The 56,306-nt window shown below is 68.4% G+C and carries 52 protein-coding genes and 2 pseudogenes (2 of these 54 only partly in view); 27 read left to right on the top strand and 27 right to left on the bottom strand.

Features of this window, described 5'->3' with window-relative positions; all coding sequences use genetic code 11:
* The 6 genes from FB600_RS11400 to FB600_RS11375 form a co-directional block, all read left to right on the top strand.
* A protein-coding gene (locus tag FB600_RS11400) for a TolC family protein (protein ID WP_145756805.1) crosses the window boundary here: on the top strand, positions 1-607 show its 3' end. It extends 833 nt beyond the left edge of the window; the window shows 607 of its 1,440 coding nt (coding positions 834-1,440); its start codon lies off the left edge, out of view; the stop codon is at positions 605-607.
* Between the two features lie 145 nt (positions 608-752).
* Positions 753-1,076: a DUF4148 domain-containing protein gene (locus FB600_RS11395; protein WP_098181897.1), complete on the top strand. Its 324-nt coding sequence runs from the start codon at positions 753-755 to the stop codon at positions 1,074-1,076.
* Between the two features lie 84 nt (positions 1,077-1,160).
* A complete protein-coding gene (locus tag FB600_RS11390; RefSeq protein WP_127837696.1) occupies positions 1,161-2,075 on the top strand; it encodes an anti-sigma factor family protein in 915 nt (304 codons plus the stop codon).
* Positions 2,076-2,122: 47 nt separating this feature from the next.
* Positions 2,123-2,644, top strand: coding sequence for an RNA polymerase sigma factor (locus tag FB600_RS11385; RefSeq protein ID WP_096748814.1), 522 nt, complete (start codon positions 2,123-2,125; stop codon positions 2,642-2,644).
* Positions 2,641-3,564 carry an anti-sigma factor family protein gene (locus tag FB600_RS11380; protein WP_145756806.1) on the top strand — a complete coding sequence of 308 codons (924 nt, stop codon included), beginning with the start codon at positions 2,641-2,643 and terminating at the stop codon, positions 3,562-3,564. Before FB600_RS11385 ends, FB600_RS11380 begins: the two co-directional genes overlap by 4 nt.
* 65 nt (positions 3,565-3,629) lie before the next feature.
* Positions 3,630-4,160: a GNAT family N-acetyltransferase gene (locus FB600_RS11375; RefSeq protein WP_145756807.1), complete on the top strand. Its 531-nt coding sequence runs from the start codon at positions 3,630-3,632 to the stop codon at positions 4,158-4,160.
* Here FB600_RS11375 and FB600_RS11370 read toward each other — a convergent pair.
* From FB600_RS11370 to FB600_RS11355, 4 genes are all read right to left on the bottom strand, one after another.
* Complete coding sequence (locus FB600_RS11370; protein ID WP_145756808.1) at positions 4,150-5,139, bottom strand: MDR family oxidoreductase; 990 nt, start codon at positions 5,137-5,139, stop codon at positions 4,150-4,152. The genes FB600_RS11375 and FB600_RS11370 overlap by 11 nt on opposite strands.
* Positions 5,140-5,142: 3 nt before the next feature.
* Positions 5,143-5,829 (bottom strand): TetR/AcrR family transcriptional regulator, encoded by a 687-nt coding sequence (locus FB600_RS11365; protein WP_098153990.1) that lies wholly within the window; start codon positions 5,827-5,829, stop codon positions 5,143-5,145.
* An 80-nt stretch (positions 5,830-5,909) separates the two neighbouring features.
* Entirely contained in the window at positions 5,910-6,761 is an 852-nt protein-coding gene (locus FB600_RS11360) for a metallophosphoesterase family protein (protein ID WP_098153991.1), read from the bottom strand.
* Positions 6,758-7,777 carry a diacylglycerol/lipid kinase family protein gene (locus FB600_RS11355; RefSeq protein WP_145756809.1) on the bottom strand — a complete coding sequence of 340 codons (1,020 nt, stop codon included), beginning with the start codon at positions 7,775-7,777 and terminating at the stop codon, positions 6,758-6,760. The genes FB600_RS11360 and FB600_RS11355 overlap by 4 nt, the downstream gene beginning before the upstream one ends.
* A gap of 189 nt (positions 7,778-7,966) precedes the next feature.
* Here FB600_RS11355 and FB600_RS11350 point away from each other — a divergent pair, with 189 nt between their 5' ends.
* Complete coding sequence (locus FB600_RS11350; protein WP_096748819.1) at positions 7,967-9,073, top strand: asparaginase; 1,107 nt, start codon at positions 7,967-7,969, stop codon at positions 9,071-9,073.
* Between the two features lie 187 nt (positions 9,074-9,260).
* Here the strand turns inward: FB600_RS11350 and FB600_RS11345 are convergent, their stop codons facing one another.
* The 4 genes from FB600_RS11345 to FB600_RS11330 form a co-directional block, all read right to left on the bottom strand.
* Positions 9,261-10,799 (bottom strand): MFS transporter, encoded by a 1,539-nt coding sequence (locus FB600_RS11345; RefSeq protein ID WP_060003903.1) that lies wholly within the window; start codon positions 10,797-10,799, stop codon positions 9,261-9,263.
* Between the two features lie 141 nt (positions 10,800-10,940).
* On the bottom strand, positions 10,941-11,261 hold the full coding sequence (locus FB600_RS11340; protein WP_096748821.1) for an antibiotic biosynthesis monooxygenase: 321 nt from the start codon (positions 11,259-11,261) through the stop codon (positions 10,941-10,943).
* 52 nt (positions 11,262-11,313) lie between these two features.
* Entirely contained in the window at positions 11,314-12,063 is a 750-nt protein-coding gene (locus FB600_RS11335) for an SDR family oxidoreductase (protein ID WP_096748822.1), read from the bottom strand.
* 64 nt (positions 12,064-12,127) lie between these two features.
* On the bottom strand, positions 12,128-13,531 hold the full coding sequence (locus FB600_RS11330; RefSeq protein WP_105819979.1) for an MFS transporter: 1,404 nt from the start codon (positions 13,529-13,531) through the stop codon (positions 12,128-12,130).
* 209 nt (positions 13,532-13,740) lie between these two features.
* Between FB600_RS11330 and FB600_RS11325 the strand changes: the two genes are divergently transcribed.
* Complete coding sequence (locus FB600_RS11325) at positions 13,741-14,703, top strand: 2-hydroxyacid dehydrogenase (RefSeq protein WP_096750583.1); 963 nt, start codon at positions 13,741-13,743, stop codon at positions 14,701-14,703.
* 70 nt (positions 14,704-14,773) lie between these two features.
* On the opposite strand, the gene FB600_RS11320 is transcribed toward FB600_RS11325, so the two are convergent.
* From FB600_RS11320 to FB600_RS11310, 3 genes are all read right to left on the bottom strand, one after another.
* Positions 14,774-15,841, bottom strand: coding sequence for a LacI family DNA-binding transcriptional regulator (locus FB600_RS11320; protein ID WP_096750584.1), 1,068 nt, complete (start codon positions 15,839-15,841; stop codon positions 14,774-14,776).
* Positions 15,842-16,041: 200 nt separating this feature from the next.
* The gene (locus FB600_RS11315) at positions 16,042-17,232 is read right to left on the bottom strand and encodes an NAD(P)/FAD-dependent oxidoreductase (RefSeq protein ID WP_098153995.1); all 1,191 of its coding nucleotides are present in this window, start codon (positions 17,230-17,232) and stop codon (positions 16,042-16,044) included.
* A 12-nt stretch (positions 17,233-17,244) separates the two neighbouring features.
* Positions 17,245-18,033 (bottom strand): FRG domain-containing protein, encoded by a 789-nt coding sequence (locus tag FB600_RS11310; protein WP_013698133.1) that lies wholly within the window; start codon positions 18,031-18,033, stop codon positions 17,245-17,247.
* A gap of 981 nt (positions 18,034-19,014) precedes the next feature.
* Between FB600_RS11310 and FB600_RS11305 the strand changes: the two genes are divergently transcribed.
* Positions 19,015-21,108: an arabinofuranosidase catalytic domain-containing protein gene (locus FB600_RS11305; protein ID WP_096748826.1), complete on the top strand. Its 2,094-nt coding sequence runs from the start codon at positions 19,015-19,017 to the stop codon at positions 21,106-21,108.
* Positions 21,109-21,445: 337 nt separating this feature from the next.
* Complete coding sequence (locus FB600_RS11300; RefSeq protein WP_227742975.1) at positions 21,446-22,375, top strand: hypothetical protein; 930 nt, start codon at positions 21,446-21,448, stop codon at positions 22,373-22,375.
* 59 nt (positions 22,376-22,434) lie between these two features.
* Here FB600_RS11300 and FB600_RS11295 read toward each other — a convergent pair whose 3' ends face one another.
* The 3 genes and pseudogenes from FB600_RS11295 to FB600_RS37715 all read right to left on the bottom strand — a co-directional run.
* Positions 22,435-23,265: a hypothetical protein gene (locus FB600_RS11295; RefSeq protein ID WP_096748828.1), complete on the bottom strand. Its 831-nt coding sequence runs from the start codon at positions 23,263-23,265 to the stop codon at positions 22,435-22,437.
* 44 nt (positions 23,266-23,309) lie between these two features.
* Complete coding sequence (locus FB600_RS11290) at positions 23,310-23,879, bottom strand: hypothetical protein (RefSeq protein WP_145756811.1); 570 nt, start codon at positions 23,877-23,879, stop codon at positions 23,310-23,312.
* 494 nt (positions 23,880-24,373) lie between these two features.
* Positions 24,374-24,566 (bottom strand): annotated as a pseudogene (locus FB600_RS37715) (RND transporter); the annotation flags it as partial.
* A gap of 841 nt (positions 24,567-25,407) precedes the next feature.
* On the opposite strand from FB600_RS37715, the gene fabD reads away from it, so the two are divergent.
* A complete protein-coding gene (gene fabD / locus FB600_RS11280; protein WP_145756812.1) occupies positions 25,408-27,348 on the top strand; it encodes an ACP S-malonyltransferase in 1,941 nt (646 codons plus the stop codon).
* A 32-nt stretch (positions 27,349-27,380) separates the two neighbouring features.
* On the opposite strand, the pseudogene FB600_RS11275 reads toward fabD, so the two are convergent.
* Positions 27,381-28,454 (bottom strand): annotated as a pseudogene (locus tag FB600_RS11275) (ISNCY family transposase); the annotation flags it as partial.
* A 600-nt stretch (positions 28,455-29,054) separates the two neighbouring features.
* Between FB600_RS11275 and FB600_RS11270 the strand changes: the two are divergent.
* Positions 29,055-29,258 carry a cold-shock protein gene (locus FB600_RS11270; RefSeq protein ID WP_046579574.1) on the top strand — a complete coding sequence of 68 codons (204 nt, stop codon included), beginning with the start codon at positions 29,055-29,057 and terminating at the stop codon, positions 29,256-29,258.
* A 46-nt stretch (positions 29,259-29,304) separates the two neighbouring features.
* Here the strand turns inward: FB600_RS11270 and FB600_RS11265 are convergent, their stop codons facing one another.
* Positions 29,305-31,596, bottom strand: a complete 2,292-nt coding sequence (locus tag FB600_RS11265; protein ID WP_098181907.1) for a heavy metal translocating P-type ATPase — start codon at positions 31,594-31,596, stop codon at positions 29,305-29,307.
* 298 nt (positions 31,597-31,894) lie between these two features.
* Here FB600_RS11265 and FB600_RS11260 point away from each other — a divergent pair, with 298 nt between their 5' ends.
* The 6 genes from FB600_RS11260 (at position 31,895) to FB600_RS11235 (ending at position 37,603) form a co-directional block, all read left to right on the top strand.
* Entirely contained in the window at positions 31,895-32,734 is an 840-nt protein-coding gene (locus FB600_RS11260) for a universal stress protein (RefSeq protein ID WP_047835517.1), read from the top strand.
* 39 nt (positions 32,735-32,773) lie between these two features.
* On the top strand, positions 32,774-33,298 hold the full coding sequence (locus FB600_RS11255) for a universal stress protein (protein WP_096748832.1): 525 nt from the start codon (positions 32,774-32,776) through the stop codon (positions 33,296-33,298).
* Positions 33,295-34,134, top strand: coding sequence for a universal stress protein (locus tag FB600_RS11250; protein ID WP_145756813.1), 840 nt, complete (start codon positions 33,295-33,297; stop codon positions 34,132-34,134). Before FB600_RS11255 ends, FB600_RS11250 begins: the two co-directional genes overlap by 4 nt.
* 131 nt (positions 34,135-34,265) lie before the next feature.
* Positions 34,266-36,320, top strand: a complete 2,055-nt coding sequence (locus tag FB600_RS11245; protein WP_233635402.1) for a PAS domain S-box protein — start codon at positions 34,266-34,268, stop codon at positions 36,318-36,320.
* Entirely contained in the window at positions 36,317-36,964 is a 648-nt protein-coding gene (locus FB600_RS11240) for a response regulator transcription factor (protein ID WP_013698108.1), read from the top strand. The genes FB600_RS11245 and FB600_RS11240 overlap by 4 nt, the downstream gene beginning before the upstream one ends.
* A gap of 267 nt (positions 36,965-37,231) precedes the next feature.
* A complete protein-coding gene (locus tag FB600_RS11235) occupies positions 37,232-37,603 on the top strand; it encodes a DUF3564 family protein (RefSeq protein ID WP_096748835.1) in 372 nt (123 codons plus the stop codon).
* On the opposite strand, the gene FB600_RS11230 is transcribed toward FB600_RS11235, so the two are convergent.
* The 8 genes from FB600_RS11230 to phbB form a co-directional block, all read right to left on the bottom strand.
* A complete protein-coding gene (locus FB600_RS11230) occupies positions 37,584-37,928 on the bottom strand; it encodes a hypothetical protein (RefSeq protein ID WP_096748836.1) in 345 nt (114 codons plus the stop codon). The two genes, FB600_RS11235 and FB600_RS11230, sit on opposite strands and share 20 nt — an antisense overlap.
* A gap of 112 nt (positions 37,929-38,040) precedes the next feature.
* Positions 38,041-38,283 carry a hypothetical protein gene (locus FB600_RS11225; RefSeq protein ID WP_098154004.1) on the bottom strand — a complete coding sequence of 81 codons (243 nt, stop codon included), beginning with the start codon at positions 38,281-38,283 and terminating at the stop codon, positions 38,041-38,043.
* Between the two features lie 52 nt (positions 38,284-38,335).
* Positions 38,336-38,986, bottom strand: a complete 651-nt coding sequence (locus tag FB600_RS11220; protein ID WP_047835570.1) for a BON domain-containing protein — start codon at positions 38,984-38,986, stop codon at positions 38,336-38,338.
* Between the two features lie 111 nt (positions 38,987-39,097).
* Positions 39,098-40,138, bottom strand: coding sequence for a zinc-dependent alcohol dehydrogenase family protein (locus FB600_RS11215; protein WP_046579137.1), 1,041 nt, complete (start codon positions 40,136-40,138; stop codon positions 39,098-39,100).
* A 189-nt stretch (positions 40,139-40,327) separates the two neighbouring features.
* Complete coding sequence (locus FB600_RS11210; protein ID WP_046579139.1) at positions 40,328-40,552, bottom strand: DUF2964 family protein; 225 nt, start codon at positions 40,550-40,552, stop codon at positions 40,328-40,330.
* Positions 40,552-41,028 carry a universal stress protein gene (locus tag FB600_RS11205; protein WP_046579141.1) on the bottom strand — a complete coding sequence of 159 codons (477 nt, stop codon included), beginning with the start codon at positions 41,026-41,028 and terminating at the stop codon, positions 40,552-40,554. The genes FB600_RS11210 and FB600_RS11205 overlap by 1 nt, the downstream gene beginning before the upstream one ends.
* 135 nt (positions 41,029-41,163) lie before the next feature.
* Positions 41,164-41,631 carry a universal stress protein gene (locus tag FB600_RS11200; RefSeq protein WP_046579142.1) on the bottom strand — a complete coding sequence of 156 codons (468 nt, stop codon included), beginning with the start codon at positions 41,629-41,631 and terminating at the stop codon, positions 41,164-41,166.
* A gap of 56 nt (positions 41,632-41,687) precedes the next feature.
* Positions 41,688-42,437: an acetoacetyl-CoA reductase gene (gene phbB, locus FB600_RS11195; RefSeq protein ID WP_047835507.1), complete on the bottom strand. Its 750-nt coding sequence runs from the start codon at positions 42,435-42,437 to the stop codon at positions 41,688-41,690.
* 237 nt (positions 42,438-42,674) lie between these two features.
* Here phbB and FB600_RS11190 point away from each other — a divergent pair, with 237 nt between their 5' ends.
* From FB600_RS11190 to FB600_RS11180, 3 genes are all read left to right on the top strand, one after another.
* Positions 42,675-43,175 carry a universal stress protein gene (locus FB600_RS11190; protein WP_096748837.1) on the top strand — a complete coding sequence of 167 codons (501 nt, stop codon included), beginning with the start codon at positions 42,675-42,677 and terminating at the stop codon, positions 43,173-43,175.
* Between the two features lie 499 nt (positions 43,176-43,674).
* The gene (fnr, locus tag FB600_RS11185) at positions 43,675-44,451 is read left to right on the top strand and encodes a fumarate/nitrate reduction transcriptional regulator Fnr (RefSeq protein WP_098154005.1); all 777 of its coding nucleotides are present in this window, start codon (positions 43,675-43,677) and stop codon (positions 44,449-44,451) included.
* Between the two features lie 253 nt (positions 44,452-44,704).
* Complete coding sequence (locus tag FB600_RS11180) at positions 44,705-46,201, top strand: sigma-54 dependent transcriptional regulator (protein WP_145756815.1); 1,497 nt, start codon at positions 44,705-44,707, stop codon at positions 46,199-46,201.
* Positions 46,202-46,247: 46 nt separating this feature from the next.
* On the opposite strand, the gene ftsH is transcribed toward FB600_RS11180, so the two are convergent.
* A complete protein-coding gene (gene ftsH / locus FB600_RS11175) occupies positions 46,248-48,125 on the bottom strand; it encodes an ATP-dependent zinc metalloprotease FtsH (RefSeq protein WP_096748839.1) in 1,878 nt (625 codons plus the stop codon).
* A 273-nt stretch (positions 48,126-48,398) separates the two neighbouring features.
* On the opposite strand from ftsH, the gene FB600_RS11170 reads away from it, so the two are divergent.
* Genes FB600_RS11170 through FB600_RS11145 form a run of 6 tightly spaced genes read left to right on the top strand, consistent with a single transcriptional unit; the run spans position 48,399 to position 54,434 of the window.
* Positions 48,399-48,587: a DUF2964 family protein gene (locus FB600_RS11170; RefSeq protein ID WP_046579152.1), complete on the top strand. Its 189-nt coding sequence runs from the start codon at positions 48,399-48,401 to the stop codon at positions 48,585-48,587.
* A gap of 25 nt (positions 48,588-48,612) precedes the next feature.
* Complete coding sequence (locus tag FB600_RS11165) at positions 48,613-49,749, top strand: ABC transporter permease (RefSeq protein ID WP_096748840.1); 1,137 nt, start codon at positions 48,613-48,615, stop codon at positions 49,747-49,749.
* On the top strand, positions 49,746-50,450 hold the full coding sequence (locus FB600_RS11160) for an ABC transporter ATP-binding protein (RefSeq protein ID WP_227743050.1): 705 nt from the start codon (positions 49,746-49,748) through the stop codon (positions 50,448-50,450). Before FB600_RS11165 ends, FB600_RS11160 begins: the two co-directional genes overlap by 4 nt.
* A complete protein-coding gene (locus tag FB600_RS11155) occupies positions 50,447-51,532 on the top strand; it encodes an HlyD family secretion protein (protein WP_096748842.1) in 1,086 nt (361 codons plus the stop codon). The genes FB600_RS11160 and FB600_RS11155 overlap by 4 nt, the downstream gene beginning before the upstream one ends.
* The gene (locus tag FB600_RS11150) at positions 51,510-53,000 is read left to right on the top strand and encodes an efflux transporter outer membrane subunit (protein ID WP_098154008.1); all 1,491 of its coding nucleotides are present in this window, start codon (positions 51,510-51,512) and stop codon (positions 52,998-53,000) included. Before FB600_RS11155 ends, FB600_RS11150 begins: the two co-directional genes overlap by 23 nt.
* 30 nt (positions 53,001-53,030) lie before the next feature.
* Positions 53,031-54,434 (top strand): MBL fold metallo-hydrolase RNA specificity domain-containing protein, encoded by a 1,404-nt coding sequence (locus tag FB600_RS11145; RefSeq protein WP_145756816.1) that lies wholly within the window; start codon positions 53,031-53,033, stop codon positions 54,432-54,434.
* 53 nt (positions 54,435-54,487) lie between these two features.
* On the opposite strand, the gene FB600_RS11140 is transcribed toward FB600_RS11145, so the two are convergent.
* Both FB600_RS11140 and FB600_RS11135 read right to left on the bottom strand, forming a co-directional pair.
* The gene (locus tag FB600_RS11140) at positions 54,488-55,510 is read right to left on the bottom strand and encodes a bifunctional enoyl-CoA hydratase/phosphate acetyltransferase (RefSeq protein WP_145756817.1); all 1,023 of its coding nucleotides are present in this window, start codon (positions 55,508-55,510) and stop codon (positions 54,488-54,490) included.
* Positions 55,507-56,306, bottom strand: partial view of a PHA/PHB synthase family protein gene (locus tag FB600_RS11135; RefSeq protein WP_145756854.1) — the 3' end only. It continues 1,087 nt past the right edge of the window; only the last 800 of its 1,887 coding nucleotides appear in the window; its start codon lies beyond the right edge, outside the window — the gene reads right to left on this strand; the stop codon is at positions 55,507-55,509. Before FB600_RS11135 ends, FB600_RS11140 begins: the two co-directional genes overlap by 4 nt.

Genomic DNA, 56,306 nt, shown 5'->3' with positions numbered 1-56,306 from the left:
GGCGGGAGTCGGGGAATTGATCGAGGAGGCCAAGCGCCGGCACCCGAGGCTGATCGCGGCGCGTGCGCAGGTCGAGGCGGCGCTGGCCGGCGCCGACGCCGCGCGCACGCAAGGCCAGCCGATGATCGCGCTGATTGGCAGCCTGAGCCAGAACAACCCCTCATACCAGCAACAGCCGCGGGGCCTGCTGTCGCCGCGCCTGAGCACCAGCCGAGGCAGCACGCTCGGCGTGCAGGTGACGATTCCACTGTTCGAGGGGTTCGCGTCAGGCTATCGCGTGGCGCAGGCCGATGCGCAGGCCAATGCGCGCCTCGCGGCCCTGCACGACGCCGAACTGCAGGTATCGCTGGAGGTCTGGAAGCGCTATCACGAGGTGGAAACGAATGCGGCCAACCTGGAGAATGCGCGCAATCTGGTCGATAGCGCGGGCCGCGCGCTGACGGTCGCGCAAGGCCGCTACCAGGAGGGTGTGGGCACTTTCAGCGAGTTGCTTGACACCCAGGTGGCGCTGGCCGATGCGTGCAAGCAGCGCGTGCAGGTGGAGTCTCGGTGGCGGACCGCGCGGCTGCGTTTGGCGGCCAGCCTCGGGCGCCTGGGGCGCCCGTGAGGCGAGAGTGCCGTGTGGCGAGAGGCGGGCGTTCGCCGTCCGGGTCCCGCACGTGCGAAAAATTTCCGCTCCCCGCCGGGAATAAGCGCGAATTCCCCGTGTTCACCTTGATGCAAGCCCCTCAACCTCATCAAGGAGTCACATCATGAAGATCCACCGTCTCGCCGTCCTGTCCGCCGTGCTGCTCTCGTCGTTCGCCCATGCCGAAGGCCTGAGCCGCGCCCAGGTGCGCCAGCAACTGATCGAAGCCGAGCAGAACGGCTCGCTCAACTACACCGACGCCTCCTATCCCGAGGTGAGCCCGGTGTTCCGCCAGGCGATCGCTTCCGGCGCGGCGGCTACGAGCGCCTACGGCAGCGCGATGAGCGCGAAGACCGAAGGCGGCCATCGCGCGATCGCGTCGACGGCCGGCATGCCCTCGGCCTGCGTCGGCCCGGCCAGCTTCTGCAACATCTACGCCGGCTCCTGATGCGCCCCCTGAAAAATTTTTCATCGACGACGGAATATCGGGTCGCGCGCGGTGTTCGCTCCGTGTGCCCCGATTTGCCCAGCCATGACTTCCGTACCCGAATCGATCCCGTCTGAGCAGGACGTGCAGGCCTATGCAGACGGCCGGCTCGCCGCCGACCGGGAGCATAGCGTGAGCGCGTACCTGGCCCGGTGTCCCGCCGAGGCGCGTCGCGTCGCGTTCTATGCGCGGGTCAACGCGCAGTTGCGCAACCATTTTCCGGACGACGGCCTCGCCGCCGCCGTCCTGGCGCTGAGCGCGGCGCCGGCGGCTTTGTCGGTGCCTCCAGCGCAATCGGCACCGGCACTCGCGGCCGTGCCGGCAAGCCGCCGCCGTGCCTCGCGCTTCGGCTACCGGCTGGCCGCCGCCGCGCTATTTGCCCTGCTGGCCGCGGCGGTCCTGCCGCGGCTGTGGCGGGTGCCGGATCACCGGCTCGACACGGCCGCCTACGCGATGCTGCTGGCCTTGCCGGGCATCGACCCGGCAATGGGGCGCGCCGCGCCGTCGTCCGCCGCGGCGCCCGCCGGCGGGGCCGCCAATGCCTCGACGCCGGCCGCGAGCCAAGCCCCGGCTCGTCCGGCCAATCCGCAACGGCCAGCGGCCGCCAGCCTCGCCGCCGGCGCGCTGGCCGGCTCGTCCCTGCTGCTCGCCTCGCGGCCCGCGCCGCGCGACGCGGCGCCGGATCTCGGCGCGGTCGGCTTCCACCTGGCCGGCGCGCGCCGTCTGGACATCTGGCCCTTCGCGAGCGCCAACGCCTACGTCTATCGCAACGCGGCGGGCGAGCCGGCCGTGCTGGTCGCGCACGGCACGCCCGAGGGCGGCGGCCACTGGCAGGCTCGCCGGATCGGCGGGGTGCGCCTGCTGGAGTGGACATCGCGCGCCGGGCAACATATCGTGATCGCCGGTGACGCAGGCACGCGCGGCCTGATGCGCGCCGCCGACCTGCTGGCCGGCGACTGAATGCGCCGCCTATCATCCTTGCCGTCCGCCATCGGGCCGACCCAGCCATGACCATCCGAGACGAACTGATCGACCATGTCCCGCGCCTGCGCCGCTATGCGCGCGCGCTGATCCACAACCGGGAACTCGCCGACGACCTGGTGCAGGACACGCTCGAGCGCGCGCTGCGCCACACCGAGCAGTTCCAGGCCGGCACCGACCTGCGCGCCTGGCTCTTCACGATCATGCACAACGTGTTCGCGAACCAGGCCCGGCGGCCCGGCGCGCGTGCCGAGCATGTGTCGATGGACGACGACGAGGCGCTGCCCGAGGCCGCGCTGGCCGTGTCGAGCGGCGCCACGCGCTCGCTGGAGGTGCGCGACCTCGACTACGCGCTGCAGCGCCTGCCGCTGGACCAGCGCCAGGTGGTGCTGCTGGTCGGGCTCGAGGAGCTCAGCTATGCCGAGGTGGCGCTGGCGCTCGGCATTCCCGTCGGCACCGTGATGTCGCGGCTCTCGCGCGGCCGCGAGCGCCTGCGCGCGCTGATGTCCGGAACCCAACCCAGCGCAAACCTGAAGGTGGTGCGATGAACGACCAAGCCACGCCGATCACCGAATCGGAACTGCATGCCTACGTGGACGGCACGCTCGACGAGGCGCGCCGCGCCCATATCGAGCGCCTGCTCGAGACCGATCACGCGCTCGCCGATCGCATCGGCGACTACTTCTCGATCAACACCCTGCTGCACGAGCGCTACGACCGCGTGCTCGACGAGCCGCTGCCGGCACGACTGCTGCCGCCCGAGGATTTCGCGCCCGAGGCGCGGCAGGGCGAGGCGGGCGGCCCGGCGCCCGGTGCGGGCGTTGCCGCCGCGCCGGCCGTTTCGGCGGTGCCGGGCGCGGCGCGTCCCGCCGCCAACTGGAAGCGTTTCGCCGGCCTGGCCGCGGCGCTGGTGCTCGGCATCGGGATCGGCGCGGGCGGGGTGCTGAGCCCGGTCGGGCGCGGCGTGCTGGGCGGCGAGGGCGGCGGCTCGATCATTCACGCTTCCTACAGCGGCGAGGCGCTGGCGCGGCAATCGGCGATCGCCTATGTCACCTATGCGCCGATGATCACGCGGCCGGTGGAGGTGGGCGCCGATCGCGAGCAGGAACTGGTGCAGTGGTTGTCGAGCCGGCTCGGCACCGACGTGCGCCCGCCGGTGCTGACTCGCGCCGGCTACGAGCTGATGGGCGGGCGCCTGCTGCCCGGCGACGACGGTCCGATCGCGCAGTTCATGTATCACAACGCGCTGGGCGAGCGGATCACGCTGAACATCTCGCACCGCAAGCTGAGCTCGGACGTGACGGCCTTCAAGCTCTACCAGAGCGGCCCGGTCAACGTGTTCTACTGGATCGACGGCCGCTTCGGCTATGCCGTCTCGGGCGGGATGGACCGCCAGGCGCTGCTCGACCTGTCGCACGAGGTCTATGAGCAGTTGACGGCCAATGGCGGGCCGCAGCCGGCCAAGTGAGCAGGATGGACGGCACGCGCGGGGCGGAGGAAAGCAACGAGCGGCGCGGGTCCAGGGCGGGCGCGATGCGGATCCGTCGCGCCGCGCCGGGCGAGGCGCCCGCGCTGCTGGCGATCTTCCAGTCGTCGGTGCGCGGCCTGGCCTCGCGCGACTACACGCCGGCGCAGATCGACGCCTGGGCGCCGCTCGCGGCCGACGCGGCCTGGTGTGAAGCCTGGCGCCGGCGGGTCGGCGCGAACCAGCCCTGGGCGGTCGAGATCGAGGCCCGGCTGGTGGCCTATGCCGACCTGCAGCCCAGCGGTTATCTCGATCATTTCTACGTGGCGGCCGACGCGGCCCGTCAGGGCATCGGCGCCGCGCTGATGCGGCACCTGCTCGGCATCGCGCGCGAGCAGGGCATCGACTGCGTCGTCGCCGACGTCAGCCTGCGCGCGCGGGCCTTCTTCGAACGCTTCGGCTTCGCGGTGGAGCGGGAGCAATGCGTCAGCGTGCGCGGCGTGAGCCTGCGCAATGCGCGCATGCGTCTTGCCGTTGCCGCCGCGCCCGCCGCTCCCCTTGCTGCCGGCCCGCTCGCCGGCACCCCCCTCAACGATTGACGTCGACCACCAGCCGGCCGCGCACCTTGCCGGCCAGCAGCGCCGCGCCGGCCTCGATGGCTTCGGCCAGGCCGATCTCGCGCGTGATGGTGTCGAGCTGGGCGAGATCGAGCGTATCGGCCAGCGCGCGCCAGGCGGCCTCGCGCTCGGCCTTCGGCCGCGTCACGCTGTTGATGCCCAGCAGGCTCACGCCGCGCAGGATGAAGGGCGCGACCGTGGCCGGCAGCGCCATGTCCTGCGCCAACCCGCAGGCGGCCACCGCGCCGTCGGCGCGCAGCGAGGCGCAGACATTGGCCAGCGTCACGCCGCCCACCGAATCCACCGCCGCGGCCCAGCGTTCCTTCTGCAGCGGCTTGCCGGGCTCGGACAGCGTCGCGCGATCGATCACCTCGGCCGCGCCGAGCGCGCGCAGGTAATCGGCTTCCCCGGTCTTGCCGGTCGAGGCGACCACGCGATAACCGCGCCGCGCCAGCAGCGCGATCGCGAAACTGCCCACGCCGCCGCTCGCGCCCGTCACCAGCATCTCGCCGCGCGACGGGGCGATCCCGTGCCGCTCCAGCGCCAGGATGCACAGCATCGCCGTGTAGCCGGCGGTGCCGGCGGCCATCGCCTGCCGCGCCGTGAGCCCCGCGGGCATCGGGATCAGCCAGTCGCCGTTCACGCGCGCGCGCTGCGCGAGGCCGCCCCAATGCTGCTCGCCCACGCCCCAGCCGTTCAGCAGCACCGCGTCGCCGGCGCGATAGGCGGGATGCGAGCTTTGCGCCACGGTGCCGGCGAAATCGATGCCCGGCACCATCGGGAAGCGCCGCACCACGGGGCTCCTGCCCGTGATCGCGAGGCCGTCCTTGTAGTTCAGCGTGCTGTATTCGACCTCGACCAGCACGTTGCCTTCGGGCAGGCGGCTGTCGTCGAGCGTGTCGAGGCGCGTGCGGCTCTTGCCGCTTTCGTCCTGGTCGATCAGGAGGCAGTGGAACGTCATGCATCACTCCGGGGGAAGTCGGTCCGCGGGCGGACGGGTACGGCCCGTCGCCGGCCGCGCGCGAGGCAGGCCGGCGAGGAAGCCGTCGAAGAAGGTGTCGAGCGGCGCGCCGTCGCGCAGCAGCCGGGCGCGCAGCACCGCGCCTTCCCAGCCGATCCAGAAGAAGGCCGCCAGGCGCTCGAGATCGGCATCGGCCGCGAGCGTCCGTTCCTGCCGGGCCGCGCGCAGGCAATTCGCGACGCGCGCCTGCCAGCCCGTGAAGATCGCCGCGAGCCGCTCTCGGAAGCCTTCGGGCAGCGCGCCCGCCTCCAGGCCGAGATTGCCGACCAGGCAGCCGCGCGTGAAATCGTGGCGCGCCATGCCGGCCTTGGCGTCCTCGACGAAGGCGGCAAGCCGCGCCAGCGCGGGCTGGCTGTCGTCGAGCAGCCAGCGATCGAGCTTGGCGATGAAGTAGCGGTCGTAGGCGTCCATCAGCTCGCGGCCGAAGGCGTCCTTGCTCTCGAAGTAGTGATAGAAGGAGCCCTTCGGGATGCCGACGCGCTTGAGCACGGCGTCCAGGCCGGTGGCGGCGAAACCCTGCTCGGTCAGCAATTCCATGCCGGCGCGCAGCAGCACGCCGCGCGTGTCGGCATGCGCGGCGGGGTTCTTCGGGGGACGGCCGCGGCGCGGCCTGGCGGAGATCGAGGACATGCGGCGGATTTTAGACCGATCGTCTATAAAATTTAAAGGGAAATCCGAAGGCGCCCCCGACGAGCGCGGATCGGGGCGTTTCAGGCCAACAGGAAGGGCGTGGCGGGGGCGAGATCGAGATGCTGCGCGGCTTGCGCGATGAAACACCGGCTTTCGTCGTCGTAGTCGCAGCGCGTGACGGCGGCGCGGCGCGGGCCGAGGGAGTCGCCCGCGTAGTCGATCAGGTTGACCGAATTCGGCGTGCCGGCGCGCAGGCGGCGCGACACGGCCGTGCCGCCCTGGACCATGAACACCGGCCGCTCGACGGCGCCGTCGCGGCCCGCTTCGTCGTCGCGCGGCGTGACCCGCCAGGCGCCGGCGCGATGCGTGTGCCCGCCCAGCACCAGGTCCGCGCCGGCCGCCGCCCAACTGCGCAGGGCGACCTCGCCGCCATGCAGCCGGTCGTGCCGGTTCGCGGGCCCGATCGCGACGATCGGCTGGTGCACCACCACCACGCGCAGTTGCGCGGGGCTCGCCAGCGCGAGCCGTCGCGCCACGCGCGCCACCTGTTCGGCCGAGATCTCGCCCGCCGTGTGGCGCGCCGGCCGCGTGGTGTTCACGCCGATCGCCAGCAGCGCCGGCGTGTCGAACACGGGCTCGAGTTCCTCGCCGAAGGCGCGCCGGTAGTTCGCGTAAGGCTGCCGCCAGCGCGCGATCAGGTCGAACAGCGGCAGGTCGTGATTGCCGGGGATCGCGAGCACCGGCTGCGCGCCGAGCCGCGCCACGAAGGCGCGGGCCGCCTCGAACTGACGCCGTCGCGCGCGCTGCGTGAGATCGCCCGAGATCACCACCAGCTCGGGCCGCGTCTGTTCGATCAGGCGCACCAGCGCATCGACGGCTTCCTGTCGTTCGTCGCCGAAATGCGGATCGGAAATCTGCAGCAGCCGGCTCATTGGCGATTGCGCTCGGCCTGCTCGGCCTCGGGCTTGAGCAGCCGCAAGGGGCGCTCGCCGACGCGGAACACCAGCGGCAATTGCAGCCGCAGGATCTCGCCGTCGGTGGCGACCTTCACCGGGCGTGGCCGGCGCCGGGCCGAGCGGCGCGTGAGCGTGAAGCGCTCGAAGCCGAAGCCGATCACGTCGTCGGCGTCGCGCATCCGGCTGAACGCGCCGCGCAGCGACAGCAGGACCTGGGCGAGCCGGCCATGCGCGAGCGGCGCCATCGCCACCAGCATGCCCTGCGCGAGCAGCGGCGCCTCGGCCGCGCCCACCTGTTCCAGTTGCAGCCGGTTGTTGGCGACGAACAGCGTGGTGGTGCGCAGCTCGCGGGTGGTGCCCTCGTGCTCGACATGCAGGTGCAGCAGCCGATGCGGGCGCAGCAGGGTGGCGATCGCCGAGCCGAGCGCGACCAGCCGGCTGCGGCCGAACTGTTGCTTGTAGGCCTCGCGCTGCTCGAGCAGGCGCGGGTAGAGCCCCAGGCTGGCATTGACCAGGAACAGCGCGTCGTTGACGAAGCCGACCTGCACCGGATGCACGCGCGCGCTCAGCAGCAGTTCGATGGCCTGCTCGGTGTCGGCGGGGATGCCGTGGTCGCGGCTGAAGTAGTTGAAGGTGCCGCGTGGCAGCACGCCGAACACGCAGCCGGCGTCGTAGGCGGCGCGCGCCACGGTGCGCAGCGTGCCGTCGCCGCCCACGCCGACCAGCACGCCGTGGCGAGCGCGCTCGGCGGCCTGCGCCACGCTGGCTTCCAGCCGTGACGGTTCGGTGACGGTCACCAGTTCGTAATGGCGGCCCGCGCGGGAAAACGCGGCGTCGAGCTGGGCGGCCAGGGTGTCGAGTTCGCGCCGGCGGCCCGAGCCGGCGTTCACCACGAAGATGCAGGGCGCGTCGGGCGCGGGCGCGGGAGCGGGTTCGGGTGCGGCGCCGGCAGGCGCGGATTGCGCGGATTGCGCGGCGGATGGCGAGCTCATCGGGCGGCCCTCGTGGATGGGGAGGCTTACGATTCTATTTCAGTCCGACCGGCGCGCGCAGATCGGAATGGCCCGGAGGTTTCTCCAGCGGGCTCTGTCCCTGTCGATTTCGGCTGGCTACACTGCGCGATTACGCTCGCCGAACGCCGGCAGCCACCACCACGAACACCCGCGGAGGAGACGCGCAGCATGACGACGCAAGACACGATCCAGGCCAGCCGCGACGCGGTGGCCGTCACCACCTGGCGCGGCCCTTCGCTGGAGAACGCGCATCGCGCGCATATCGCGGTGGTCGACGAGACGGGGCGCTTGCTGGCCGGCTTCGGCGACGCCTCGCGCTTCACGCTGGCGCGCTCGGCCGCCAAGCCGGCGCAGGCGCTGGCGGTGGTCGAGACCGGTGCGCTCGAGCGCTTCGGTTTCGATTCGGCCGATCTCGCCCTGATGTGCGCCTCGCACAGCAGCGAGGCGCGCCATGTCGAGCGGGCGCGGGCGATGCTGGCCAGGCTCGGCGCGAGCGAGGACGATCTGCGCTGCGGGCCGCATGCGCCCTTGTCGGATGCGGTCTGGCGCGACTGGATCCGCCGCGGCATCGAGCCGAGCGCGGTGTGCAGCAACTGCTCGGGCAAGCACGCCGGGATGTTGGCCGGCGCGAGGGCGATCGGCGCGGCGCTGGCCGATTACCACCTCGAGGCGCATCCGATCCAGCAACGCGTCAAGCAAGTGATGGCCGAGGTTTGCGACCTGCCCGACGCGGCGGTCGAATGGGGCATCGACGGCTGCAACCTGCCGACGCCGGCGTTCCCGCTGGACCGGCTGGCGCGTCTGTACATGAAGCTGGCCGACGCGGCCGACCGGCTCGATGCCGCGAGCGCCGCCGGGGCCGCGTGCACGCCGCGCGTGGCCGCGTTGGCGCGCCTCTATCACGCGATGACGAGTCATCCCGAATTGGTGGCGGGGGAAGGGCGCTTCTGCACGCGCCTGATGACGGCCTTCGAGGGGCGGCTGGTCGGCAAGCTCGGCGCCGATGCCTGCTACGGCGTCGGCATCCGCGCCGGCGAGGATACCCGTCGGCTCGGCGCTTCCGGCGCGATCGGGCTGGCCGTCAAGATCGAGGACGGCCATGTCGGGGTGCTGGCGATGGTGGTCTGCGAGGTGCTGGCGCGCCTGGACATCGGCACGCCGGCGCAACGCGCGCAACTGGCCGCCTTCCATCGCCCGCCGATGCGCAACACGCGCGGCATCGAATTCGGCCACGCCGAGTTTCCGTTCGAGCTGGCGGCGCAGGCCGCGCCTTGAGGCGCCGCGGCTCGAGACGGCATCGGCTATCGAATTCGGCGCTGCCGGGTCCCGTTCGAACCGGCCGCGCCGAGCGTGTCGACGGACATCGAGGCGCGTCACGCGGCCCGCATCGATGCCCGCCGGGCCCGCCCCGCGGTGCACCCAGAAGCTCGCCGCGCAGCCCGAGCAGGCGGCGCGAGCCGCCTTATTCCGCGCTCGCGCTGCTGGCCGCCGAGGGCGGCTTGCTGAAGCGGATATGGGCGATGCGGCGCACCAGCCAGGCGGCGGCCACGGCCGCGCAGCCGGCCAGGGCGATGCCGATGTGGATCGACTGCACCATCACCCGGCGCGCCGCCTCCAGCAGCGCGGCGCCGTCCAGCCCGGCCGCGTGCAGGCGGCCCAGCAGCGTCCCGGCCACGCCGGGATCGACCAGCACGCGCGGGTCGGCCAGTTGAGGCAGCCATTGCGCCGAGACGCTCGCGCCCAGCACGCTGATCGACTCGGCCACGCCGCCCGCGTAGTGATGCTGGACGATGGTGGCCAGCACGCTGGTGCCGAGCATGCCGCCCACCATGCGCGTCGACTGCAGCAGCGCGGTGGTGATACCGAAGCGTTCGCGCCCGGCGATCTCCTGCGCGAAGATGTTGAGGTTGTTGAGGATGAAGCCCAGGCCGATGCCGACCGCCGCCATCGCCACTTCCAGGATCCAGTGCGAGGTGCCGGGCCCGGTCAGCGACAGCGAGGCCGAGGCGGCCGCCAGCAGGCCGAAGCCGACCGAGAGGATCAGGGTGGGCCGCTTCAGGCGCGTCACGATGCGAATGTTGATCAGGCTGCCCAGGGCGATGCAGGCAGCGATCGGCGTGGCCAGCAGGCCGGCCGCCTCGGGCTCGAGGCCGAAGCCGCCCTGCAGCAGCAGCGGCGCGAAGAAGATCAGCGAGAACATCACGAAGCCGGCCAGCGTGGAGAGCAGGAACAGCGTGACCAGTTGCGCGTCGCGGAACAGGTCGAGCGGCACGATCGGGTGGGTGGCGCGCCGCTCGCAGGCCAGGAAGGCCACGAAGGCGGCTGCCACCACCGCGGCCAGCGTCAGCGTGCCGGTGCCGATGCCGCGCGCCGGCAGCGCCTCGATCAGGAACTGCAGGCAGCCCAGCATCAGGCCGACGAACAGCGCGCCGGCGTAGTCGATGCGCACCTTGCCCTCGCGCGGGCGCACGAAATGCGGCAGGTGCCGCCAGATATAGTAGAGCGCCAGCGCCCCCACCGGCAGGTTGATCAGGAAGGTCGAGCGCCAGCCCCAGTGCTGGCTCAGCCAGCCGCCCAGCGAGGGGCCGGCGGCCGTACCGATGCCGTAGGTGGCCGCCATCACCACCTGCCAGCGCACGCGTTCGCGCGGATCGGGGAACAGGTCGGGGATCGAGGCGAAGGCGGTGCCCACCATCATGCCGCCGCCCACCCCCTGCAGAGCGCGTGCCACCGCCAGCATGCGCATGTCGGTGGACGCCGCGCACAGCACCGAGGCCAGCGTGAAGACGATCACCGCCGCCACCACGAAGCGCTTGCGCCCGAAATAGTCGCCCAGCCGCCCGAAGATCGGCACCGTCACCACCGAGGCCAGCAGGTAGGCGCTGGCGATCCAGGCGTAGTACTCGAAGCCGTGCAGGTCGGCGACGATCGAGGGCAGTGCGGTGCTGACCACGGTCTGGTCGAGCGCGACCAGCATGTTGACCAGGCCGATGCCGAGCATCGCCAGCAGCGCGTCTCGGAAGGGAAGGGAGGACGAGGAATCGTTCACGGCGGGGGCGGGCGCGGCGGCAAAGCCTGTCACGATAGCGAGGCCCCGCGCGCAGCGCAACCGCTTTGCGGGCGGGGCCCGCAAAGCGCCGTCTCAGATGGTTTCCTCGAACACCGTATGGAACACCACGCCGTCGAACATGCCGATCAGCGCGCGCGACTCGACCTGGCTCTCCCGCCGCGCGGGCGAGGCCAGCGCCGCGTCGATCGCGGCCTGGTCCTCGAAACGCATCGTGATCACCAGCGGGAAGGCCGGCTCGCCCACGTCGCTGTGCTGCTGGCGCAGCACGCGCACGTCGTGCGCGCCGGGAAAGCGCGTCCAGAGCGGCACCAGCCGGTTCTCGACATGGTCGTAGAAGCGGGCCTCGCAGCCGGGCTTGATGCGGCCGCTGAAATACGCGCAGCGCGTCAGCATGATGGCGGCTCCTGTCGGCGGGCGGCGGCGGTGGGGGGCGAAGGCCGCCGCATCAGCCGCGTCCCACGAAGGGCATGTGGCTGGCCATCACCGTCATCGACAGCACGTTCGCGTCGAGCGGCAGGCTGTCCATGTAGAGCACCGCGCGCACCACGTTGTCCATGCTCATGCGCGGTTCCACCTTCATCGAGCCGTCGGCCTGCAGCGTGCCCTGCGCCATCAGCTCGCTCATGTCGCTGACCACGTTGCCGATGTCGATCTGCCCGCAGGCGATCCCGTAGGCTCGCCCGTCCAGCGAGGCGGCCTTGGTGAGCCCCGTGATGGCGTGCTTGGTGGCCGTGTAGGCGACCGCCTGCGGGCGCGGCGCGTGCGCCGAGATCGAGCCGTTGTTGATGATGCGCCCGCCCTGCGGCTGCTGCCGCTTCATCAGGCGGAACGCGCCCTGCAGGCACAGGAAGGCGCCCGTCAGGTTGATGTCGACCGCCTGCTTCCACTGTGCCACCGCCAGGTCCTCCAGCGAGCATTGCGGGGTGAACACGCCGGCGTTGTTGAACAGCAGGTCCAGGCGCCCCCAGTGCGATTCGATGGCGTCGAACAGGCGCTGCACGGCGGCCTCGTCGCCCACGTCGCAACTGATCGGCAGCGCGCGCTCGCCGGCACCCGATTCGGCCGCCACCTGCTCGAGCGCGTCGAGCTTGCGCGCGGCCAGCGCGACGCGATATCCGGCCTGCAGCAGGCCGAGCGCGACGCTGCGGCCGATGCCCGAGCTGGCGCCGGTGACCAGGGCTACCTTGGAATTCATCCGTGACTCCTTGCTTGAGGTTGGCGGCCGGGCCGCGCGCGAGGGCGGGTCGGCCGGAATGCGTTCAATGGATCGCGTCGTCGAGGTCGGTCAGGTCGCGCCCGCGCGTTTCGGTCGACATCGCCACGCCCACCAGGGTCAGCGCCGACAGCACGGCGGTGTAGAGGCCCATCACCCAGAACGCGCCGCCCGCCAGACCGATCAGGTAGATGCCGAGGATCGGCGCGAGACCGCCCGAGAGCACCGCGCCGATCTCGCGCGACAGCGCCACGCCGGAATAACGGTAGCGGTTGCCGAACAGCTCGGCGAAGTGCGCGCATTGCGCGCCGAGCATGCTGTTGGCGCCGATCGCCAGGCCGCCGAACATCGCGACGGCCACCCACACCGGCTCGCCGGTGCTGACCATCCACCACGCGGGCACCGACCACAGCAGCATGAAGATCGCGCCGGCCCGATAGATGGTCTTGCGTCCGAAGCGGTCCGACAGCGCGCCGAACAGCGGCGTGGTGATTACGCTGGCGAGCGTGGCGATCATCGCGCAGGAGGTGCCGATGCGCGCCAGTTGCGCGGCCGGCAGGCCCAGGCGGGTGGCCACCGTGCCGCCCAGGAAGGCGATCACGATGGTGGTGTAGATGGTCGAGCCGCCTTGTTCAGCCAGGCGCATCAGCACCGCCGCCGCGACCGGGCGCCGGGCTTGCCGGAGCACCGCGCGCATCGGCGAGCGCGCCACCTGGTGGCCGCTCTCCAGCGCGGCGAAGGCCGGGCTCTCGCGCAGCCGCAGGCGGATCCATACCGCCACGGCGATCAGGATCACGCTGGCCAGGAACGGCAGGCGCCAGCCCCAGGCGAGGAGGGTGGCGTTGTCCATCAGGTGCTGCAGCAGGCTGAAGGTGGCGGTGGCGATGCCGAAGCCGGCGAAGATGCCGACGAAGGGCAGGGCCGCGAAGTAGCCGCGGCGCGGCAGCGGCGCGACCTCGGCCATCAGGGTCGAGGCGCCGGCCTGCTCGGCGCCGGCGCCGAAACCCTGGATCAGCCGCAGCACGATCAGGCCCACCGCGCCCAGCGGGCCGGCCGGCAGCAGGCCCACCAGGGTGGTGGACACGCCCATGATCGCGATCGTCATCAGCAGTACGAACTTGCGGCCCTTGCGATCGCCCAGCGAGCCGAAGAACAGGCCGCCCAGCGGGCGCGCCAGGAAGCCCACGCCGTAGGTCGCGAAGCTGGCCAGGAGGCCCGCATGCGCGTCGAACGAGGAGAAGAACACGCGGCTGAAGATCAGCGCGGTGGCCAGGCCGAAGATCGCGAAATCGTAATACTCGAGCGCGCTGCCCACCGCGCTGGTCAGGATCGCGCGGCGCAACTGGCGCGCGGAAACCGGCCCCGTGCCGGTCGCATCGGGGGAATCCGGCCGCGTGGCGGTGGCCGGGGACGGCGTCACGGGCGTGATCGCGTCGCGGTTGATCGTCATCTCTGCTGTCTCCATGTTCCGGCTTTCTTGTCGTCGCCCGCCGATCCCGCGGCGCGCGTCCGGTAGTGCCGAAACCGGTCCGTCCACTGCGTGGCGACAGACCTTATCGCATCGGTCCGGCAAAACCCTGTGGCCTGGAACGAGTGGCTTCGGCTACACTTGGTTATCGGTAACCAAGTGGTGCAAAATCTAACATGAAGGAGATGCGGATGTCCAAGGAAGCGTTATTGGTTGTTACCCGATATCCCGAGGCCGACATGATCGTGCTGGCCGAGCGCTACACGCTGCATGTGCTGGCCGAGGCGCCGGATCGCGCGGCGCTGCTGGCCGAGCTGGCGCCGCGCGTGAGGGTGCTGGCCACCAATGGCGAGTCGGGCGCCGACGCGGCCCTGATCGACGCGCTGCCGAGGCTGGAGATCATCATCTCGTACGGCGTGGGGGTCGACGCGATCGATCTGGCGCATGCCGCGGCCAAGGGCATCCGTGTGACGAATACGCCCGACGTGCTGACCGAGGACGTGGCCGACATGGGCCTGGCGCTGATGCTGTCGGTGGCGCGTGAGATATCCCGCAACGATGCGCGGGTGCGGGCCGGCGAGTGGGGGCGCGAGCATTTCGCGCTGACCTCGCGGATGTACGGCAAGCGGCTCGGCATCATCGGCCTGGGCCGGGTGGGGCGCGCGGTGGCGCGGCGCGCGGCGGCCTTCGAGATGCGCATCGGCTATCACGACCGCTTCCGCTTCGACGACGTGCCCTATGCCTATCACGACAGCGCGGCGGCGCTGGCGGCCGATTCCGACTACCTGATGGTGTGCGCGGCGGCCGACCAGATCCCGCGCGGCGCGATCGGCCGCGAGGTGTTCGACGCGCTGGGGCCGAACGGATTCCTGATCAATATCGCGCGCGGCAGCATCATCGACGAGCCGGTGCTGATCGACTACCTCGCCGACGGCCGGCTGCGCGGCGCCGCGCTCGACGTGTTCTGGAACGAGCCGGCGATCGACCGGCGCCTGCTGGCGCTGCCCAACGTGGTGCTGCAGCCGCATCGCGCCAGCGCCACGATCGAGACGCGCGCGGCGATGGCCCAGCTGCTGCGCGCCAACCTGGAGGCCTACCTGGCCGGCCAGCCGTTGGTCACCGAGTTCACCGCACATCTGCGCCGGGCGAGCTGAGCGCGAGAGCGCGATTTCGCGGCACAAAAAAACCGACACGGCGCGTCGGTTTTTTATCTGCGCTTGGGCATCAAGCGCTTTCGCGCGCCACGATCTCGTAAGGAATCCGGATCAGCGGCGGCGCCTCGTGCAGCGTGCGCTCGGCGCGCGCCGAGGCGATCTCGCGGCGCGAGGCGTTGGGCCGCTCCGAGCCGTCGATCGCGGCCAGCATCGACAGGCCGGTGGAATGGCCGATCCCGTAGGCGTCGACCGAGACGGTGGTGATGGTCGGATAACAATGGCGCGCCACCTCGAAGTCGCCGAAGCCGGCCACCGCGATGTCGTCCGGCACCTTCAGCCCGAGCCGGTGGCAGGCCATGATCACGCCGAAGGCGTGGATGTCGCTGGTGCACATCACCGCGTCGGTATCGGGCCATTCGGCCAGCAGCCGGCTCAGCGCGGCGCTGGCGTTTTCCATCGCCTTGCCGTGCGCCATGTCGGTGCCGGATTCGTCGTGCTTGACCTCGCGCGTGATTTCGCGCGGCGCGTGGCCCGCTGCCTCGACCGCCGCCAGATAGCCGTTGCGCCGCGCGATGCCGCGCCGGTCCAGGTGCGTGGTGCCGCCGATGAAGCCGATCCGTCGATAGCCGCGCCCGTAGAGATGGCGGACCATCGCGCCCGCCGCGTCCTCGTTCGAGAAGCCCACCACGCGATCGATCGGCTTGTCCGGCAGCTCCCAGGTCTCGATCACCGGGATGCCCGCCTGCTTGAGCATGGCGCGCGCCTTGCTCGTGTGATGGCCGCCGGTGAGCACGATGCCGCGCGGCTGGTGGCTCAGCAGCGAGCGGATCAGCGATTCCTCGCGGTCCACCATGTAGTCGGTATTGGCCAGCAGCAGGCGCAGGTTGCGCGTCTCGACCACGTCGTTGATGCCGCGCACCGTGTCGGCGAAGTTCGAGCTCGACAGCGAGGGCACGATCACCGCGATCACGTTGTTGCGGCCCGAGGACAGCGCGCCCGCCACCGCGTCGGCCACGTAGCCGGTCTTGCGCACCGCGTCCATCACGGCCTCGCGCGTCGCGTCGCTGACGTGCTGGCCGGTCAGCACGCGCGACACCGACATCTTCGACACGCCGGCCAGGCGCGCGACGTCGGCCATGCGCACAGGCGCGCCCGGCGCGAGGGTGCCCGGCTCGGGCGGGAAATCCTTGTTGTTTGAACTCATGGTCTCGGAGGCGGCCTTCGGGTCTTGGCCGCCCGCGGGCGGGCGGCAAACGCCAATTGTAGCCGCAGCGGCCGGGGGTTCCGGACCTGGCCCTGTCCTTGCCGGCGGCAGGCGCCGGCAAGGCCCGCGAGCGTCTATTGCTCGGCGGGAAAATGGATGCTCGCGATCGGCGAGAAATCCCTGGGATCGCGATCGATCAGCCGCGCCGGCGAATAGTCGGCGAGCAGGCCGTCGCGACGCTGGTGGACCAGCTCCTCGGCCACCAGGCGCCCCAGCAGCGGGCCGAGCGTCATGCCGCTGTGCGTGGCGACCACGTAGGCGCGCTGCCGCGCGGTGACGAAACCCACCGCGGGCAGGCCGTCGGCCGGCCGCGAGCGCTGGCCGACCGACAGGCGCTCGATGCGCGCATGCCCGGTATTGGCGAACAGGCGGCGCAGGCGCGTCAGCATCTCGCGCCCGACGTAGCCGTCGACGGCGGCCTGGTGGACGGGATCGGCGCGATCGTCCAGATCGGTCGCCTGCAGCAGCAGGCGGCCGCCGCCGTCGGGCCGCACGTTCAGCTCCGGGCCGATCAGGTTGGCGCGCAACTGCACGAATTGCGGATCGGTCGAGGCCAGGAAACCGCAGGCGCGCTTGTCGGGCCGGTTGGCATCGAGCATGGCCAGCGACACGCCGAGCGCCGGCATCAACTCGGGCGTCCAGCGGCCGGTGGCGAGCACGCAGTAATCGCCTTGCCAGCGTTCCCCCGTCGACAGGTCGAGCGTCACGCCCTGCGGCGTCTCGGCGATATCGACCACCGAGACAGACTCGCGCAGCACCGCGCCGTGGCTGCGCGCCTCGGCCCACAGCCGCGCCATCAGGATCGACGGCGAGACCAGCGCTTCCTCGGCGAAATACCGGATCGTGCCGCTGCGCGCGTCGATGCGCAGTTCGGGGATGCGCTGCTGCAAGCTTGCACGCGACACGTTCTCGACGGCATAACCGAGCGCCTTCAGGGCCGTTGCGCGCGCATCGAGCTGCGCCTGCCTGGCCGCGTCGATCGCCCACTCGTAGGTGCCGCACACGTCCAGCCAGCGCGCCTCGCCGGCGCCGCCGTCCTGCAAGGCGACATGCTCGGCCATGCCGGCGCAGTTGAGCGCGTGGTAGCTCTCGGGTTGCTTGCCGTTCGAATTGATCCAGGCGAAGGTCGTGCTGCTGGTGCCCGAGCCCAGGCGCGACTGCTCGAGGATCGACACCTGGGCGCCGAGCCGGGCCAGCGAACGTGCCACCGACAGGCCGATCACGCCGGCGCCGATCACGGCAATACGGGGAGCGCTTGAATTCATGGGATATCCGCCTCAGAGGTTCTGCGTCAGACCCGACCAGACGATTTCCAGTTCCAGCGCGATCGAGCGGGCCAGGCCGTCGAGCCCCTGGAACAGCGAGGCATTGGTGATGTTCATGCGGTACAGCCACTTCATCGCGTCCACGCGCAGCGCGCCGGGCAGCACCAGCTTGTGCAGCAGTTCCTCGTCGCTGTCGTAGCCGTCGAGGATCGCCTGCAGCGGCTTGTCGATCACGCCCGGCAGCACGAAGGTGCCCGACTGCGACACCAGCCGCTCGTCCATCGCGCTGGGCTCGCCGGACCAGAGGATCTCGTTGGTATTGGACAGGAAGTATTTCTGCAGGTTGTCGCCCACGCGCGGATCGATCACGTCGCGCGACAGGCCCGGGCGCGGCTTCGGCACGGCCCGGTTGTTCCAGAGCGCCGGCGTGTTGAGCGCGAAGATCGCCGCGTCGCCGGTGGCGCGCTCCAGCGCGAAGAAGGCCGCCACGAAAGGGCTCTTGGTGAAGTCGAGCAGCCGCGTGGGCGCGCCGTGGTGCTGCATCAGGGCGAGGCAGCGCAGGTCGTCGTCGAGCGTTTCGGGGTGGGGCAGGAAGTTGTGGGCCTTGCGCCGGAACACGCGGATCGCGCGCTCCTCGCGCGAAGGCCATTGCCGGCGGTCGGGGACGTAGTCGCGCAGGTAGCGCGACAGCGAGCTCTCGAGGCGCCAGTCGGCGTTCTGCTGGCCGCGAAAGGCCCAGCCGTCGAGTTCCGTCGCCAGCGCCATGAATTGCTGCCAATCGGACAGTACCGTGGTCTGCATGCTCTCCTTCCTGTGGCGTGATCGATGCGGGGGCCGCCCGCTCATGCCCGACGATTATCGTTGCGCCTCGTGACGTTTCGCAACCCGGGGTTGGCAATCCGCGCGATTCGCGGCGAAGACCACGAGCAAGGTCGCGATTCCTTGCTCACGGGCCTGCAAGACAGGATGCCGATTACCGACACGCTGTCTGTCTCGACCCGCAACAGCACGTTGCTCGGCAGTAAGCGAGCCTTGGGAAATTAATATTATTAGTCATAAACGTGCCCCGCCGTCGATGCGATTCGGTCTTGCGCAGCCCGCCGCATCGATGCCGATCGGCTCGAGCCAGCCTCGATCGTAGCCGCTGCACGCGAGGGCGCCGAAATATCCGGCGTCCTCGTTTTTCCCGCGCCAATCAAGCAATCGGACCGACCTGTCATTGCCCTCGAACGCGCCCCGCGAGTTCGCCGCCTCAAGCGAAGGTCATTCCAGGCAAGCCTAGGGGATTGTCCCGACTCGTAAATCCGGGTTCGCAGGAAATATTATTAGTAACAAATATCGCTCATGAATATTGCCTGATCGACGGGTTCCCTGATCGGAGCCGGCCGGGCGGGCAAGCCAGATGAAGGGCCGCGACAGGCGGCAAGCGATCGTCGCGACGCGAACATGCGTCGCGGCGGTTCAATCCATGACAGGCGCGCGGCCGGCGAGGGGGCTTTCCGGTGCGGCGCGCAAGGGCAGGGCCGGCATCGCGTTCGTGCCACCTGCTTTCCAGTCTCTTTTCGCTTCTTGATTCTGCTTCGACGATCGCGGCCCCGGCTTGCCGCGATCGGCAGTCGTGTGTGGATCGTCATCGACGCGCGTGGCTCGTCGCACCCAGCGAGTCGGGCGGCGCCGCATCGATGCATGGCTTCATCAGCAAGGCTTGTGCGGTTCTGCAACGGTATCGCGTGACAGATACTTCGGAAAACTTACTATTTGGGATCGACGGAGGATAGGGCTATGTGGAAGCGGAGTGAATTGAGCATCGCGCTGGCGGCGATGACGATGGCGCTGGCCGCCTGCAATGGGGATTCGGACGGCGGCAGCTCGCTGTCCCTGAAGCAGAATTCGCAAGGCGAGAGCCAGGCGCAGAACGGCGCGTCGGCCAGCACCGGCGGCGCGGCCGCTGCCGCGGCCACGCCCTTGCCCTGCGATACGCTGGCCTCGGCGGGCACCGCCTGTTCCGCGGCCCACAGCGTGACGCGCCTGCTGACCAAGGGCTACACGGGCCCCTTGTTCCGCGTGCTCAACCTGAGCAGCAACGCCGAGACGAATATCTTTCCCTACGCGGCCAATTCGGGCGTGACCGCGAACCTGGTCGGCACCACCAACCTCGATGCGCTCAAGCGGGCCTGCGGCAGCGATGCCAGCGGCTGCGTGGTCGACACCATCTACGACCAGATCGACCTGGTCGCGCCGCTGCAATCGGCCGGCAAGTACGGCAACGTGGCCGCCACCCTCAGCGTGGTGAACAACCAGGCCCAGACGCTCACCATCAACGCCACCGGCCAGAGCGTGCCGGTCACCGGCGGCTTCGCGCAATTGCCGCTGCCCGGCGGCGGCAAGCTGACGGTGCAGGTGCACCGTCCCTCGGTCAACTTCCCGAGCCTGCTGAACAATCCCGTGCCGACCAACCAGGCGATCACCATCGGCAACGACCTGCCGTTCGCCGGCGACAAGGCCCCGGCGACCCTCCGCCTGGTGTCGCTGCCGGGCGGGCGCACCACGGTGGCGCTCGACATCCAGGCGCGGCAGTCGTATCGCAACCGCATCGGCACCGTGAACCAGTCGATCGGCGACACGGAAATCGCCGAATACATGGTGGCCGGCGCAGCCCTGCCGTTCGGCGCGACCTCGTCGTGCTGCGGCACCTACGGCAACATGGAGGACAACTCCAGCGGCAGCTTCCAGGGCAACGGCACGGTGCCGCCCTCGGGCGGCTCGATCCCGGGCGACCCGGTGCTGGTGGACGGCAACGGCAGCAAGGGGCAGATCGAGGGCATGATGTTCGGGCTCGCCTATGCCAGCGGCAACGCGGCCGTGTTCGGCTACGGCCCCGGCTACAAGAACGGCGGCCCCTCGTATTCGGCCAACAACACCGGCGTGAACTGGCCCGGCGTCGACGCGGAAGCGGGCGTCTATCTCTACGGCCCCAAGCAGCCGCTGACCACCGACTTCGTGACCGTGCTGGCGAAATACTCGCCGCAAGGCCAGGCGAACCGCTTCGCGGTGAAGGGCGGCGACTCGGCGCAAGCCACGCTGACCTCGGTCTATGACGGCGTGCCGCCCGAGGCTGTCGACTTCTTCAACGACACCGGCCATCGCCTGCTGGGCCGCTGGGAAGGCGGCCTGTCGCTGGGCGAGGGCGGCGACGAATCGGATGCGCCGATCACCTTCTACGAAGGCGCGATCGTCACGAAGATGAGCTCGGACAAGTCGGACAACGCGATCCAGGGCAGCATCCAGGGCTTTTACGGCCCGGCCGTCGACACCACGGCCGCCGCCTGCCAGGCCGACAACCTGCTCACGCAGCCGCTCGCGCTGGCCAATACCTCGGCCTGGTCGACCGGCAGCGGCGGCTCGGTGATCGGGCTGAGCACCGACATCTCCGGCCAGACCAACCATGCCGCGGTGATCGGCAATGCCAGCGGCAGCCCGTTCGCGCAGATCAACCAGTGGATCAAGGTGCAGGGCGGCCAGAGCTACACCTTCACGGACTACCTGCCGGCCAGCTCGGGCCGGACCATCTTCCCGGCCTTCTCGGTACAGACCGACGACGGCAACCAGACCGAATTCGCGGGCGTGCTCAACACCAACAACGGCGTGATCGTGCCGGGTTCGTGGAGCACCGGGAATTCGACGCTGTCGACCAGCAAGGTGGGCAACTGGTGGAAGGTCAGCATGAGCTTCACGGCGCCCTCGGGTTCGTCGAACGCGCACATCTTCCTCGATCCGCGCACCTCGAACGCCTCGGGCGCGCGCAGCAACCAGAGCGTCAACGACGACCTGTCGGCGACGCACTACTGCCCGGGCCTGTCGATCGCGGCACGCTGAGGAAGCGGAGGAAGGCGCCCGGATCGAGCGCGTCGGTCCGGGCGCTGACGAAGTGGGCATGGCTCGGTTCGGAGCAGGTCGCCGAACCGAGCCATGCCGGCGCGATCCGCGCATCCTCACCCATCCCCGGCCGGCTTCGCCGGCCCCTTTGCTTCCCACCTCCCCACGATAATGCAGCCATGCTGCGATGCAGCTAAACTGCACGGACTCGAACCTGGCGACCGCTTTTTCGAAGGCTCCGCGCGCATTCCGCAATGCGGCAAGCAGCTTTCGTTTCGCCTGCGATTCCCGACTTTTCGCCCCAGCAGTCCGTTCCGACCCAATGGAGGAAATCATCGTGGATGCAAAGACCAACGGCACGCTCTATGTGCTGCAAACGCGCCCGCCGGCGATCATCGCGCTGTTGTCAGACGGCTCGCACGAGGCGATCGTGACGGACCTGAGCTTTACCCCCGACGGCATCAAGGTCGACGCCGAGAACGGCGTCATCTACTGGTCCAACATGGGCAGCGGCGTGCACCTGATCGATTCCGACCCGGCCGCGGGCGCCGTCCCGCCGAACGACGGCACGATCGAGCGCGCGAACCTCGACGGCAGCGACCATCGAGTGCTGGTGGCATCCGGCCTGGCCGGCACGCCGAAGGAACTCGCGCTCGACATCGAGGGCGGCCTGATCTACTGGTGCGACCGCGAAGGCATGCGCGTGATGCGCGCGCGGCTCGACGGCTCGGAGGTCACGGTGCTGGTGAAGACGGGCGAATTCCCGGCCGACACCGCCGATGCGAAGCGCCACTGCGTGGGCATCGCGCTCGACAAGCCCAACGGCCATCTCTACTGGACCCAGAAGGGCGCGCCCGATGCCGGCGAAGGCCGGATCTTCCGCGCGAGCATCGACCTGCCGGCCGGCGCGGCGCCCGACGCGCGCCCGGACATCGTGTGCCTGCTCGACAAGCTGCCCGAGCCGATCGACCTCGACATCGACAGGCAGAAGAACGTGCTGTACTGGACCGATCGCGGCGACGACGCGCATGACGGCAACACGCTGAACCGCGCGCACGTCACGCCCGACGGGCTGGTGAACCACGAGGTGCTGGCGCACGGGCTCAAGGAGGGCATCGGGCTGTCGCTCGACGAGGCGGGCCGCCGGGCGTTCGTGACCGATCTCGGCGGCAACGTGCTCGAATTCGACATCGACACCACCGAGCAGGATCACTTCACCTCGATCGCCCACCTCGGGCCGCTCACGGGTATCGACTACGTGGCCTGACACGAGTCGGCACGCCGCGCGCCTGGCGCGCGGCGTGCCGATCAGGTCGCCCGGTTCGCTCAGCGCGCGGCGACGGCCGCGGCGGCGTTGGCCTGCTGCGAGACCTGCGTGAGAATCTGGCCGGCCGCGCCGTAGGACGCGTTCATGTAGATCTTCGCGAACGAATGGCCGAGGGGATCGGAGATCGGGTGCAGTCCCAGCGAGAAGTTCGAGGGCATCACGGTCTGCACCAGGCCGAGGCTGCCGATCACGGCATCCGAGCTCGAGGTCAGGTAGCTGGAGCCGGGCAGCAGGTAACGCGCCGCATTGCCGACATTGACCGTGCTGATCCTGCCCTGCGCCTTCTCCGGCCCGGTGACCAGCACATTGGTCTCGAAGTTGGCATACAGCGAACCCTGGGAGTGGCCCACCAGCACGACCTTGCGGTTCTGCTTCAGATACGCGCGATATTGGTTCAGGTGGTCCGGCAATTCCGGAACCTGGTTCTGCGCCAGGATATCGATGTACTTCTGCTCCAGTGCGGCGTCCATGCCGCCCGCGGGAATGCTGCCGCCATCTATCGCCCGCCAGAAATCGCCCGGGCTCGATCCCTCGATCGCCTTCTGCTTGAACACCTGATAGAGATCGCTGAAGGTGCCCTGCGTCGCGTTGTAGGCATTGCCATAGACATAGGCGTTGCCGGCATTGCGCGCGTTGAGCTGGGTCTTGAGGATCTGCAGGCTCGCGACGGCATCGTCGAAACTGTTGTTGATGCCGTTGACGAACACGATCGCGGTGTTCGACGGGGCGGCGGCCGCGATAGCCGACGCGACCGTCGCCGCATTCAGCGGCACGGAATAGGGCAGCGCGAGCAGCGATGCGGCAATCATCAGGCTGGCTGGTTTTCTCATCGGAGGATGTCCTTGAGTGAGGGAAGGGCACGGCAAGGCGGTGCTCAGTTCTGCAGCGAGCTCGGATCGAAGCTGCAGGACCGGGCGCCGGGATCGTCGAAATACTGGCCGCCGGCCAGCGATTGGAAACGGATATAGGCCTGCGTGTCGGCCTCGGTATCGAGCATGACTGCCCGTGTGTCCTTGATCCGGTCGAACATCGCCTGCTGGTCGACGCCTGACTTGCCGAGCACGCCCTGGCTCAGCGCGCAGGCAATGCCCTTGGCGATGGCATTGCCGGCATCCTTCGCATCGGCGGGGTTGCGGACCTCGCGAATGGCCTGGCTCCAGCCGTAGGCGATCTGCGTGAGTGCTTCGCGGGTGGCGGCGGAGTTCGCGTATTCGGAGGCGATATATTGGGTGACGCGGGCGGGAAGGGGCGGCGGTGCGCGGCGTTGTCCCGCGGCCGACGATGATGCGCCGGAGAACGTGTCGGCCATCGGCGCATCGACCAGCCGGTCGATATGCGAGGGCCGATCGGCCGATGCCGACGTTCCCCGGGCCACGATCGCGAAACACAGGCATGCAAGCAGCCCTGCCGCGAGTATCGCGGCAACGACATATTTCCAACGCATTTTGTTTTGCCCTCTATCGTTTCTTTTTTATTGTGAATTTTCCGGATTGTTCACCGAGTCATTGATTAAGAATGCCAAGCAAAGTTGAAGATTGCATGACAGCATATATTCGGGAAAACGGAAAGGGAGGTTGCCACGGATGTGGCTGGGGAGGGCGTCAGGCTGATGCCGGAGTGAACATCACCTCGGCTCGTCGCCAGCGCGCTGCCGACAGGCGCAACAGATTCCGAATTGGACGTGGCTGTCACTTGCGTTCATGGCTGACAGCAGCGGTGGATCCAGCGCGTCTGGGGGAAGTGGGGTGCGCCGGGTCGACTTGGGTTGACTGGCGTGACTTGGATGACAAACAGGTTTGCAATGAAGATCGCCTCGTTTCATTTCCGAAGCAGATCGACTCGGGGTTGGCGATCGTGCGCACCATCGTCGGACGGATCGGGGCGCGCATCGAACTCGGCGACATCGAGCCTGCCGCGCAGGCGGCGAGGATGCGGACTCTAATGCGACCCAGCCGTCGTCGTCGCCGCGTTCGCCGCATGCCATCCCCCACCGAGTGCCGTCGTCAGGTCGACAGCCGCCTCGATGCGCCGCGCATCGGTCCGATCCACCCAGCGAACTCAGATCGTCCTCCACCTGCTGGAACGCGCCCAGCACGGTCTGCCGGTAGTCGGCCACCGCGCCCTTGTATTGCTCGTCTCGTCGCCTTCCCCTGCCTCGGGAACGCATGTTGCGTGAATCCGGCGCCTGATTCGCACGCCTGCCTTCGAATAGTCCACAGTCTTGCCTGATGGCGGTCGTCCCCGGCAGACGCTGCCCGCGTCGATCGCTCGATCGGCTTTTTATCCCGGCCCGATCTCGATCGACCGAATCCCGCGAAGGTCTGTCACTTCATACGAAGCCGTTCCCTTTGAAGGGTTTCGCACCGCGCGGCCAGCAAGAACGCGAGAGCCAATTATTCAAAGGCTTTGTGCCAATTATTGTCACTTCGTCAATGGATTGTTTATTTTTACAAAGCATTGATGGCGTGGTTGATGTGAAACGATAGGAGGGAAATTGAAATTTCGGGAATTTTATTTTGTTTGATCGGAAAAAATTCCTCGCACCCGAGAGCCTGGAAAAGAGAAGATTGTTGATGACTGATGGGTGTATTTATTTTTCCGAATTCAACGCGAATTCCCGACCTCGCGAATGTGTTATCGTGCCGCGTTCGCCGCGAATCAAGGTGATTTTCGCTTGAAAAAATCGCTTCGACAAGGCGCCGCAAGCTTTGGCGGTGCCTTGTTTTAATCGGAAGTTCTTGAATTACAGCGCTATTTGACGCGTGGAAAGCTGATTTTTCATGCCTTGAATAGAGCGTTTCATTTTGTTATCGATTGGATGAATTTTTCGGTCAATTGTTGAATTTTGCGCGCCGCATAGTTGAGGTGGATTCATGAAATGCGTGGCCGACACGAACCTGGGCGCTCAAGAGCGAATGGCGCGTCAGCGATGACGGCCCGGCGATTTTGACTAACTGAAGAGGTGTCTCGTAATGGATGTTGCCTATGTATTTCCCGGACTGGGATCCCAGTTCCAGGGGATGGGCGCAGGGCTTTTTGACGCGTTTCCCGACGAAGTCACGCAGGCCGATGCGATCCTCGGCTACTCGATCCGCTCGCTCTGCGTCGAGGACGCTCAATCGGTGCTGGCCCGGACCGAATACGCGCAACCCGCGCTGTACACCGTCGGCGTGCTCGACTACCTGCAACGCCGCAACCGTGGCGACGCCGCCGGCGTCCGCTGGCTGGCCGGGCACTCGCTCGGTGAGTACTGCGCGCTGTTCGCGGCCGGCGCGTTCGATTTCGCGACCGGGCTGCGGCTCTTGCAGCGCCGCGGCGCGCTGATGAGCTCGGCGCCCAAGGGCGCGATGGCCGCCGTGATCGGCATGACGGCCGAGGCGATCCGCGCCTGCCTGCGCGAGTCGAACCTGGAATCCATCGATCTGGCGAACATCAACTCCGGCAACCAGATCATCCTGTCGGGACTGTACGACGAGGTGCGCTCGCGCGAGACCGCGGCACGCTTCGAGCAGGCCGGCGCGAGTTACGTGCTGCTCAATGTCGGTGCGGCGTTTCACTCGCGCTACATGCGCGAGGTCGAGCGCGAGTTTCACGCGTTCCTGGGCGGCGTCGAACTGCGTCCGCTGCAGGTCGACGTGATCGCCAACGTGACGGCGCGTCCCTATCCGCGCCGCGACTATGCCGGCTTGCTGAGCAGCCAGATATCGAGCCCCGTGCGTTGGTACGAGACCGTTTCGTGGCTGCTCGCGCAGGGGTGCGGCGAGATCGAGCAGATCGGGCCGGGCACCGTCCTGACCAAGCTGAGCACGGCGATCAAGGCGCGGCCGATGGTGATCGAGCCCGACCCGGCGCCGGCGGCGTCGATCGACCGGCAACCGCCGGCGGCGCCCGCGCTCTCGCCCGTGCGCCAGCCGCGCACGCAGGCCGGCCGGCGCGCCGTCTTCATGTACGGCGGGCAGGGCACGCAGTATTTCCAGATGGGCCGCCAGCTCTACGACGAACATCCGGTATTCCGCGAGCACTTCGATGCCTGCAGCGAGTTCGCCGAGCCCGAGCTCGGCGCGTCGCTGGTACGGATCGTCTACGACGAGGCCCGCGCGCCATACGATCCCTTCGATGCGATCGGGCACACCCATCCCGCCTTGTTCGCGATCGGCCATGCCTTGACGGCGGTGGCGCGCGCGGAAGGGATCGAGGCCGAGGCCGTGCTCGGTTATAGCCTCGGCGAGTACGTGGCGCTGGCGGCGGCCGGCTGCCTGTCCTGGCAGGACGGTCTGCGGCTGTGCCTGCGCCAGTCGCGCGCGATCGGCCGGACCTCGCTCGACGGCGGCATGCTCAGCGTGCTCGCGCCGCTCGATCACTTCGACGATCACCCCGAGTCGTATGCGGACCTGGAACTTGCCGGCATTAATTTCGGCGAGAACTTCTGCGTCGCCGGCCCGCGCGCTTCGCTCGAGCGCACCCGCGCGCAACTCAATGCGGCCGGCATCCTGTCGCTGGACCTGCCGGTGCGCTTCCCGTTCCATTCGAGCCATATCGACGCGATGCGCGACGAGATCCTCGCGGTGGCCGACGGCATCACGCTGAAGGCACCGGTGATCCCGGTCTATTCGCCCTCGCATGGGCGCCGTATCGACGAGCGCGACCTGGCCGATCCGGCGCGCTTCGCCTGGAACGTGGTGCGCAAGCGCGTCGACTTCCACCGTCTGGTGCGGGCGCTGGCGGCCGAGGCGCCGGCGCGCGCGTTCCTCGATCTCAGCGCCACCGGATCGCTGGCGAACTTCATCAAGTACATGTCGGTCGGCACCGGCCGAGCCCACACCCTGATCAACCAGTTCGGCAAGGACATTGCCAGCCTGGCAGCCCTGCGCGACGCATTCGAAGCCACCAAGGACCATGAGCATGCTGCCTGACCACGCTTGGTCGGTTTGGAACCGGACCGAGGTCGATACGGCAACACAGCGCCGTCAGCCTGAATCTCAATCGTGCCTTCGGGATATTCAACGACTTCCACGTACTGGTGAATGAGCTTGCGATTGGGCACCGTGTCCTGCGGCAAATACATCACCCGCTCGTACTGGACGGTCAGCGCATTCGTGATCTTGCGTGGCACCCGGTAAGCCAGGATCTGCCGTAAATACGGATCGGGCGATGTGCGTCGTGATCGCTCGCCGGCGGCTTGGCAAATCGCCGGTTAAAGTCGGCGATGAAGGAGGGCGCATAAGCATTGGCGGCCTCCCACGTGCTGATGCCGCGAAGTCGCAGCTCCTTGACGAGCCGATCTTGCAGCGTACTGTTGGCACGCTCGACACGCCCCTTGGCCTGACTCGAATTCGCGCAGAACGTCTAGATATTGAGCTCGTACAGTGCACGACCAAACTGCGTGACGCCTTTGCCCGCTGCTGCCGAACGGTCCTTCACGTAAAACACACTGGCCTTGTCGCTGTAGAGCGCGACCGGCTTGCCATGCGCCTTCAGATACTTATCGATGGCCTCGAAGTAGCTGAATGTCGATTCAGTGGCTGTAAAGTGCAACGCCATCAGACGACTGGTGGCGTCATCGACAAACACCAACAATGTGCACGCCGGCGCCCGATCCTCGAACCAGCGATGATCGCTCCCAGTCGATCTGGATCAGTTCGCCGTAGCACGCCCGTCGATTGCGCCGCTGATAGACCTTCGGCGGCCGCTGCGCACGCGGCACCCAAAGCCCGGCGGCATACATCCATTGGCGCACCGTCTCCTTGGCCAGCAAAATGCCGTGGCATTCGTGAACGATGGCTCTCGCTCGCAGGTTCATCGGCAACTGACGGTTGCTCGGTCTGCCACGCTTGGCTGAAACCAGACCGGCTGCGCCGGCCGCTTCAAAGCGGCGTTTCAGCCTCGACACCTGGCGCTCGGTCAGTCCGAGTTGCTCGGCTGCACGAACGCCGGTGAGTCGTCCTTCGACCACCGATTCAATGACTTTGACGCGTTGCAGTTCGTTCATGCTGATCGTGACCAGGCCGGGCTTGTTCATGGCAGGCTCCACCGCGTTGCGCCTCGACAGCATGCGCCTGCGGCAGGTCTGAACCGGACATTACTAAATAGCCGTCACAACACGAATTGTCGTTAATTAGGATTATGTCAAATCGTATTGCAGTGGTGGATGGCCCCATCTTTTTCTCACCAGCGCCTCCGTGACAATCTCCGCCTTGATCTTCTCTCCGACGTACATCCTGCGCAGTCGCGCTCTCCGCATCCAACTCCTTCATCCATGTCGTCGGCGACACGTCTCGCCATACTTGCTGCGCCAGTGGTCCCAGATCTCGACAAGATCCCCGGTACCCCCACGCCAGCTTCCGCGCACATGGACGCATCCATTATCTGGCCATCCGTGAACTTCGACTTCTTCATTGCGTAGAACTCACTGGGCTGGGAATTAAAATTCTGATCCCGCTTACTGGACGGGATAATTGCCTGCGTCCTCATCGGCAACTAGGATCGGCTATTGATTCAAATCAGATGCGAAGCCTACGTCAGGAGCGACTATGAGCCGGCGATCGAGATCTCAGCTTCTTGCGACGGACTTTGATCGGGACACGGCGCTATCTTCTGGTCTCTTTTCGACGAGGATGCAATGAATACTGGGACGGTCAAATGGTTCAATGACGCGAAGGGATTCGGCTTCATCACGCCCGATGATGGCGGAGAGGACCTGTTCGTTCATTTTTCCGAAATCAAGATAACGGGATTCAAGTCGCTCTACGACAACCAGCGTGTACGGTACGAAGTGCGCAACGGTCCCAAGGGAAAGCACGCAGCGGACGTGCGACCGGTTTGATTCTGCGGCAATCCATCGTGCAGGCCGGCCAGGGCGCTGTGCGCCGCTAGCTTTGCTCGCCGAGCACATGGAATAATTCGTCCTCCTGCGCGCAATGCAGGCGGACGATCGCGTCCAGCCCGTACAGCAGACGTTGAAATTCCTGAATGCCGCGCATGTCCGGCCCCTCGCCCGGAATATCCGATGTCATCCGTTCGAGCTGGCGGACGATGCGAAATATCTCGTGATGCATGCCGCTCATCGCGGCCATCGGATCGTCGCCGCCGAGCAGGCGTGCCATGTCCGGATAGACCTCGACATCGTCGTGTCGCTCATGCGGGACCAGCCGCTGAATCAGCAAGGCGTTCATGGCGGCCAGCTCGGCGGCTATCGACTCGCGCGGCAATCTTGGAAGCGCATCAGCCAGCTTCCGAATTGCCTCAACTACGGGATTCAACTCGGCGTGGCCGGCCTTCAGCCGGTCCGCATCATCGCGTGCGAGACGCCCGGTTGTCGAGGATGCGCGAATGCGCAGCACGCGCAGCGCGTTCACGATGACGGCCGCGTCGATGAGTTCCTGAAGCATCGCCCCCGGCAACGGCGGCAGGTAGCCGGCGGCGGCGACCGACATGGCCGCGATCGAGAGCGCCATGCCAGCCACCACGCTCTGAACGGCGATCCGTCGGGTCTGACGGGCAATGCGCAAGGCTTCGACGAGGCGGTCCAGGCGGTCGACGAGCAACACGATATCCGCCGCCTCCGACGAGGCCGCGGCCCCCCGCGCACCCATTGCCACGCCGACATCGGCCGCGGCAAGCGCCGGCGCATCGTTGATGCCATCGCCCACCATCACTACCGTGCCCTGCTCGCGCGCGGCGCGGATCGCCGTGAGCTTGTCGGCGGGCGACTGCTCCGCCATCACCTCGGCCACTCCGAGCGTGGCGCCGACGGTCTCGGCCACATCCCGTCTGTCGCCGGTAATCATGACGAGCCTTTCGATGCCCTCCTGCCGGAGCAGCCTGAGCGCCCGAGGCGTCTCCATCCGGATCTGGTCAGCCAGCTGGATGGCGCCCGCCATCGCGCCGTCGATGCTCACGAAGACGGCCGAGGCGCCTTCGCTGGCGACGCGCCGCAGGAATGCCCGGCTCCATGCGCTTGGCGCCGCGGCCGTCGAAACATAGGCAAACGAACCTATCGCGATGGTGCGCCCCTCCACCGTGCCCGTCACGCCCGCGCCGGGCTGCTCGACGACATGGGCGGGCAGCCCGAGGGCAAGCCGACGCTCGCGTGCCGCCAGGGTCACGGCCTCGGAGATCACGTGATCGCTCGCCTGGGCAAGCGAGGCCGCCAGGCGCAATACGGTGTCCGGCACCATGCCCGGTTCGCATTCGATGGCCACCAGACGGGCATGGCCGCCGGTCAGCGTGCCGGTTTTGTCGAAGAACAAGAGATTCGCTCGTGCAAGCCGCTCAAGGGCGCCGCCGGTCTTCACGAGCACGCCGCGGCTGGCGCAACGCGACAATCCGGAAACGATCGCAACGGGCACCGCCAGGATCAGCGGGCACGGCGTGGCAACGACGAGCACCGCCAGGGCCCGCGCGGCCTCGCCGGTGAGGAGCCAGCTGCCGCCGGCCAGGGCCAGGGCCATCGGAATGAACAGCAATGCATAGCGGTCGGCCAGGCGCGCACCGGGGCTGCGCTCGCGCTGCGCGGACTCCACCATGCGGACGACGCCCGCGAACGTGCTGTCGCGTGCCTGCGCCGCGGCCACCATCTCGAACGCCCCCCCAGCGTTGACCACGCCGCTGCGCACGACCTCTCCCGGCTCGCGCGACTGGATCGCCGACTCGCCGGTAAGCGCCGATTCATCCAGCTGGGCCGGGCCGGCAAGCGTCCCGTCCACCGGGACGAACTCTCCGCCGCGAACCAGCAGCCGATCCCCCGGGCACACGACGTCCGGTTCCGTGTCGCGCCATTCCCCGGCCTCGAAACGATGGGCGCGGCGCGGCGCGTGCGCGAGCAGCGCCATCATTTCCCCCCGCGAGCGCCGCTGGGCATGGTGCTCCAGCGCACGCCCGGTCGCCAGCATCAAGGCGATCACCGCGGCGGTGAGTGCTTCGCCCAGAGCCAGCGCAAACCCCATGGCAAGCAGCGCCAGCAGATCGATGCCCCCTTCGCGGCGGCGTAGCGACTGGATCATGGAGGCCGACAAGGCCAGAAGGACCGGCACCGCGCCCGCGGTCCACGATGCTGCCGCCATCTCGCGCCGGCCCAGTGCGGCCAACAGGATCCCTGCTGCCAGGCTCAAGGCGGCGAGCGGCAACAGCACGAAATCGATGGATCGCGACAGGCTTCGCATGGTGGGGACAGAGGGCGAGTCCGGGTTGGGGAGCGAGGCAGATCCTGGCGGTTCGGCCAGATGAACGCCGCGGCGATTCATGCCGCAGTCTATGAACCGGTTTTTGCGGCGGCTTGACTGGCATCAAACCATACCGCCGGACGGCCGTCCGACTCGCGTGCGTGCCGGCGCGCACGGACATTCCTGTCGAGGCCGATGCGGTGAAATGGGCGATTGACTTGCGTCAATCGCCGAACCAGGCCGCTCACTAGACTGGGCCGCACGGATAGTTGCTCAACCTGCTCGGGGAGCCATCGTAATGAGCTACCAGACCATTCTGGTCCATCTGGACACCAGCGCGCGCGCGCATGCGCGACTGGACATCGCCCTGCGCCTGGCAAAGCGGTTCGACGCCTGGTTGATCGCGCTCTATGCCGTACACACCCCGGACCCCGGCTCGTTCGAGGTCATGGCGGGCTCCGCAGAGTACTACATCGACCATGCACGCGAACGCAAGGAGCGCCACGGTGCGATCAAGCGGCTGTTTCACGCCGAGTTGAATCGCGCGGAGGTCAAGGGAGAATGGATCGATGCCGTGGAGCCGGCCAATCGCAGCGTGGTGAGCCACGCGCATTATGCCGATCTAGTGATCGCCGGCCAGGACGATCCGAACGATCCCGAAACCTTCATCGACGATCGCTTCCCCGAGACGATCGTGATGTCAGCCGGAAGGCCGGTCCTGCTGATTCCCATGCGCGGGGAATTCCCGGTCCTCGGCAATCGCGTACTGGTCGGCTGGGACGGTGGTCGCGAAGCGACGCGCGCCGTGCACGACGCGCTGCCCTTTCTCGAAGGCGCGCGGCAGACCCTGCTCGTCACCGTCAATGGCCTGACCGACGAGCCGCCTGGCTCGCGCATCCCCGGCGCGGACATCGCTTGCCACCTCGCCCGCCACGGTGCCGTGGTCGAAGTGCAGGAACTCGTGCGCGGGCCGTCGGCCTCGATCGGCGACGTGCTGATATCGCGCGCCAGCGAAACCGGCGCGGACCTGCTGGTGATGGGAGCCTACAGCCATGCGCGCTGGCGTGAAATCGTGCTCGGCGGCACCACCCGCACTGCCCTGTCGTCGATGACGTTGCCGGTGCTGATGTCGCATTGATCGATGCCGCGGCGTCTCTCCGGACTCCAGGAAGCCACCATGTATTCACGCATACTCGTCGCGATCGACGGCAGCCGCACCTCCTCGCGCGCGCTCGACGTCGCGCTCCAGATCGCGGCGGACAACGCGGCGACGCTCGAGACTCTATACGTCATTGATTTCCCGGTGGCCGCGCTCGATGCACCGGGCTACGATCCCTCGATTTTTCTCGACGCGGCGCGCGCCGAAGGCCAGCGGCTCGGTGCCGATGCCGCGCAGCGGATGGCCGCGCACGGCGTGAAGGGTACGCAGCTCGTGCTCGAAACCGAGCCGATCGGCGAGGATATCGCCGCCACCATCGAGCGCGCCGCCCGCGCCTGGCCTGCCGAACTGCTGGTGATGGGCACGCACGGCCGGCGCGGCTGGCGGCATCTGATGCTCGGCAGCGTCGCGGAGCGCACGCTGCGAATCGCGACCTGCCCGGTCCTACTGGTCCCCGCCCGCATGGTCGCCGCCGAGCCCAAGGACGAACTGGCCGGCGCGCCGGCCGATATCGCCGACGATACCGCAAAGGCCTCCTCATGACTTACAAGACCATCCTGGTTCACCTCGACGCAGCCGCCTTCTGCGAGGCACGCCTGGCATTCGCCATCGAACTCGCACAGCGCCACGACGCCCACCTGATCGGGCTGTGCCTCACGCCGTCCGAGCGTCCCGCACAACGCTTCAGCGCCGCCGAGCAACAGCAGTTGGCCGAGTACGAGCAGCAGTTGACCGGCCGGCGACAGCATGCGCAGGACGCTTTCACCAGCGCGCTGGCCCGTGCCGGCTGCCGCGGCGAATGGCATGCGCCCGCCGCACGCGCGGTCGAGGCGGCCGTGCTCCATGCGCGCCATGCCGACCTGGTGGTGCTTGGCCAGCGCGATCCCCAGGATGACGCGACCCAGCTCGCCAAGCACTTCACCACCGATGTGCTGATGCAATGCGGGCGCCCCGTGCTGATCCTCCCCCATGGGGCAAGCCCAGACGCGGGCTTCGACAATGTCCTGATCGCCTGGGACGGCAGTCGCGAGGCCGCGCGTGCCGTGAGCGATGCCCTGCCGCTGCTGAAGCCGGCCCGCTTCGTGACCATCGAGACCGTGCGGCAGTTCCGCCAGGCCTTGCCTGACGAAACACCCGCGGACGGCATGTCGATCGCGGGATTTCTCGAACGCCACGGCATCCGCGCGGCATTCGGAACCACGCATCGCGATCTGACGTACGGCACCGGCGGCACTCTGCTGAACCGTGCCAGCGATCTGCATGCCGACCTGCTGGTGATGGGAGCCTATGGACATGCGCGGCTGACGGAACTGATGCTGGGCGGGGTCACGCGCAGCCTGCTCGAAACGATGACGGTTCCGGTGCTGATGTCGCATTGACGGTCATATCGGAGCACACTCTATTGCGCACCGGCCCCCTGCCCGTCACCACGTGTTCATCAGACTTGATGGCGGGCCCGCCGTCCGTTCCGGTTTCGAGGGCTAACCCTGAGATGATCGGCGATCGAAGCATGACCCAGGCCAGCCGGCTCCGCTCGTCCCTGCGCGGTCCGCGACGGCCGCGCTTGCTGTCAGCCTCGCTGGTTCTGCTGGCCGGCGTGGGCATCTCGTTGGCGGCGGCCAGCCTGGTGCACCGGCAGGCAGTGGAGACCCAGCGAAACGCCTTCGACCAGCGTATCGCCGCGGTCAGCTCGGCCCTGCGTCAGCAACTGCTGATGGCAACAGCGCTATTGCGCGGCGCGCAGCGGTGGTCCATGTCCAACACGGTGCCGGATCGCCTGTCGAAACCCGGCGTGCTCGACCAGACCGAACTCGACCGGGCGCGTTCGCCGATCGGCGAATTGGCCTATCTCGCGGCCGACTCCGTATTCGGCCGGCGGACCTCGGGGACCACCAGGGCTGCGAGTGGCACGCACGCGGCCGCGGCAGACCCGGGGCTGCGCGAAGCGCTCCAGCGCCTGGCGGGCACGGACCGGATCATGCTGCATGGCCCCCCGCTTTCGGCCGAGGGGACTGAAGCAGCCGACTGCGAGATCTCGGCGCTTGGCCTCTACCTGCCCGTCTATCGCGGTACAGCACCCGTGGCCAACGAGACCACCCGCTCCCCTCGCGCGCTCGCCGGCTTCCTGACGATCGCGTTCGACATACCGCGCTTCACCGCCTTGATCAATCAGGGGCAGACACCTATCACGCTGCGCGTGCTCGCCGGAGATCCCCCGGCAAGCCCTCGCGTCGGCGCCGGCGCCGAGCTCGGGCGCGCCCTGCTTCAGCGCACCACCGCGATCAGCTTCGCGGGCACGAAGCTGGCCCTGGAATTCGCCGCCGAGGACCGGGTCGGTTCGCTGCGCGCGGACACCACCGCATCGTCCATCGCCTTCATCGGCACGGTTTGCGCGCTGCTGGCGAGCGCCGCCGTGCTTGGTCCGAAGCGTTCCGGCTCCGAGACCGAACGCCGGATCGACGAGCCCTTGAACGAGACACGCCTGATCGGCATCATCCGCTCCTCGATGGAGGCGATCATCACCATCGACGAATCCCAGACGATACTGATTTTCAACCCGGCCGCCGAGCGCGTGTTCGGCGTCTCGGCGATGGAGGCGATCGGCGGCCCCCTGGGCCGTTTCATTCCCGAACGCTATCGCGAGGCCCACGAGCGGCACATCGCCCAATTCGGCGCCACCGGCGTGTCGGAGCGGCAAATGGGGCCGCACTGCCCGCTGTTCGGCTTGCGGGTCGACGGCGAGGAATTCCCGATCGAGGCGTCGATCTCGCAACTTCGCGACGGCGCCGGCAAGTTCTACACGGTCGTGCTGCGCGACGTCACCGAACGGCTGCGCAACGAGAACGCCCTGAAACTTTCACGTGAGGAACTGCGTGAGCTGTCCGCCAACCTGCAACACGTGCGGGAGGAGGAAAAGACCCGCATCGCCCGCGAACTGCACGACGACCTCGGACAGCAACTCAGCGCACTGAAAATGGACATGTCGGCCGCCTCCCAGGCGCTGAGCCGTGTCCACGGCGGCCCGGCGGACGCCGCGTTGCTCGCGACGGCTGGCAGCAAGCTCGACAGCATGTGGCGGCTGATCGACTCGGCGCTGGCCTCGGTGCGGCGCATCGCGGCCGACTTGCGGCCGGTGATGCTCGACGACCTCGGACTGGTTCCGGCCATCGAGTGGCTGGCGAACGACTTCGCAAGCCGCTACGGCATCGAGGTGGTGCAGGACGTCCGCCTCGGCGACCAGGTACTCAACAGCCTGGGCTCGACCACGCTGTTCCGGATCGTTCAGGAAGCCTTGACCAATGTCGCCAGGCATGCGGACGCCACCCGCGTGGACCTTTGCCTGAAGGTGGTCGAGGATGCCTGCGTGCTGCGCATCGTCGACAACGGGCGTGGCGCCCGGATCGACCGGCCGCGCGAGACCAAATCGTTCGGCTTGATCGGCATCAGGGAACGCGCGCACTTGCTGAACGGCAGCGTGTCGCTCGACAGTCCGCCGGAGGGGGGCTTCTCGTTGACCGTGAGCCTGCCGATGGCCATGGTGCAGCAAGGAGCGGCACAGACATGATCGAGGTACTTCTGGCCGACGACCACGCGATGGTGCGTGACGGCCTGCGATACATCCTGCAGCACGAGGCCGGATTCGAGGTGGCGGGGGAAGCCTGGGACCACGCTACCACGCTCGCGCTGGTACGCGGCACCGATGCGCAGGTGCTGGTGCTCGACCTGTCCATGCCGGGCGGGAGCGGAACCGAGCTGCTCCGGAAGATCAAGGAGGAACGGCCGGCACTACGCGTGCTGGTACTGACCATGCATGCCGAGCAACAATACGCGGTGCAGGTCTTCCGTGCAGGGGCGTCGGGATACATGACCAAGGAGAGCGCCGGCACCGAGCTGATCAGCGCGCTCGCCAGGATCGCCGCAGGCGGCGTCTACGTCAGCCTGACCATGGCGGAGCGCCTCGCGCAAAGCCTCAACGAAGGCGCGGAAAGCCTGCCGCATGAGCGGCTGTCCAGCCGCGAGCTCCAGGTGTTGCGGCTTATCGCGGCAGGCGACACCGTCGGTGACATCGCCCATCAGCTGGGTCTGAGCGTGAAAACCGTCAGCACCTACAAGGCGCGCATTCTCGAGAAGATGAAGCTGCCGCACGAAGCCGCGCTGGTGCGCTACGCGAGCCAGCACCGGCTCGTCGACGATTCGCTCGATACCTGAACGGCCCCGCCGTTCCGGCGGATCGACGATGCACCGCGCCGGCTGCCCGCTACCCCGCATGCACGTATTCGGCTCCGCCGGCCATTGACCTTCGTCAATCGATTTCGCACGACACGACCCAGACTGGCAGTGAACCGTATCCGGCCGCCGGCCGAGACGATGCCGCGACCGGCATGATCTGGCCCCGGCCAGGATTCTCCCGATGAAACGCGAGACGCGCCAGCAGGCTCGTCGCGAACGCTTGCCGCCCCTGCCCAGGAGTCCATCGTGCGAATCACCCTGCATCTCGACAGCTTCGCGCGCACCCGCGCGTCCGACTATGCCATCGTCTGGATCGACACCGCCACGCGACGCTGGTCTCGCGAAGGCCACGCCGGCATCGAACTGCCGGCCTGGGGCACGCTCGCCTGCGAAAACGGCGGCGTCCGGATGATGGCGCAAGACAAGGGCAGCACGCACTGCAGCCTCGAAGATCTCGATCTCGCCGCCGGCAGCGGGCCTTTCGAGGGCCAGAGCGGCTGCGCATACTGGCAGCCAGGCGGGTGCCGGGAGCCGGTGCCCGGTAGTTGGCGGGTGCAGTGCATCGACCTGTCGAGCACGCCGCCGGAGCACGAGGTGTTCACCGGTCAGGAAGATTGATCGTCTCATCGCGATCGGCCGGCAAGCCGAGCCCGCCAGCGCATAGCCATTGCTCGGCGCCGTCGAACGCGCGTCGCAGGGCCTCGATCGGATCGCTTCCCGTCACGTTGGGCAGCGGCACGAATCGACCGTCGCGGGCGATCAGGTCGAGCCTGACGTCGTAGCAGGCCTGCCCGGCTTCCCGGCGGTACGACTCGATGGCGACGTGGCAACTGGACAAGCGCGCGGCGAAGCGTTCCAGGCGTATCAGTTGAATCCCCGCCTCGGCTTCAAGTCGGGCGGCCCCGGCGAAACCGAAATAGACGATCTGCATGCCAACGCCCATTGTTCGCTCTCCTGAACTTGGCCGGTAGCAACAAGCGCGCGAGACGGCTGCCCAATGCCGGCGATAACGCATGCCTGCGTGCCGGCGCCCATGCGTCGACCACCGCGCACCCTCACGCATATGGACGAGCCAGACCGCGCCTGCGGGCGATCCACATCATCCCTTCGTGCAAGCCGTCCAGCATCGCGTCCTGCTCCGAGCGAAACATCCCGCCATGCACGAACTCCCGACGAAGCGGCGCGGGCTCCACGCGCTGCAGCACATGAACCCGGCACTCGAAGGCACCATCGGGACGCAGCTCGGTGCACACGCCTATCGTCCAGTCGCCGTCCCTCACTACGCCCTGCATGCTCATCGCCGTCCTCCCGTCTTGCCGTCGATCGACACCTCGAGCGCGGCCGTCCCGTTCATTCGACCACCAGATCGTCCACCACCGCGCGCACGCCGCGCGCCGACCATGCCGAACCGCGTGCCGCCTTGCGCATGGCGTAGGAACCGACCTTCCCGCTCAACGTGACCGTACCGTCCTTCACCGCCACCTCGATATGCCTGGCCTCGCGTTGCGCATGGCGTTCGAGAGCGCGGCGGATGTTCCCGCAGATTTCATCGGCACCGACATCGCCAAGAATCTCGATATGGTCGCGCACGCCCTGCACGCCACGCATTTGCGAGATCGCCCGCACGGCGACATGGCTCTGGTAGGCCCAGGCCACGCGGCCGGAGAGTGTGACCCAGCCGTGCTCGACCTGCACGTGGATCGCTTCGTCGTGCGTGCCGACCGTCCAGTGCAGGACCGAGCGCACCGCCTGCGCCAGCTCCAGATCGTCGCGCCGCTCGCTATCGGCCAGTCGGACCTCGAGATCCGACACCACGGCCCGCACGCCCGACACGCGTTGCGCCGCGCGTTCCACCGCCAGCTTGGCCGCATAGCTCGCCGGATGACCCGACAGGGCCACCACGCCATTGACGACCTTGACGCCCCAGGTCCCGGCGTGGATCGCCGGGTCGCCCGACAACTCCTCTTCCACTTCCCGCTTCAGTTGCTCGTCGCTTTTCACCTTCGCTCTCCTGTTGTTGCCGCGCGCATGCGGCATGCCGGACGCTGATTCCCTGTCGAATGCCGCCGGCGCGGATACGAGTCGAGCCGGAACGCACCCGGTACGGCGCGCTCAGGCCATCTCCACGATCACCTTCAGGACCCGGGTGTCGGCCGCGTGGGCGAAGCTGTCGTAGGCCTCCACCATCTGCCCGAGCTTGAAGCGGTGCGTGATCAGGCACTTGGGATCGAGTCGGCCGGCGTGCACGGTTTTCATCAGCATCGGCGTGCTCGAGGTGTCGACCAGACGCGTCGTGATCGAGATGTTGCGGTCCCACAGCCGCTCGAGATGAAGATCGGCCTTGACGCCATGCACGCCGATGTTGGCGACCACCCCGCCCGGCGCGACCACCGCCGTGCACAATTCGAATGTCGCCGGAATGCCGACGGCCTCGATCGCGCAGTCTACGCCGACGCCGTCGGTCAGCCGCAGGATGGCGGCAGCCGGATCTTCGTCGTGTCCGTCGATGCAATCGGTGGCACCGAAGCGCCGTGCCACCTCGAGGCGGTTGGCGTCGGGATCGACCATCAGGATCCGCGCGGGGGAGTAGAAGCTCGCCGTCAGCAAGGCCGCCAGGCCGATCGGGCCGGCACCGACGATCGCGACGGTGCAGCCGGGCTGCACCTTGCCGTTCAGCACGCCGCACTCGAAGCCGGTCGGCAGGATATCGGAGAGCATCACCAGCGCGTCCTGGTCAGCTCCCGCGGGAATCCGGTACAGGCTGGTCTGCGCGTGGGGAATGCGCACGTATTCCGCCTGGGTACCGTCGATCCGATGGCCCAGTATCCAGCCGCCGGTTTCGCAATGGGAATACAGCCCGCGCCGACAGTACCCGCATTGGCCGCACGAGGAAATGCAGGACACGAGCACCGCATCGCCCACGGCCAGCGAGGTCACCGCGTCGCCGAGCTGCTCGATGACGCCGACGCCTTCGTGGCCGAGCACCCGGCCGGGCTCGCAGGTCGGCACATCCCCCTTGAGGATATGCAGGTCGGTACCGCAGATGGTCGTGCGTGTCATCCTGACAATCGCGTCCGTGGCTGCCGCCAGTTGCGGTATCGGACGCTCGTCGAGCGATTTTCGGCCGGGGCCGTGGTACACCAGCGCTTTCATATCTCGTCTCCATGCGTGGGAAGGTTCGCCTACAGCGCACTCTAGGAACTCGGCACGCTACCCGATTGACGTGAGTCAATCGTCCGCGCGGGATGGCGACGCCCACCGCCCTTGCGTCACACGCCACCGGTACGGCACCATGGCCGGCCCGGCCCGGCCCGGCCGCGACGCGAGACCCCGGTTCGCGCATCAGTCGCGCCGCCGCGGCGTGAGATTGAGCGACACGATCGCCGCCGTGATGCCGCCCACGAGCAGGACGCCGCCGCTCAGCCACTCGGCAAAGCTGCCATAGAGCAAGCCGTCGAGCAGCAGACCCAGCCCGGCCAGCGACACGAACACGGCGAACGTGGCGCAGACGATCGGGGTACGGCCCGTCGGCCGGCCGCGCGCGCCGTTGTCGATCAGGCGCCTCATCACCTGCCCGCGGGTTGGGTTCGATCGTCGCGCGCGGCGCGCGTGACGATCACCGGCAGCCTGGACGTCCTGACGAAACGCTCGGCCACGCTGCCCAGCACCGCGCGTGACAGCCCGCGCCGGCCGTGGGTACCCAGCACCACGAGATCCACGCCGAGCGTATCCGCCTGGCGTTGCAGGCATGAAGGCACGTCCTCGCCGATATCGTGCGTCTCGATCGCGATCACCTCGCCGTCGATACCGGCTTCGCGCATCGCGGCTTGGGACAGCGCGAGGATGTCGTGACCCGCCTTGCGCAGCGCCGCCAGCAATCCGGCCGGGTCGTCGCATCCCGCGTAGAGGAATATCTGCGCCTTGTCGATCACATGGACGGCAAGCAGCCGCCCCCTGGTCAGCCGGGCCATGCGAATCGCTTCCTCGAGCGCGCGCATGGAGCACTCGCTGCCGTCCACTGCCGTCATGATGGTGCGATACATGGTTCCCCCGTTCTCGGTTCGGATACGGCGCGGCATCGGCGAAGTTCCGCCAATCCCCTGCCGCCTTGCCTGATCATGAACAGCAAGGCCACCGGGCACTTGACGCGGGTCAACGAGCCGTCGACGCGCCAGCCCTCATCCGGTCGAGCCGCACAGCCCTGCCGGCAGCCGCACCAGCAGCACGGGGCATCCGGCGGTGCGCATCAACTGCTCCGCCACGCTACCCAGCCAGTGTCGATGGAGCCCATGCGTTCCGCGCGTTCCCGCCACGATCAGATCCGCGCCCTGCTCGGCGGCGACCCGCACGATGGTGGCGGCCACGCCGTCGCCGCACGAATCCACCGCGCGTGCGACGCAAGGCACGTCATAGGTGGCGCAGATGTTGCGCGCACGTTCCAGCGCGCGCGCCACGACCTGCGGCCCGGGCCGTCCAGTGTCCACTTCGGCGAAGGGCAGACCGGGGTCGACGGGTGACGCGGCGCGCTCGACCACGCTGATCGCGAGCAGGCTTGCCTTGGCCAGCGAGGCAATCATGAACGCCTCGTTGAATGCGAATTCGGAACTGGGGCTGCCGTCGAGCGCGGTCAGGATCAGCGAATACATGGACGATCTCCCTGCGTCATCGGATGCCGGCGTGGATGCATCTCGATGCGGTGTGCTCATTGCATCTGCATGCCGCCGTTGATCGCGATCTCGGCGCCGGTGATGAAAGCCGCATCCTCGGAGCAGAGGAAGGCGACCAGGGCGGCCACCTCCTCGGGCTTGCCCAGGCGCCCCACCGGAATCTGCGGCAGGATGCGGGTCTCCAGCACCTCCCTGGAAATGGCCTCGACCATCGCGGTCGCCAGATAGCCGGGAGCCACGGTGTTGACCGTGACGCCATGCCTGGCCACCTCGCGCGCCAGCGCCATCGTGAAACCATGGACACCGGCCTTCGCCGCCGAATAGTTGGTCTGCCCGAAGGCGCCGCGCATGCCGTTGACGGAGCCGACGTTGATCACGCGCCCGAATCCGCGCGACACCATCTCACCGATGAACGGCTTCGTGACGTTGAACATGCCGTCGAGGTCGGTATGCATCACCTCGTCCCATTCGGGCTTGGTCATCTTCGAGAAACTCGCATCGCGCGTGATGCCGGCATTGTTGACCAGCACGTCGACGTGCCCGAAGGCATCGTTGACCTCCCGGGCACAACGCTGGCAGGAATCGTAGTCGCTCACGTCGAGCTCGAAGGCGCGATACACGCGTCCCGCGGCGCGCTCGGTACTCAGCCAGGTCGCGACGTGATCGTTGTGGGACGAATACGACATCGCCACCATGAAACCGGCCTCGTTCAATTTCCGGCTGATCGCACTGCCCAGCCCACCCATGCCGCCTGTCACGAAGGCGATGCGTTCATTGCTGTGCATCTCGTCCCCCTGATTCACCCTGTTTCGGAAAGGCCGACTCTAGGCCGCGCCGGCGGCTAGCCCTTGATCGGAGTCAAGCGGCATTCGCGATGCGAAAACCGCCCGGTGCACGCCATGGTGATTGATTTGCATCAGTCGACAGATGTCGCGCGCTTCTAGACTTCCGCACGAAGGCGTCATATCGCGCCCTCGCCGCGCGCCCTCGCCAGCGGCAATCGCCTCTACAAGGACTGCGCAATGTACTCGGATATCCTGGTTGCCCTGGACGCGAGCAAAGCGGCATCCCACGCACTCGACGCGGCGCTGGCGATCGCGCGCGAAACGCATGCCGTGCTCCATCCGGTACACGTCGTCGAGATCCCGGCCTACGCCTTCGAGATCCCGGACTTCGACCCTTCCCTGATGACCTGCGCGGCACGGCGCGCGGGGGAACGGATCCTCGAAGGCGCAAGGACGCGGATGGCGCGGCAGGGGGTCAGCGGCTCGACCCGGCTGGTGTGCACCGTATCGCCCTCCGACGATGTCGTCACGCGCTTGTTGACGATGGCCCGGCAGCTCCATGCCGATCTGATCGTGATGGGTACCCAGGGGCGGCACGGACTAAGCCGCCTGATGGTGGGCAGCATCGCCGAAGGCGTGCTGCACGGCGCAGAGTGCCCGGTGCTGGTGATTCCCGCACGCTGCGACGTCTACATGCCACTCGACGCCCCCCATCAGGCCGCAACGGTCGGACGCTGAAGCCGCCGGTGCCGGCGGTCGCGATCGCGCGAGGCGGTCCGTCGACCTGCCGGGTCGGCCAGCACGGCGCTTCGCCTACCGGCCTGGCATGCAATCGACGACGCCCGGCGGCGTTTCGCGTCTCGGTACGCATTTCTATTGATAGGAATATTGATAGGAAGATAGTCCGCCCACCCGCCGGCTGGCCACGACGGACATCGCGGCCGGCTTCCTCGCATCCTCGCCCGCCCCTCGAATGCGGAACAGCCCTCGCCCGGTCTGTAGGAAAGCGCCTACAACCCTTCCCCGCTTCCTACCGCGCCTTCAATCATTCCCGATTTCTATCGGATGCGCCGTGATCGATACTCTGCGCTGTCGACACCGGCCAAGGGATCGGGTGCCTTCTCCTGAGCTTGCGTACGAGCCGGCCAGGCGTGCCGAGCTAGCAGGCACCGCGTCTCGTGGGTGATCGACGCGCCTCGACAGCGCAACGGCTTTGCCAGCCGCCCCACCGGAGAACATGATGTCAGACCGCGTAGAAACGAGTGCGCATGCGTATGCCGCGGCGCCAATCCTGCCCGCCGTCCAGTCTCGGCACGAATTCCCCAAGCGCGGCGAGGCACGTTGTTCCGCCTGCGCGCTGCGCCCCGTATGCATGCCGCCCAGACTGACGCCACACGAACTGGAACGGCTCGACTCCCTGGTCTGCACGACTCGCCTGGTTCGGCGCGGCAAGACGCTGTACCGCGCGGGAGACCCGTTTCGCAGCATCTACGCGGTGCGAACCGGCTCGTTCAAGACCCTCGTCACGCACCGCGACGGCCACGAGCAGATCATCGGCTTCCAGATCATCGGCGAGACGCTGGGCCTGGACGGCATTCATGCCGGCCAGCAAAACTGCGACGCCGTCGCGCTCGAGGACAGCACCGTGTGCATCATCCCCTTCGATCGGCTCGACCAGATCTGCCACGAGGTCAGGACGCTGCAGCAGCACGTGTATCACATGCTGAGCGGCGAGATCGTCAGGGAATCGTCCCTGATGCTCCTGCTTGGCACGATGACGGCCGAGCAGCGGGTCGCCGCGTTCCTGCTGAACCTGTCCGAACGATTCAGCGCGCGCGGCTATTCGTCGGCGGAATTCCATCTGCGCATGAGCCGCGACGAGATCGGCAGCTATCTCGGGCTCAAGCTCGAAACCGTCAGCCGCATGTTCTCGCGATTCCAGCGGGCCGGCATCGTCGCGGCGAACGGCAAGCAGGTTCACATCGTCGATTCGGACAGGCTGCGCGAGATCTGATGCGCGACGCGCCTTACCCACTCCCGTGCGCTATGCCGCTGGACGGCGGCAAAGGCAGCCGCGCGCTGCTGGATCTCAGGGTGACGCTTGACGTGAGTCAAGCGTGAAAACGCAACGCGCTGGGAACATGAGGCGGCCAACATGCTGCATGCGCGGTGCTTCCCGCAGCGCACGCGCCCAGCCGGCCGAGCACCGCGAACGCACCGTACGCGGGTTCGCTGTCCGATCTCCAGCCGCCAAGAACTCGACCGTCATGCTGACTGAATCGCGACATCTGATTTACTGGACCAAGCATCCCGAATCCTCGATCGTGCAGTGTTTCACCGCGCGAGGCTGGCAGGTGGACGTGGTCGATTCGGCCCGCCGCGCCGAGCGCGCCGCCTCACGCGGCTGCGCGGCCGGGCTGGTCGACCTGTCCCGAGGCGTCGGCGCCGCCGATGCCTCCGCGATGGAGGACTGCCTGCGCCTGCCGCATGTCGGCTGGATCGCCGCGACGCGGCGCGGCCAACTGCAGGACCCCGCGCTGCGCGAGATGGTGCGCGACTATTGCTTCGACTACGTCACCCTGCCCTGGGAACCCGAACGGATCGTCGAGGCGGCCGGCCACGCCTACGGCATGGCGAAGCTGAGCGCGCTGCCGGCCGCCGTGCGAGCCGATCCCGCCGAGGACAACATGATCGGCGAATGCGATGCCATGCGGAACCTGTATCGCACGATTCGCAAGCTCGCCCTGAACGACGCGCCCGTGTTCATCTCGGGGGAATCGGGCACCGGCAAGGAATTGACCGCGATGGCGATCCACCGCCGCTCCCCACGCGCGACGGCTCCGTTCGTCGCCGTCAATTGCGGCGCGATTCCTCACCAGTTGATGCTCTCGGAACTGTTCGGCCACGAACGCGGCGCATTCACCGGCGCGCATCGCCGTAAAATCGGCCGGGTCGAGGCGGCACACGGCGGCACCCTGTTTCTCGACGAAATCGGCGACATGCCGATGGAGAGCCAGGCCAGCCTGCTGCGCTTCCTGCAGGGCCGGCAGATCGAGCGCCTGGGCGGGCACGAGCCGATTTCCGTCGACGTGCGCGTGATCTGCGCCACCCACGTCGACATGTGCGCGGCGCTCGCTCGCGGCACGTTTCGCGAGGATCTCTATCATCGGCTCTGCGTGCTGCGGGTCGAGCAACCGCCGCTCAGGGAGCGCGGCGCGGACATCGAAACCATCGCGCGCTACGTGCTCGAACGCCACATGGGTGAATCACGCAGGCGCAGGCTCGACTTCGCGGCGGACGCGATCACCGCGCTTCACGCCTACGATTGGCCCGGCAACGTGCGCGAGCTGATCAATCGCGTGCGGCGGGCCGTGGTGATGTGCGAGGGGCGCCGCATCACGGCCGCCGACCTCGAACTGACGGACCATGTCCAGTCCGCGCCGGTATCGCTCAACGCCGCGCGCATGGCCGCCGAGCGACAGGCGATCGCCACCGCCCTGCTGCGCCACCACGGCTGTTTCGGCACGGCGGCTCGCGAACTCGGCATCTCGCGCGTCACGCTCTACCGTCGGCTGCGTGCGCACGGCATGCATGAAGCCATCGATGCCGAAGAGCCGGCGCCCGAGCCGCCATCGCCTCGATACCTTGCACCCGGCACCGCTGAAGCACGGCCCGCCGGGCGCGCGGCGGCCGGCCCCGGCGAGCCCGAGACGCGCTCCCTGTCACGCGCGAGCGCCAATCGAGGCGAGGCGGCGGCGTCCTAGCGATCGCGCGGCCGGCGCGCCCGCCTGCCGCGGCTTCTCCGGCTTCTCAGGAAGGCGCCGGCGCATCGCGCATGTCGCTCGCTTGCACCGCGGGCGCGATCAAGGCGGTCAGCGCCTCGCGGTCGATCGACTCCTGTCGCAACAGGCATTGCGCGATGCGCTCCAGGGCCTCGCGATTGCCGGCCAGCGTCGCCACCACTCGCGCATGCGCTTCCTGCAGCAGCTTGCGCACCTCGTCGTCGATCATGCGCGCCGTATGTTCGCTGCATCGGCCATCGCCCGGTTTGTACACATCCGGCACCATCGGGCGCGCCGCGCCGTCCTCGAAGCTCGCCAGCCCGACCCGTTCGCTCATGCCGTACTGCATCACCATATGCCTGGCCGTCGCGGTCGCGCGCTCGAGATCGTTCTGCGCGCCGGTCGACACGTCGCCGAACACGATCTCCTCGGCCACCCGCCCTCCCAGCAGGGCATCGAGCCGGTCGAGCAGCTCGCTCCTGCGCAGCAGGTAGCGGTCCTCGGTAGGCACCTGCTGCGTGTAGCCGAGCGAGGCGATACCGCGTGGAATGATCGACACCTTCTTGACCGGGTCGCAGCTCGCGCGGGTTTCCGCAATCAGCGCATGTCCCGACTCGTGGTAGGCGATGATCCGCTTCTCCTGCTCGTTCATCACGCGGCTCTTGCGCTGCGCACCGGTCATGGCGCGGTCGATTGCCTCGTCGAAATCCGCCATGCCGATCGCCGCATTGCCGAGTTCGGCGGCATGCAACGCGGCCTCGTTCACGACGTTGGCGAGGTCCGCACCGACGAAACCGGGCGTGCGCGAGGCCAGCTCGGCGAGATCGACGTCGGCGGCCAGCTTCACGTGCCGGGTGTGGACCGCGAGGATCTGCCGGCGGCCGGCCAGGTCCGGACGATCGATCGCGATATGGCGGTCGAAGCGGCCCGGGCGCAGCAGGGCGGGGTCGAGGATTTCCGGACGGTTGGTGGCCGCCAGGATGATCACGCCGGAATTGGCGCGAAAGCCGTCCATCTCGACCAGCAACTGGTTGAGCGTCTGCTCGCGTTCGTCGTTGCCGCTCACCAGCCCCACGCCGCGCACCTTGCCCAGCGCGTCGAGTTCGTCGATGAACACGATGCAGGGCGCGGCCTGCTGGGCCTGTTCGAACAGATCGCGCACGCGGGCCGCGCCGACCCCGACGAACATCTCGACGAAAGCCGAGCCGCTGATGGTGAAGAAGGGCACGTCCGCCTCGCCGGCGACCGCGCGCGCGAGCAAGGTCTTGCCGGTGCCCGGCGCGCCGACGATCAGCACGCCCTTCGGGATCTTGCCGCCGAGCCGCTGATATCGCTGCGGATCGCGCAGGAATGCCACGATCTGCTGCAGTTCCGCCTTCGCCTCGTCGATCCCGGCGATATCGTCGAAGCCGATGCCGGTTTCCTGCTGGAGATAGACACGCGCCTGGCTCCTGCCCATGCCGTTCAGGTCGCGCAACCCGCCCGGCCTGCGCAGCAGCATGCCCCAGAGCAGCAGGCTGGCCGCCGGCAGGGCCCAGATCGCGACGGTGCCGAGCCAGCCCGAGTCGGCCGTGCCGCGGTAGCGGATGCCGGCAGCCGCCAGCCTGTCGATCAGACGATCGTCGGCGACGCGATGGGTGGTGAAGCGCCCCGTCGCCCCGTCGCGCTCGAGGGCGAGCGCGGCGGACGCGGGCAGGCGCGCCGCGGCGGCCGGCATGCGCAGCGCGCCGTCGATCGAGGACGGACCGATCTCGAGATCGTCGACCAGGCGCGCGTCCGCCAGTTGCCGGAAATCACTGTATGCGATCGATATCACCGGGGACTGCCAGGACAGAAGCCGGACCACGATCAAGCCGACGAGGCCGATCGCGACCAGCCAGCCGGTGGTGCTGAAGATTTTTCCCATGGCGTCGAATCCGTCCGGCCCGCATGAGCGCCAGCATCGGCGACGAGCAGCCGGCGCGCTTGACGCGGATCAACGAGTGTCGTCGGCTTGCCGCCACTGCGCCGGCGCAGCGGCGACGCGTGTGGGTCTGGATCGCCGTTGACGCAAATCAACGGGCCACTCGGCCCCGGCACCATCATGAGGCCGAATCCCGTGACAACCGCCGCCGGCGAGCACCGGTGGCCCTACCGGCCCCGGTCCGAGCGACCGGGGCCGCTTTCTGGAGTCGGCGCCATGATCCGCAAGCCCTATCGAGTCACCCTGGCCACGCTGTGCGCGCTGCTGGCACTGGCATCGCTTGTCGCGATGCTGGACGGCATGCTGTTCGACGAGCGGGTGTTCCGCTTCGCCCTCGTCACGCTGATGACGGCCATCCTGAGCTTCGCGGCCCTGCTCGCTCCGGCCGCCGACGCGCGCGACTGACGCGCGCGGCGCCGCGCGAGAGATCATGAACGGCCTGCTGCGGCTCGCCTTCAGGCTGCTGGTCAACGACAGCGCGAAATTCACTGCGCTGACGATCGGCATCACCTTCTCGGTGCTGCTGATGATCGAGATGACCTCGCTGTTCGCCGGTATCCTGAACAAGGCCTCGGCGTCGGTCATCAATATCGGCGCGAAGGTCTGGGTGATGGACCCCGCCGTGCAGACCATCGCCAGCAGCATCGGCATGCCCGACTACGTGCTCGCGGCGGTGCGCAGCGTCGACGGCGTCAAGTACGCGGTGCCGCTCTATTCGGGCGCCGCGCTGGTCCGGCTGCGCTCGGGCGCCTACCAGCCGGTCAGCGTGATCGGCCTGGACGACACCAGCCTGCTGGGCAGCCCGACCATGTCGAGCGGACGCATCGAGGACATCTACGCGGAGAACGGCTTCATCGCGATCGACGACACGGAGTTCCGCAAGCTCGGGACCCCGACGATCGGCACCGACTTCGAGCTCAACGACCATCGCGGCGTGATCGTCGGCATCGCGAAGGTGGCCGCGAGCGGCCTGTTCGGCACGCCCACGCTGTACACCACTTATGCGCGTGCGATCCAGTACATCCCCTCGCCCCGCTTCACGATCTCCTACATCCTGGTGGAGCCGAAGCGCGCTGCGGATATCCCGCGCATCCAGGCCGCCGTGCGCTCGCTCGGCTACCTGGCCTATACGCGCGAGGAGTTCATCGCGCAGATCGCGCGCTTCTACAAATACCAGACCGGGCTGGGCACCAATATCCTGCTGATGACGGTGATCAGCTTCATCATCGGGCTGTCGATCTCCGGCCAGACCTTCTACGCGTTCATCCTCGAGAACCTCGACAAGTTCGGCGCCCTGAAGGCGATCGGCGCGAAAAACCGTGATCTGGTCACCATGATCCTGTTCCAGTCGGCCTTCACCGCGCTGACCGGCTACGGCATCGGGGTCGGCCTGTGCGTGCTGCTGATCAGCCTGGCGAAACTGCAGATTCCAGGCTATGCCGCGCTGCTCACCTACGGCAATCTCCTGCTGGCCGCCGGCATGGTGGTCGTGATCGCGGCGACCTCGAGCTACCTCGGCGTGCGACGCGTGTTGCGCATCGAACCGTTCGATATCTTCCGGAACTGAGCATGAGCGAGCTCGCGATCGACGCACGCGGCCTGGGCAAGGGGTTCGGCTCGGGCGAGACGCGTACCCGGGCGCTCGACGGCGTGTCGATGCAGGCCCGCTTCGGGGAGATGCTGCTGATCGTGGGGCCGTCGGGCAGCGGCAAGACCACGCTGCTCAGCGTGATCTCCGGCATCCTGCGCCCCGATGCCGGCTCGGTATCGATCGACGGCGTGGACCTCTGGGCGCTCGGCAAGGACCGGATCGCGGAGTTCCGGCTGCACCGGATCGGCTTCGTATTCCAGGACTATCACCTGTTCCCCAGGCTGAGCACGGCGGAAAACGTCGCGATCCCGCTGATCCTCAAGCGGCTGCCGTGGGACCAGGCGATGCGCGAGGCATGCGCGCAACTGGAGGTGGTCGGGCTCGGCAATCGTGCGCGGATGCCCCCGGCCAAGCTCTCGGGCGGCGAACAGCAGCGGGTGGCGATCGCGCGCGCCATCGTCGGCCGGCCGGACCTGCTGATCCTCGACGAGCCGACCGCCTCGCTCGACGGCGACACCGGAAAGATGATCATCGACTTCGTCAAGCACAAGGTGTTGAGTCCGACGCGCTGCATCGTGGTCGTCACGCATGATGCGCGCATCTTCGAGTATGCGGACCGCATCCTGCGCATGGAAGACGGCAAGCTGCGCGAACTCGGGACGGGAGAAACGGCATGAAGCACAAGCTGGTTTTTCTTGCCGCCCTGCTCGGCCTGCTGGCCGCCCTGGGCGCGGCCTGGTTCTACAGTCGCCGGGAACCGCCGCAGTCGCCGGTGTTCGAGCCGGCCGCGAATCCCTACGCCCGCGGCGTATATGCCAACGGCATCGTGGAAAGCGAACAGCCCGCCGGGGCGAACCTGAACCTGTATCCGGACGTGTCGGGAGCGGTCACGCGCGTATTCGTGCGGGACGGCGATCCGGTCAGGGCCGGCGAGCCCCTGCTGACCATCGACGATTCGGTGCAGCGCGCCACCGTCGCCCAACTCGCGGCACAGGCCGACGCGGCGCAGGCGCTGCTCGCCGAACTGAAGGCGCAGCCGCGCCCCGAGGTACTGGCCCTGGCGGCCGCCCAGGCCGCGGCCGCCCGCGCCAGCCTCAAGCTGAGCCAGGACCAGTACGACAAGCAACGTCGCGCCTACCAGATCGACCCGCGGGCCGTCAGCCGGGATGCGCTCGATACCGCCTCGAACTCCGTGCAGGTCGCCGCCGGCAACCTGGAGGTCGTCAACCGGCAGTATCAGCTCACGCGTGCCGGCGCCTGGCATTACGACGTGCTCAACCAGCAGGCCCAGCTCGCGGCATTGCGCAGCGCCGCGGCCGCGGCCCAGGCGCTGCTCGCGCGCTATACCCTGCGCGCGCCCGCCGACGGCGTGGTGCTGGCGATGAATGTCGCGGTCGGCGCCTACCTGAGCCCGCAGGGCATCCACGACACCTACTCGCAAGGCAACGTGCCGGCCGCCGTGCTCGGCGCCGCGTCCGGACGCCTGCAGGTGCGCTGCTACATCGACGAGATCCTGATCCACCAGCTTGCCGATCTGCATGCTTTGAAGGCCCGCATGTTCGTGCGCGGCAGTCGCGAGCAGGCCGACCTCGAGTTCATCCGCGTGCAGCCCTACGTCACGCCGAAGATCGAACTGTCCAACCAGCGCACCGAGCGGGTCGACGTGCGCGTGCTGCCGGTCATCTTCCGTATCGTGACGGGCCCGAACATGCGCCTCTTTCCTGGACAGATCGTCGATGTCTACGTTGCCGCACGATAAGCAGCGCGTCCGGCCCAGGCTGCCTGGAAGGCTCGGCCGCGCGCCGGCGATCGCCGCCCTGCTGGCCGGATGCACGGTCGGCCCCGATTTCGTCGCGCCGTCCCCGCCGCAGGTGTCGCGCTACCTGCCGCCCACGGCCGAGGCCGCGAACGCGCCGGCATGGCGCGGCGACGGGCGCACCCAGTTCCTGTCCGAGGCGAAGCCGATGAGGCGCGACTGGTGGAGCGGCTTCGCGAGCCGGGAAATCGACTCGGCCGTCGCCGATGCGCTGACCGGCAGCCCGACGCTCGAAGGCGCGCAGGCGACGCTGCGGCGCAGCCAACACGCGCTGCTGGCCGGCCAGGGCATTTTCTTCCCGCAGGCCGACGCGCAGGCCGGCGCCTCGCGACAGCGCTACGCGCCCTTGCAAACCGGGCAGCCGCTGCCGGCCACGATCTTCAACCTGTTCACGCTCACGGCGGCCGTCAGCTACACCTTCGACCTGTGGGGCGGCCAGCGGCGCCTGGTGGAAGCCCTGGCGGCCGACGTGGATGCGCGGCGTGCCGCGCTCGCCGCGGCCTACCTGATGCTGAGCGCCAACGTGGTCAACACGATGATCGCGCGCGCGGCTTATCACGACGCGGCGGCCACCACCCGCGACATGCTCGCCCTGCTCGACGAGCAGATCCGTCTCACGCGGATCCAGGCGACGGCCGGCGTGACGACCGAAGGCGCGGTGGTAGCGCTTCAGTCGCAACGGGCCTCGCTGGCGGCCACGCTGCCCGCGATCGATCTCGGGCATGGCCAGGCGGACGACCTGCTCGCCTTGCTGGCCGGGCGTCATCCCGCCGAGTGGCGCGCGCCGGAACTGAGGCTGGAAGCCATCACCCTGCCCGCCGAACTCCCGGCCACGGTGCCCTCCTCCCTGGCACGCCGACGGCCCGACATCCAACAGGCCGAGGCCGAACTGCATATCGCCAGCGCCCAGGTCGGGACCGCGACGGCGGCGCTGTATCCCGAGCTCACGCTGTCGGCATCGGGCTCGTTCGACGGCGCCTCGGCCAGCAGGCTGTTCTCGCCGGCCGGCCGTGCCTGGGGCATCGGCGCCGGCTTGAGCGCGCCGCTGTTTCGCGGCGGCACGCTCTGGAACCAGCGGCGCGCCGCCCAGGATGCGCTCGCGCTGGCCGACGCGAACTACCGACAGGTCGTGCTGAAGGCCTTCTCCCAGGTGGCCGACAGCCTGCGCGCGCTGGCCGGGGACGCGCAGGCCGTGGATGCACGCGCCGACGCGATGACGGCCTCGCGCACCACGCTGCGGCTCGCGCAGGTGGGTCTGGACAGCGGCGTCGGCAGCGACCTGCAAGTGCTGGCCGCCGATCTGCAATACCGCCAGGCGCGTCTTGCATGGCTGCAGGCGGTGGCGCAGCGGCTGCAGGACACGGTGGCGTTCTATGTCGCGCTCGGTGGCGGCTGGACCGATGCGCGCTGATGGATATCGTGACTTTGGACGAGGCGCGCGATGAAACTGAGCTTTCTTGGTGCAACCGAAACGGTGACCGGCTCGAAGTACCTGGTCGAGCATGGCGGGCAGCGCCTGCTGGTCGACTGCGGGCTCTTCCAGGGCCCGAAGAACCTGCGCCTGCGAAACTGGAGCGCGCTGCCGGTCGCGCCGGACAACCTGCATGCCGTGGTATTGACCCACGCACATCTCGACCATTGCGGCTACCTTCCGGTGCTGGTTCGGGAGGGATATCGCGGGCCCGTGTACTGCACGCCGGCAAGCATGGAGCTCTGCGAAATCATGCTGCGCGACAGCGCGCGGCTGCAGGAGGAGCAGGCCGATTTCGCCAACCGGCATGGGTTCTCCAAGCACCGGCAGGCGCTGCCGCTCTACACGGTCGACGATGCGCAGCGCGCCCTGCGCCTGCTCACGCCGCGCGGCTTCGACGAATGCTTCACGCTCGCCGGCGGGATTTCGCTGCGCCTGCTGCCGGCCGGGCATATCCTCGGCGCGGCCAGCGTGGTGGTGCATTGGGATCACCAGGTACTGGCCTTCTCAGGCGACCTCGGCCGATACCATGATCCGATCATGCGCGCGCCGACGCCCCCGGTCCACGCGGATTACCTGGTGGTCGAATCGACCTACGGCGACCGCCTGCACCCCGCCGCCGATCCCGAGCCGGCACTGGCCGAGGTGTTCGCCAGGACCTTCGCGCGCGGCGGCGTGGTGGTCATCCCCTGCTTCACCGTCGGGCGCGCGCAGGCGATCCTGCTGCATATCGCGCGCCTGAGGATATCGGGCCGCATGGCCCGCGTGCCGGTCTTCCTCGACAGCCCGATGGCCTGCGACGTGACCGATATCTATCGCCATCACATCCTGGAACATCGGCTCACCATGTCGGAGGCGCAGGCGCTCGGCCAGGCCGCGATCATGACGCGCACCGTGGAGCAGTCCAAGCGCATCGCCGAGCAGCAAGGGCCGATGGTGATCATCGCCGGTAGCGGCATGGCAACCGGCGGGCGCGTGCTGCATCATCTGAGCCGCTATGCTCCCGATGCGCGCAACACGATCGTGCTGGTGGGCCACCAGGCGGCCGGCACGCGCGGCGCGGCCCTGGCCGACGGCTCGCCGACCCTGAAGATTCACGGCGAATACGTGCGCATCCATGCCCACGTCGAGTCGATCGAGACCCTGTCCGCCCATGCCGACTACGAGGAACTGCTGCGCTGGATGGGCTCGCTGCAGCGCGCGCCGTCGCACACCTTCGTCACGCACGGCGAGCCGGCCGCCGCCGATGCCCTGCGGCGGCGCATCGAGGAGCGCCTGCACTGGCCATGCGAGGTGCCGACCTATCGGCAATGCGTCGATCTCGACGCCTCGGCCGTGCAAGGCACGGCGCCGCCGGCGATCTCCCGCGCCTGATGGAGCCGGCGGCACGGACGAGGCGCCGTTCCCCGCGCCGGCGAGCCTGCCTGTCAGGGCAGCCCCGGCGCTGGCGCGTCGCCGGGCGCCGTCGGCGAGCGGGGCGCGGCCTGCGCCAGGCACATCGCCAGCGCGCAGGAGGCGATCCTGACGGCACTGCCGTCGGCGCGGCTGGTGAGCACGATCGGCACGCGCGCGCCCAGCACGATGCCGGCGCTGGCAGCCCCGCCCAGGTACTCGAGCTGCTTGGCCAGCAGGTTGCCGGCCTCGATGTCCGGGACCACCAGCACCTCGGCACGTCCGGCCACCGCCGAATCAATGCCCTTGTCGCGCGCGGCCCGCCTCGAGACGGCGTTGTCGAAGGCCAGCGGGCCGTCGACGATCGCCCCGACGATCTGGCCGCGCTCGGCCATTTTCGCCAGCGCCGCGGCGTCGAGCGTGGAACGCATCGCCGGATTCACCGTCTCGATCGCACTCAGCACGGCCACGCGCGGGCAAGGCAGGCCGAGCGCATGGGCGAGATCGACCGCGTTCTGCGTGATCGCGGCCTTCTGGGCGAGATCCGGCGCGATGTTGACCGCCGCGTCGGTCAGGATGAACGGGCGCGCGTAGGCCGGGGATTCGATCAGGAAGCAATGGGAGATGCGCTTGTCGGTGCGCAGGCCCGAGCCGCTCGCCACCACCGCGCTCATCAGTTCATCGGTGTGCAGACTGCCCTTCATGATCGCGCCGACGCGGCCGGTGGCGGCGAGTTCGACCGCCCGTGCGGCCGCGGCATGGCTGTGCGGCACCTCCTCGAGCGGCCAGCGGCTCGTCTCGATGCCGGCCTGCGCGGCCACCCGTGCCAGCCGGGCGCGCGGCGCGACGATCACCGGCTCGAGCAGCGCACCCAGGGGCGAATCGTGGATCGCGGCGAGCGCGGCGAGGCTGACCGCGTCACAGGGATGCGCGACCGCGATCGCGAGCGGCGCCAGGCGCCGAGCGCGCTCGACCAGCGGCGGCAGTCCGCCCTCGCGCGGCAACAGGCCGGGCAGGCGCGCGCCGCCGGGCGGCTCGGAACCTCGCTCGGCACTCATGTCTCGAGCACATAGCGGCCCGGCGCCGCGGCGAGGCCGGGATCGTTCGCGCGCGCATCCACCTCGCCCGACGAGCGCGCGCGCAACCAGTCGCGCCAGCATGTCCACCACGAACCGTCCACCACCGGGGTCTGCGCGAGGAAGTCGTGCCGGCTGCGGTAGGCGGCGCCCGGCTCGCGCGTCGCGCAGCGATAGTGGCGTCCCGCGTGGCCCGGCTCCGAGACGATGCCGGCATTGTGGCCGCCGGCGGTGAGCACGAAGGTCAGCGCGTTGTGCGTGAGCAGATGCAGCCGGTAGACGGATCGCCAGGGCGAGACGTGATCGCGCTCGGTGCCGACCACGAAGGCCGGCACCTCGATATCCGACAGCGCCACCGGCCGGCCGTCGACGCTGTAGCGCCCGGCGGCGAGATCGTTGTCGAGAAACAGTTGCCTGAGGTACTCCGAATGCATGCGGTACGGCATGCGGGTGCTGTCGGCGTTCCACGACATCAGGTCATTGGGCTTGGTGCGCTTGCCGAGCAGGTATTCGCTCATCATGCGTGACCAGATCAGATCGCGCGCATTGAGCAACTGGAAGGCGGCGGACATCTGGGAGCCGTCCAGATAGCCCTGCCGCCACATCAGGGCGTCCAGCGCGGATAGCTCGCTGGCATCGATGAACAGGCCGAGTTCCCCGGGCTCGCTGAAATCGGTCTGGGCGGCCAGCAGGCTGACCGAGCGCAGCATCCCGTGCTGGCGCCCGTCGCGGGCCAGCGCCGCCGCGCCGATCGCCAACAGCGTGCCGCCCAGGCAGT

It is taken from the genome of Burkholderia sp. SJZ089, assembly GCF_007828315.1.
Lineage (GTDB): Bacteria > Pseudomonadota > Gammaproteobacteria > Burkholderiales > Burkholderiaceae > Burkholderia > Burkholderia gladioli.
The sequence above is the reverse complement of the archived record's forward strand: the minus strand, read 5'-3'. Positions and strand labels throughout refer to the sequence as shown.

Excerpts from the sequence above, each read along its gene's own strand:
- FB600_RS11395 (WP_098181897.1), top strand. The coding sequence starts at position 753 with ATGAAGATCCACCGTCTCGCCGTCCTGTCCGCCGTGCTGCTCTCGTCG.
- FB600_RS11390 (WP_127837696.1), top strand. The coding sequence starts at position 1,161 with ATGACTTCCGTACCCGAATCGATCCCGTCTGAGCAGGACGTGCAGGCC.
- FB600_RS11385 (WP_096748814.1), top strand. The coding sequence starts at position 2,123 with ATGACCATCCGAGACGAACTGATCGACCATGTCCCGCGCCTGCGCCGC.
- FB600_RS11380 (WP_145756806.1), top strand. The coding sequence starts at position 2,641 with ATGAACGACCAAGCCACGCCGATCACCGAATCGGAACTGCATGCCTAC.
- FB600_RS11375 (WP_145756807.1), top strand. The coding sequence starts at position 3,630 with ATGCGGATCCGTCGCGCCGCGCCGGGCGAGGCGCCCGCGCTGCTGGCG.
- FB600_RS11370 (WP_145756808.1), bottom strand. The coding sequence starts at position 5,139 with ATGACGTTCCACTGCCTCCTGATCGACCAGGACGAAAGCGGCAAGAGC.
- FB600_RS11365 (WP_098153990.1), bottom strand. The coding sequence starts at position 5,829 with ATGTCCTCGATCTCCGCCAGGCCGCGCCGCGGCCGTCCCCCGAAGAAC.
- FB600_RS11360 (WP_098153991.1), bottom strand. The coding sequence starts at position 6,761 with ATGAGCCGGCTGCTGCAGATTTCCGATCCGCATTTCGGCGACGAACGA.
- FB600_RS11355 (WP_145756809.1), bottom strand. The coding sequence starts at position 7,777 with ATGAGCTCGCCATCCGCCGCGCAATCCGCGCAATCCGCGCCTGCCGGC.
- FB600_RS11350 (WP_096748819.1), top strand. The coding sequence starts at position 7,967 with ATGACGACGCAAGACACGATCCAGGCCAGCCGCGACGCGGTGGCCGTC.
- FB600_RS11345 (WP_060003903.1), bottom strand. The coding sequence starts at position 10,799 with ATGCTCGGCATCGGCCTGGTCAACATGCTGGTCGCGCTCGACCAGACC.
- FB600_RS11340 (WP_096748821.1), bottom strand. The coding sequence starts at position 11,261 with ATGCTGACGCGCTGCGCGTATTTCAGCGGCCGCATCAAGCCCGGCTGC.
- FB600_RS11335 (WP_096748822.1), bottom strand. The coding sequence starts at position 12,063 with ATGAATTCCAAGGTAGCCCTGGTCACCGGCGCCAGCTCGGGCATCGGC.
- FB600_RS11330 (WP_105819979.1), bottom strand. The coding sequence starts at position 13,531 with ATGACGATCAACCGCGACGCGATCACGCCCGTGACGCCGTCCCCGGCC.
- FB600_RS11325 (WP_096750583.1), top strand. The coding sequence starts at position 13,741 with ATGTCCAAGGAAGCGTTATTGGTTGTTACCCGATATCCCGAGGCCGAC.
- FB600_RS11320 (WP_096750584.1), bottom strand. The coding sequence starts at position 15,841 with ATGGCCGACGTCGCGCGCCTGGCCGGCGTGTCGAAGATGTCGGTGTCG.
- FB600_RS11315 (WP_098153995.1), bottom strand. The coding sequence starts at position 17,232 with ATGAATTCAAGCGCTCCCCGTATTGCCGTGATCGGCGCCGGCGTGATC.
- FB600_RS11310 (WP_013698133.1), bottom strand. The coding sequence starts at position 18,033 with ATGCAGACCACGGTACTGTCCGATTGGCAGCAATTCATGGCGCTGGCG.
- FB600_RS11305 (WP_096748826.1), top strand. The coding sequence starts at position 19,015 with ATGTGGAAGCGGAGTGAATTGAGCATCGCGCTGGCGGCGATGACGATG.
- FB600_RS11295 (WP_096748828.1), bottom strand. The coding sequence starts at position 23,265 with ATGAGAAAACCAGCCAGCCTGATGATTGCCGCATCGCTGCTCGCGCTG.
- FB600_RS11290 (WP_145756811.1), bottom strand. The coding sequence starts at position 23,879 with ATGCGTTGGAAATATGTCGTTGCCGCGATACTCGCGGCAGGGCTGCTT.
- fabD (WP_145756812.1), top strand. The coding sequence starts at position 25,408 with ATGGATGTTGCCTATGTATTTCCCGGACTGGGATCCCAGTTCCAGGGG.
- FB600_RS11270 (WP_046579574.1), top strand. The coding sequence starts at position 29,055 with ATGAATACTGGGACGGTCAAATGGTTCAATGACGCGAAGGGATTCGGC.
- FB600_RS11265 (WP_098181907.1), bottom strand. The coding sequence starts at position 31,596 with ATGCGAAGCCTGTCGCGATCCATCGATTTCGTGCTGTTGCCGCTCGCC.
- FB600_RS11260 (WP_047835517.1), top strand. The coding sequence starts at position 31,895 with ATGAGCTACCAGACCATTCTGGTCCATCTGGACACCAGCGCGCGCGCG.
- FB600_RS11255 (WP_096748832.1), top strand. The coding sequence starts at position 32,774 with ATGTATTCACGCATACTCGTCGCGATCGACGGCAGCCGCACCTCCTCG.
- FB600_RS11250 (WP_145756813.1), top strand. The coding sequence starts at position 33,295 with ATGACTTACAAGACCATCCTGGTTCACCTCGACGCAGCCGCCTTCTGC.
- FB600_RS11245 (WP_233635402.1), top strand. The coding sequence starts at position 34,266 with ATGACCCAGGCCAGCCGGCTCCGCTCGTCCCTGCGCGGTCCGCGACGG.
- FB600_RS11240 (WP_013698108.1), top strand. The coding sequence starts at position 36,317 with ATGATCGAGGTACTTCTGGCCGACGACCACGCGATGGTGCGTGACGGC.
- FB600_RS11230 (WP_096748836.1), bottom strand. The coding sequence starts at position 37,928 with ATGGGCGTTGGCATGCAGATCGTCTATTTCGGTTTCGCCGGGGCCGCC.
- FB600_RS11225 (WP_098154004.1), bottom strand. The coding sequence starts at position 38,283 with ATGAGCATGCAGGGCGTAGTGAGGGACGGCGACTGGACGATAGGCGTG.
- FB600_RS11215 (WP_046579137.1), bottom strand. The coding sequence starts at position 40,138 with ATGAAAGCGCTGGTGTACCACGGCCCCGGCCGAAAATCGCTCGACGAG.
- FB600_RS11210 (WP_046579139.1), bottom strand. The coding sequence starts at position 40,552 with ATGAGGCGCCTGATCGACAACGGCGCGCGCGGCCGGCCGACGGGCCGT.
- FB600_RS11205 (WP_046579141.1), bottom strand. The coding sequence starts at position 41,028 with ATGTATCGCACCATCATGACGGCAGTGGACGGCAGCGAGTGCTCCATG.
- FB600_RS11200 (WP_046579142.1), bottom strand. The coding sequence starts at position 41,631 with ATGTATTCGCTGATCCTGACCGCGCTCGACGGCAGCCCCAGTTCCGAA.
- phbB (WP_047835507.1), bottom strand. The coding sequence starts at position 42,437 with ATGCACAGCAATGAACGCATCGCCTTCGTGACAGGCGGCATGGGTGGG.
- FB600_RS11190 (WP_096748837.1), top strand. The coding sequence starts at position 42,675 with ATGTACTCGGATATCCTGGTTGCCCTGGACGCGAGCAAAGCGGCATCC.
- fnr (WP_098154005.1), top strand. The coding sequence starts at position 43,675 with ATGATGTCAGACCGCGTAGAAACGAGTGCGCATGCGTATGCCGCGGCG.
- FB600_RS11180 (WP_145756815.1), top strand. The coding sequence starts at position 44,705 with ATGCTGACTGAATCGCGACATCTGATTTACTGGACCAAGCATCCCGAA.
- ftsH (WP_096748839.1), bottom strand. The coding sequence starts at position 48,125 with ATGGGAAAAATCTTCAGCACCACCGGCTGGCTGGTCGCGATCGGCCTC.
- FB600_RS11170 (WP_046579152.1), top strand. The coding sequence starts at position 48,399 with ATGATCCGCAAGCCCTATCGAGTCACCCTGGCCACGCTGTGCGCGCTG.
- FB600_RS11165 (WP_096748840.1), top strand. The coding sequence starts at position 48,613 with ATGAACGGCCTGCTGCGGCTCGCCTTCAGGCTGCTGGTCAACGACAGC.
- FB600_RS11155 (WP_096748842.1), top strand. The coding sequence starts at position 50,447 with ATGAAGCACAAGCTGGTTTTTCTTGCCGCCCTGCTCGGCCTGCTGGCC.
- FB600_RS11150 (WP_098154008.1), top strand. The coding sequence starts at position 51,510 with ATGTCTACGTTGCCGCACGATAAGCAGCGCGTCCGGCCCAGGCTGCCT.
- FB600_RS11145 (WP_145756816.1), top strand. The coding sequence starts at position 53,031 with ATGAAACTGAGCTTTCTTGGTGCAACCGAAACGGTGACCGGCTCGAAG.
- FB600_RS11140 (WP_145756817.1), bottom strand. The coding sequence starts at position 55,510 with ATGAGTGCCGAGCGAGGTTCCGAGCCGCCCGGCGGCGCGCGCCTGCCC.